This window comes from Nocardiopsis sp. NPDC007018, assembly GCF_040635075.1.
Lineage (GTDB): Bacteria > Actinomycetota > Actinomycetes > Streptosporangiales > Streptosporangiaceae > Nocardiopsis.
In genome coordinates this window covers 57672-115342 of the sequence record NZ_JBEYHA010000006.1, presented here as the reverse complement: position 1 = coordinate 115342, position 57671 = coordinate 57672, and the positions used below count along the sequence as shown (strand labels likewise).

Sequence of the window (57671 nt, the reverse complement as noted above, 5' to 3'; positions counted from 1 at the left end):
GTACCCACCCCGTACGCCCCGCCGCGGCCCGGTCCCCACCTCTCCTCAAGGGACCGGGCCGCGGATGTTCCACCGGATACGACACCGGGGACGACATCACACATGTCCCCGAAAGCCGGTAGGAGAAGTACCCTTGGCCTGTAGCATCCCGGCCGCGGACGACACTCGTCGGCGCCCGGTGCCCCATTCGCCCTTCTAACCACGGCATAATCACAGCATGCGCCTTTCAGCCCGGGTCGACTACGCGCTTCGCGCGGCCGCAGAGCTCGCTGTCGCCAGCGACGGTCCGGTGACGGCCGAGCAGCTCGCACGCGCGCAGGCCATCCCCGGAAAATTCCTAGAGAACATCCTCACCCAGCTACGCCGCGCCGGACTGGTTCGCAGCCAACGGGGCCCCGTCGGCGGCTACTGGCTGGCCCGACCAGCGGCGGAGATCTCCCTCGCCGACATCATCCGTGCGGTCGACGGGCCGCTCGCCAACGTGCGCGGGGAACGCCCCGAACACGTCGACTACGACGGAGCCGCCCGCAGCCTGCAACAGGTGTGGATCGCCCTGCGCGCCAGCGAGCGCTCCATCCTGGAGGGGGTCAACCTCCAGCACCTGGTCACCAACGAACTCCCCGAACAGGTGCGCGTGCTGGCCGAGGACCCCGAGTCCTGGGTCAACCACACCCACCGCTGACGGACGCCCCCAGGGGGCACCGCCCAGAACACCGCGAGCCGGTCACCCCTGGAGGGGTGACCGGCTCGCGCGGTGAGGACTCGCAACAGTCCGCGTGGGCTGGCGGCCGGGTGTCACACACCCGCCATGTCGGCGACCTGGGGCACACGGTCCGGGACGGGAGCGATGCCGAGGTCCTGCGCCGGGACGGGGTCGGCCGTGACCGCGTCGCCCAGCAGCGCGGCCTCCTGGAGCTCGGCCAGGGCCAGCTGGTCGGAGACCTCCCGGAGCACCTGCGAGAGCGGTACCCCGAGGGCACCGCAGATCGAGGAGAGCAATTCGGAAGAGGCTTCCTTCTGTCCCCGTTCGACCTCGGACAGGTAGCCGAGGGAGACCCGTGCATCGGCCGACACCTCTCGGAGGGTGCGACCCTGGCGCTGGCGCAGCCGCCTGAGCACGTCACCAAGTAGGTGACGAAGCAGGACCATCATTCGCGCTCCCTCCCACCGGTAACGACCTTCATATACAACACCGTACCTGCCCCACGCCCGATTCGGGCACCTCTTGCCGTCCTGTTCGCTGGAGGGGGAACCTCGTCCGGGGGTGGTTTTGTTCCCCGGCCCCGGGGGAGGTGGACCAGCCGGAGGGATCAGGCCCGGGTGTCTGGCGTCGCGTCCCCGCGAACGGCGGTCCTCAGGAGCGCCAGCGCACCCGCGACCGTGTCAAGGCGGATACCCGCACGATCCCCGGTGAAACAGAACCGGCGGACCCACGTGTGTGAGTCCGGTCCCGCCACCGCCACGTAGACGGTGCCCACGGGCTGGCCGTCCTGGGGCTCGGGCCCCGCCACTCCGGTGACCGCGACCCCGTAGTCGGCACCGACGAGCCGCCTGACGCCGCGCGCCATGTGGGCGGCGACCTCCGGGTGCACGGCCCCGTGCTCGGCCAGCAGGCCCTCGGGGACCCCCAGTACGGAGGCCTTGGTGTCGGTGGCGTAGGTGACGGCCCCGCCCCGGTAGGTGGTGGAGGAGCCGGGCACGGAGGTCAGGTGGGCGCCGATCATCCCCCCGGTGAGGGACTCCGCGCTGGCGGCGGTGGACCCGGCGTCGAGCAGCGCCCGGTGCGCGGCCCGCGCGGCGTCCAGCGCCGCGCGCACCGGCTCGGCTTCGGTCCCCGCTCCGCCCACGGCGCTACGCCTGCGCGCCGTCCGCGCCCTTGGCGCGCACGAGCCGGACGGCGTCGGCCACGTAGGTCAGCCCGGTCCAGAGCGTGACGGCCAGGGCCGCCGCCATGACGCCGTGCGCGATCCACGTGAACACGTCGGTGAACGGGAGCAGCTGCAACGGGAACAGGTAGATGCTGATCGCCACGATCTGGAGGACCGTCTTGAGCTTGCCCCCGCTGCTGGCGGGCATGACGCCGTAGCGCAGTACCGCGAAGCGCAGCGCGGTCACGCCCCACTCGCGCAGCAGGATGGCGGCGGTGACCCACCACCACAGGTCGCCCTGGATCGACAGCACGATCAGTGCCGCGCCGGTCAACGCCTTGTCGGCGATGGGGTCGGCGATCTTGCCGAAGTCGGTGACCAGGTTGTGGCGGCGGGCCAGCTCGCCGTCGACGCGGTCGGTGATGGCGGCGAGCACGAAGACGGAGAACGCGGCGATCTGCCACCCGAGACCGGGCAGGAACATGAACCAGACGAAGACCGGCACCATGACCAGGCGGGTCATCGTGAGGATGTTCGCGATGTTCCACAGCGGGGCCTGGGAGGCGGGCGGGTCCGCGGGGTCGTGGGTGCTCATCTGTCGGCGCTGTCCCCGTCCTGCTCCGCGACGAGGTCGGCCCCCATCGACTGGATGACGGTGGCGCGCACCAGGTCGCCGACGGCCAGGCCCTCGCCGTACAGGATGGTGCTGCCGTCGACCTCGGGCGCCTGGTGCTCGGCGCGGCCCTCGTAGGCGCCGTCCTCAAGGACGGTCTCCACCAGGACGGTCACCTCGGTGCCGATCCGCTCCTCGGCCCGCTGGACCATGAGTTCCTCGGCCAGGCGGTTGAGCGTGTCGACGCGCTCCTGGACGACCTCCTCGGGCACCTTGCCCTCGTGCTTGAGGGCCTCGGTTCCGTCCTCGTCGGAGTAGCCGAACACGCCGATGGCGTCCAGGCGGGCCTCGCTGAGGAAGGCCACCAGCTCCTGGAACTCCTCCTCCGTCTCCCCGGGGAAACCGACGATGAAGTTGGAGCGCGCACCGGCCTCCGGCGCGCCCTTGCGGGCGGTCTCCAGCAGCTCCAGGAAGCGTTCGCGATCGCCGAACCTGCGCATGCGGCGCAGCAGCGGACCGCTGGCGTGCTGGAAGGACAGGTCGAAGTAGGGCACCACGCCGGGGGTGGTGGTGAGCACGTCCACCAGCCCGGGGCGGACCTCGGCGGGCTGGAGGTAGCTGACCCTGACCCGCTCCAGGCCCTCGACGGCGGCCAGGCGCGGCAACAGCTTCTCCAGCGCGCGCACGTCGCCCAGGTCCTTGCCGTAGGACGTGGAGTTCTCGCTGACCAGGAAGACCTCGCGCACGCCCTCGCTGGCCAGCCACTCGGCCTCGCGGACGATCTCGTCCGGCTGGCGGGAGATGTAGGCGCCCCGGAAGGCGGGGATGGCGCAGAAGGTGCACCGTCTGTCGCAGCCGGAGGCGATCTTGAGGTTGGCGACGGGGCCGCCGCTCAGACGGCGGCGCGGGGTGGCCGCGCGGTAGGGCAGCTCGGTGCCCTCGGCACCCGCCGCGTCGGCGAACGCTGCGTGCCCGGGCACGTGGACCTGGGAGGCGTCGCGGTCGGCGGGGCTGATCGGCAGCAGGGTGCGGCGGTCGCGGGGGTCGTGCGGAACCAGCGTGCGTCCGGCGACGACGTCGTCGAGCCGGTCGGTGATGGCGGCGTAGTCGTCGAACCCGATCACGTTGGCCTCGGGCAGCGCGTCGGCCAGCTCGGAGCCGTAGCGTTCGGCCATGCAGCCCGCGGCGACGACCTTCCCGCCGCCCTCCGCGGCCTCCAGCAGGGTCTCGATGGAGTCCTGTTTGGCGGCGTCGATGAACCCGCAGGTGTTGACGACGGTCACGTCGGCCTTGGTGTCGTCGTCGACGAGGTCCCAGCCGCCAGCGGCAAGGCGTCCGGCGAGCTCTTCGGAGTCGACCTCGTTACGCGCACACCCCAGGGTGACGAGTGAGACAGTACGGCGCGATGACATGGCTTCCAAGCGTGTGGGTGAGCTACGGGTGCTGCGGGGCGAGGCGCGGCCGGAGGCCGGGGTGACCGGTCGGGTCGTGCTCGCACGAGGGCGTCGCATGTCGCCGCCCGCAGCCCCCCACACTACCGTGGTTGACCTACCCGCCCGTACCCCGGCCTCGTCCGGTCCGGAGCCGGACCGCGCCGTGGAGACACCCGTCAGTCGCCCAGGCCCCGCGCTCCGATGGTGAACTCGCGGACCTCGCCGATCTGGCCGCTGGGCCCGTGGTCCTCGCCGTCCACGGCCACGTCGACCGCGCCCGCGTTGCCGACCCACAGGTTCAGCGGCTGCTCGGCCGCGTACTCCTGGGACTCGCCCTCCAGGAGGAACCCGGTGAAGAGGCCCTCCCCCTCCGCGTCCTTGACCTCGATCCAGCTGCGGCCGGTGCCGGACAGGGTGACGGTGAACTCCGCCGGAACGACCTCGACGGGCGGCTCCGCCCGCTCGAGGGGCACGGCGGCGTCCTCCGGACGCAGCGCGGAGTCGACCGCCTCGTCGCCGCTGGCGCGGGCCGACTCGAAGGCGGTCCGTACGGGGTTGCCCTCGTCCCAGCCCTGCCAGGTGCGTACGCCCACGAACACGGCGGCGATCAGGATCAGTCCGACCACGGCCCACGGCCAGTGGCGCCGGAACGCCTCGGCCCTCCGGCTGGTCGTGCCGCTGACCCCGCTGCGGGGGGCCGCCGCGCGGGCCGCCCCCGGGCCCGGTCCGGGAGGCGGGCTCTGCGGCCTGCTGTGCCGACCGGGCCGCCGCGGCCCGGGGACCCCGTTGCCCGCCCCCGCGGGAACGCCCCTGGGGCGGTTGCGCCGGGGCGGTCGGGCCAGCTTCTGGTTGCGCTCGAAGTGCCCCCAGCTCTCCGCCCGCTGCTCGGGGTCGGCCTCCGCGTCACCGATGCTGCGGGGGACGTCCTGGGGCGCCTCGCGTTCGTCGGCCCCGGTGTGGGCGCGTCCCCCCTGCGCGGCGGCCACACGCGCCGCCTTCGGCTGGGCGGACGGGTGCCGGGGCAGGGGGACGAAGGTGGCCTTCTCGGGTGAGGCGTGTTCCCGTTCGAACTCCTCCAGCAGCGGTGCGGGGTCGATTCCGAAGAGCTTGCAGATCCTCCGGATGTGCCCGCGGGCGTAGAAGTCCCCTCCGCAGGGGACGAAGTCCTCGTTCTCGATCCCCCTCAGGACCTGCATGCGGATGCGTGTACGTGTGCTCAGGTTCTCCAAGGAGCAACCCGCCGCGATCCGTGCGGCGGACAGGGTCTGGCCGATCGTCGCCATGCGCACTCCCCCCGCGACTGTCTGTGCCTACGTCTACCCACTCTGCTACTCGGACACGGACAACGCAGGTCACCACGCCCCATGAAGGACTCAAGATCGCGCCAAATCGGACGTCACGGACGTGGTGTCCGTCTCATCCGCCCCGGATGTCGGTGAGCACCGCCGCGAGGTCGTCCGGCTGCACGAGCACGTCGCGCGCCTTGGAACCCTCGCTGGGGCCGACCACGTCGCGGCTCTCCATGAGGTCCATCAGACGGCCCGCCTTGGCGAACCCGACCCTGAGCTTGCGCTGGAGCATCGACGTGGAACCGAACTGGGTGGTGACCACCAGCTCGACCGCCTGGACCAACAGGTCCATGTCGTCGCCGATCTCCTCGTCGATCTCCTTCTTCTTGGTGTCGACGACCGCGACGTCCTCGCGGTAGCTGGGCTCGGACTGCTTCTTGCAGTGGTCGACGATCCCCCGGATCTCCTTCTCCCCCACCCAGGCGTTCTGGAGGCGGATGGGCTTGCCCGCGCCCATCGGGAGGAAGAGCGAGTCCCCCTTGCCCACGAGCTTCTCCGCACCGGGCTGGTCGAGGATGACCCGGCTGTCGGCGAGGCTGGAGGTGGCGAAGGCCAGCCGGGAGGGGACGTTGGCCTTGATCAGCCCGGTCACCACGTCGACGCTGGGGCGCTGGGTGGCCAGCACCAGGTGGATTCCGGCGGCGCGCGCGAGCTGGGTGATGCGCACCACCGCGTCCTCGACGTCGCGCGGGGCGACCATCATGAGGTCGGCGAGCTCGTCGACGATCACCAGCAGGTAGGGGTAGGGCTCGTAGACGCGTTCGCTGCCCAGCGGCGCGGTGAGCTCGCCCGTGCGCACGGCGGCGTTGAAGTCGTCGACGTGCCTGAACCCGGAGGCCGCGAGGTCGTCGTAGCGGCGGTCCATCTCCCCCACCACCCACTGGAGGGCTTCCGCGGCCTTCTTCGGGTTGGTGATGATGGGGGTGATCAGGTGCGGGATGCCCTCGTACATGGTCAGCTCGACCCGCTTGGGGTCGACCAGGATCATGCGCACCTCGTCGGGGGTGGCGCGCATCATCAGCGAGGTGATGAGCCCGTTGATGCACGTGGACTTACCGGCGCCGGTCGCACCGGCGACCAGCACGTGCGGCATCTTGGCGAGGTTGGCGACCACGTTGGAGCCCTCGACGTCCTTGCCCAGCCCCACCAGCATCGGGTGGTCGTCCGAGGTGGCCGCCGAGGAGCGGAGCACGTCGCCCAGACTCACGATGTCCTTGTCGGTGTTGGGGATCTCCACACCGATCGCGGACTTGCCGGGGATGGGCGACTGGATGCGCACGTCGGCGCTCTTCACCGCGAGCGAGATGTTCTTGGACAGCGCCGTGACCTTTTCGACCTTCACCGCCGGGCCGAGTTCGATCTCGTACCGGGTGACGGTGGGGCCCCGGGTGAACCCCGTGACCTCGGCGTCGATCTTGAACTGCTCCATGACACCGCTCAGGGCGGCGACCACGTCGTCGTTGGCCTGGGTGCGGGGCTTGACCGGGGTGCCCGGCTTGAGCATGGTCGGTGCGGGCAGCTCGTAGTCGCCCTCGACCACGCGGGAGGGGATGGAGAGCTGTTCGGTGGTGGCCGGAGCCGGGGTGGGGTCGGGGACCGGGGCCTTGGGCTTCTTGCGGGCGGGCTTCTTCGCCGCTGCGGCCGCCGCGGCCCCGGCCTCCTCCTCGTCGGTGAGGGCGGGGGCGATCTCCCCCTTCTCGGGGTCGCTGGGCAGGACCGGGCTGTCGTAGGGGCGCTCGTGGTCGCCCGCCACGCTCTCCGAGGCCTGGGCCCTGGGTTTGCGCCTGCGCTGCTTGGCGGGCTTCTCCGGGTCCGCGCCGAGCAGTCCGATGCCCGAGTCCGGGCCGCTGTCGCGCTCCATGAGGGCGCCGAACAGGGTCTGGAGGCGGTCCGGGATGCGTCGGATCGGGGTGGCGGTCACCACGAGGACGCCGAAGACCAGGACGAGGGCGAGCAGGAGCCCGGTGATCCAGGGGGTGACCACCGCGCTGAGCGGCCCGGAGGCGACGAACCCGATGACGCCGCCCGCCTCTTGGAGGCCCTCGACGCCGTCGGCGGGCTGCGGGATGCCGTGGGCGATGTGGATGAGCCCGAGCAGACCGAGCATGATCGCGGTGACCCCGATGAACAGGCGCCCCGCGTCGCCCTCCCTGCTCGTGCTGGGCGTGCGCATGAGCTTGACCGCGATGGGCAGGAAGAGCAGCGGGAGGATCGGTGAGAAGGTGCCGAATCCGCCCACGACCACGAACCGCGTGGCCTCCAGCAAGAGGCCGTCGCTCTGCCACCACACGGCGGCGGCGACCAGGATGCCCAGGGCCAGCAGGATCAGCCCGGCGCCGTCGCGGCGCAGATCCGGGTCGAGGCCGCGCGCGCTGCGCCCCACCGCCCGAGCCGCGCCGCCCACGGTGTGCGCGACGACCTTCCACACCACCAGCAGGAACTGCCCGAACAGGGTGACCACGTAGGCGATGGGCCCGTCGGGCATACGCTTCTTCGCCGCGGGTCTGCGCGCCGCGGGCTTCTTGCGCCCAGCACCGCCTGAGGAGGCACGCGTGGCCATCGGGGGGTCACCTCCACCGGAGACGGGATCGATTCCGAGGTCCGGGCACAGCGGCCCGGCACGGCGGGAAGCCTACTAAGCCGGCCAAGCCGGGGCACGGAAGGACGCGCGGCGTGTCGCGCTCGAACGGGAACGGCCCGGCCCGGGAGCGGGTTCGCTCCCGGGCCGGGCCGTGGTGTCATGTCTCCCCTGCGGTCAGACCTCGACCAGGACGGGGATGATCATGGGCCGTCGGCGGTAGGTCTCGTTGACCCACCGGCCCGTGCTGCGGCGGATGAGCTGGCGCAGCTGGTGCGGGTCGTTCACCCCGTCCGCGGCGGCCTTGTCCAGGGCGTCCTGGATCTTGTCGATGACGTCGTCGTAGGCCTCGGCGCCCATGCCCGCGCCCCGGGTGTGGATCTCGGGGTCGCCGAGGATCTTCCCCGAGCCCGAGTCCACCGCCACGACGACGGAGATGAAGCCCTCCTCGCCGAGGATGCGGCGGTCCTTGAGCGCGGCGTCGGTGACGTCGCCGACCGAGGAACCGTCCACGTACACGTAGCCGGCCTGCACCGCGCCGACGATCTTCGCGCGGTTCTTGTACACGTCCACCACCACGCCGTCCTCGGCGATGACGATGCGGTCGTTCGGCACGCCCGTGAGCTTGGCCAGGTCCGCGTGGGCGCGCATGTGGCGCCACTCGCCGTGCACCGGCATGAAGTTGCGCGGGCGCACCATGTTGAGCACGTACAGCAGCTCACCGGCGGAGGCGTGCCCGGACACGTGCACGAGCGCGTTGCCCTTGTGCACGACCTTGGCGCCCCAGCGGGTCAGGCCGTTGATGACCCGGTTGACCGAGTTCTCGTTGCCCGGGATGAGCGACGAGGCCAGCAGGACGGTGTCGCCCTCCTCGATGCGGATCTGGTGGTCCCGGTTGGCCATGCGGCTCAGCGCCGCCATGGGCTCGCCCTGGGAGCCGGTGCAGACCAGCACGACCTCGTCGGCGGGCATCTTGTCGAGCTGCTTGACGTCGACGATGGTGTCGCCGGGGATGCTCAGGTAGCCCAGGTCGCGCGCGATGTTCATGTTGCGGACCATGGACCGGCCCACGAACGCGATCTTGCGGCCGTGCGCGGTCGCCGAGTCGATGATCTGCTGGACCCGGTGCACGTGGGAGGCGAAGCACGCCACCACGATGCGCTTCTCGGCCTGGCGGAACACCTTGTCGATGGCCTCGGTCAGGTTCCGCTCGTTGACGATGAAGCCGGGCTGCTCGGCGTTGGTGGAGTCCGACAGCAGGATGTCGACGCCCTCGTCGCCGAACCGGGAGAACCCGGCCAGGTCGGTGAGGCGGCCGTCCAGCGGGAGCTGGTCCATCTTGAAGTCGCCCGTGTGGAGTACCGTGCCGCCGGGCGTGCGGATGCCCACGGCGAGCGCGTCCGGGATGGAGTGGTTGACCGCGAAGAACTCCAGGTCGAAGGGGCCGAAGTCGTGGCGCTCCCCCTCCTCCACCAGGACGGTCTCGGGCTTGATCCGGTGCTCGCCGAGCTTGGCGCTGATCAGCGCCAGGGTGAGCTTGGAGCCCACGATCGGGATGTCGGCCCGCTCGCGGAGCAGGAACGGCACACCGCCGATGTGGTCCTCGTGCCCGTGGGTGAGCACGATCGCCTCGATGTCGTCGAGGCGGTCCCGGACGTAGTCGAAGTCCGGCAGGATCAGGTCGACGCCCGGCTGCTCCTCCTCGGGGAAGAGCACGCCGCAGTCGACGATGAGCAGACGGCCGTCGTACTCGAAGACCGTCATGTTGCGGCCGATCTCGCCGAGTCCGCCGAGCGGAACGATGCGCAGCACGCCCTTGCCCTGGGGCGGGGGCGGGCCGAGTTCGGGGTGGGGGTGACTCATACGGAACCCTCCGTCAGTCGTTCGACGCGCACGGCGCTGGCGGGCACGGCCTGGTGCGGGGCGAGGCCGATCGGGCCCTTGACCCCGGCGGCCGCCAGGTCCTCGCGCAGGAGGGCCTGGAGCTCGGACGAGGCGTCGGCGAGCGGTGTGCGGACCGGGCCGGACGGCAGGCCGAAGAGGTTCAGGATCGCCTTGGTGGTGATGACGCCCTGGGTGCGGAACATGCCGGTGTAGACCGGGGTGAGGCGGCGGTGGATGGCCAGCGCCTGGCCGACCTCGCCCGCGTCGAAGGCGTCGATCATGTCCTTGAGGTCGCTGCCGACGATGTGGCCGACCACGCTCACGAATCCGGCCGCGCCGACCGACAGCAGCGGCAGGTTGAGGATGTCGGTGCCGCAGTAGTACGCCAGGTCGGTGCGCTCCATGACCCAGGAGCTCGCGCCGACGTTGTCCTTGGCGTCCTTGTTGGCGACGATGCGCGGGTGCTCGGCCAGCCGGACCAGGGTCTCGGAGGCGATCGGCGTCCCGGTGCGGTGCGGGATGTCGTAGAGCATGACCGGCAGGTCGGTGGTGTCGGCGATCTCGGAGAAGTGCCGGATCAGCCCCTCCTGCGGGGGCTTGTTGTAGTAGGGCGTGACCGCGAGCAGGCCGTGCGCGCCCGCCTTCTCGGCGGCCCGCGCCAGCTTGACGCTGTGGCGGGTGTCGTTGGTGCCGACTCCCGCGACGATCTGGGCGCGGTCGCCGACGGCCTCGACCACCGTGCGCAGCAGGCGGTCCTTCTCGTCGTCGCTGGTCGTGGGCGACTCGCCGGTCGTGCCGCTGATGACGAGACCGTCGTTGTGCTGCTCGTCCACCAGGTAGGTGGCGAGGCGGGCGGCGCCGTCGTAGTCGAGTTCCCCGTCTTCGAGCATCGGGGTGACCATGGCGGTCAGCATCTTGCCGAACGGGCGGTTCTTGGTTTCCACCATCGTGTTGAAAGGCTCTCGGGCCCCCGCCCGGAAGGCGTCGGGGCCCTGGGTTGCCCTTCCTCCTCTCCATGTGCGTGAAACAGGTGTGTGTGCGTCCCGAGCCGGGTGCTTTCCTCCGTGCACGGGTGAAGACGGCGCTGTGTGTCCGTCGCCGCGACCGGTGAACGCTCTGACCGGAAGCGGGAAAGTCTGTGTGTCCCGCACACGTGGGAGTGCGCGGGAGCGGGCCCGGTTCGGCCCCCGTCCTCGCGGGTTGAGGTGAGGGGCCGTGTCCGGTGGTGCGGCGGACCGGGTCACCTGGAGCCTACGCGCTCGACCGGTGCCCGGCTGTGTGAACCTACCCGCACCGGGCCCGCGTCACTCGGACGGGGCCCGGTGCCACCGTGGTCGGCGCACGGTGTGCGGGTGTCGTTTCGGGCGTGTCTCAGTCGTCCTTGTTGTCGGGCAGGAACATGCTAACGACCCAGCTCACGATGGTGACGACGATGGCGCCCCAGAACGCGGGCCAGAACCCGTCGACGTAGAAGGGGACGTCGAACAGTCCGGCGATCCACGCGGTGAGCATGAACAGCAGCGCGTTCACCACCAGCCCGATCAGCCCGAGCGTGAGGGCGTAGAACAGGCAGCCGACCGTCTTCACGATCGGTTTGATGACCGCGTTGACCACACCGAAGATCGCGCCGACCACGAGGTAGACGACGATCTGACCGGCGGTGTCCTGCGCCGTGACGTCGATCCCGTCGATGAGGAGGACAGCGGCCCAAAGGGCCAGCGCGTTCGCGATAACTCTGATAATGAGGCTCACAACGTAGATGTTCCCATGCCGGTGCAAGGTCCGGAAACTCCGGCGTGGGTGATCTTCTCGACCGGCGTGTCGCCCACCGGCGCGCGCCGCCCCGGAACCAACCGAGAGGCCCCTCGTGTCCAGTGCTCAGTTCGTCCGTCCCGCCCGTGCCGCCGACGTGGAGCGGGTGGTGGACCTCCAGGTCGCGTCATGGCGCTCGGTGTACGGGGAGCTGTTGCCCGCCGAGGTCGCGGAGGGGCTCTCCGGCACGGAGGCCCGTGAGCAGTTCCGTGAGCAGTGGACGGCGGCGCTGGAGTCGCCGCCCACCTCCAAGCACCGGCTCGTGGTGGCCACCGACGAGGACGGCGGCGTGCGAACGGTGGTGGGGTTCGCCGCGTTCGGCCCCGCGGGCGACCCGGACGTGTGGCCCGCCAGGGACGCCGAGGTGTTCGCCCTGCACGTGGACCCGGAGCGGGTGCGGCAGGGCCACGGCAGCCGCCTGGTGAACGCGTGTGTGGACCACCTCGTGGAAGGCGGGTTCGACACCGTGCACGTGTGGGTTCCGGAGGAGGAGAACGCGCTGCGGACGTTCTTCGAGGCCTCGGGGTGGCGTACGGACGGCGCGCGGCGGGAGATCGACATGGGTCGTCTGCTCCCGATGGTACGGCTGCACGCGGCCGTCTCGGGCTAGGGCGGTGGAACCGGGGCCCCGGCGCGGCGACGGAGCGGCACCGGGGCCTTGGACCCACCGGTCGGGGGGCGGTCCGGCCAGGCACTACCGTTGGGTAGTTGTCCGGCGCGCCGCTCGGCGCGCCACCGTCTCGAAACTGGAGGACCGGCGCGTGGCCACGGTCAGTGAATGGGTCTCGGGGCTGCGCCCCCGCACGCTTCCGAACTCGATCGTCCCGGTGGCGGTCGGTACCGCGCTGGCCCTCTCCCTGGACGGGTTCGTCTGGTGGAAGGCGCTGCTCGCCCTTGTGGTGTCGATGGCGCTCCAGGTGGGGGTGAACTTCGCCAACGACTACAGCGACGGGGTCAAGGGCACCGACACCGAGGAGCGGACCGGCCCCACACGGCTCACCGCGAGCGGTCTGGCGGCCCCCCGGCAGGTGCTGGCCGCCGCGCTCGGGAGCTTCGCGTTCGCCGGTGCGGTGGGCCTCGTACTCGTGGCGACCAGCTCGTGGTGGCTGCTGCTGATCGGCGCCGCGGCGATCGCGGCGGCCTGGTACTACACGGGCGGCCGTACCCCGTACGGGTACCGGGGGCTGGGCGAGGTCTCCGTCTTCGTGTTCTTCGGCGTGGTGGCCGTGGTGGGCACGGTGTTCGTGCAGATGGGGTCACTGCCCTGGCAGGCGTGGGTGGCGTCGGTGCCGGTGGGCCTGCTCTCGTGCTCCGTCCTCGTGATCAACAACCTGCGCGACATCCCCACGGACCGGGAGACCGGCAAGATCACCCTGGCCGTCCGCCTGGGCGAGACCGGGACCCGCCGCCTCTACGCGGGCATGGTCGTGGCGTCCTTCCTGGTCGCGCTGGTCCTGACCTCGGTGTCCTGGTGGGTGCCGATCGTCCTGGTGTCGGCACCGCTCGCGGTGCCCCCGCTGCGCCGGGTGCTCGGCGGGCAGGTCGGCCGCGACCTGGTGCTCGGCCTCGGGGAGACCGGGCGGCTCCAGATGGCCTTCGGTGTGCTGTTCTCGGTGGCGCTCGCCCTGGGCTAGAAGGGTTAGGGTCGGTCGGGTGGACCAGAGCGACGAGGGCTTCTTCGCGAGCCTGCCCGCGACCCGGGGTGCGGCGGGCGGACTCATCCGATCGGTGTCGGGAGACGTGCTGTTGGTACGGCGCGTGTACGACCCGGACCACCCCTGGGGCGTGCCCGGCGGGATCATGGAGGCCGAGGAGTCCCCCCTGGCCGCCTGCCGCCGGGAGATCGTCGAGGAGCTGGGCGTGACCCCGCGCGTGCGCGCCGCGCTCGTCGTGGACTGGGTGCCGCCCAGCCCGCCCCGCACGGCCGCCTACCAGTGGGTGTTCCGGGCCGACGTGCCGCACACCGACTTCCGGTTGCAGCCCGAGGAGCTGTCGGGCTGGGAGTGGGTGGGGCCGGAGCGGCTCTTCGACCACCTCCCGGAGGGAACGGCCCGACGCATGCTCGCCGCCGTCGAGGCGGACGACCGGGGCGGGGGCCCGGTCTACCTGGAGAACGGACACGCCGTCCTGCCTGGTCCGTCCTGAGTGATCCCACCTTGGGACCCCGAACCGGTTACGATGCCCGCCCCGCCTACGTACCCCCTTGGAGAACCGTGCCGAGCGACCACCCCACCGATCCCCGCGAGCTGGCCCCCGACCCGGTGGCCTGGGCCGAACGCAACGCCGACCAGGCCGACGCGTTCGACACGATCGGAGAACGCTACGACGAGGCCTTCCCGAACAAGGAGGGTCAGGAGGACTGCGTCCGCAGGCTGTTGACCCTGCTGCCACCGAACGCGCAGGTCCTCGACCTGGGTTCGGGGACCGGTCTGCCCACCGCGCGGCAGCTGGTCAGCTCGGGTGCCCGGGTGACCGGGTTCGAGATCTCCGAGGGGATGATCGAGCTGGCCCGCCGCAACGTCCCGGAGGCGCGGTTCCGCCGGGCCGACATCGTCGACCTCGATCCGGTGGAGCGGTCCTACGACGCCATCGTGGCGTTCTTCTCGCTGCTGTGCCTGCCCAAGGAGCGCATCCCCCAGGCCCTGGGCCGTGTGCGCGCCTCGCTGGTTCCCGGCGGGCTGGTGTGCCTGTCGATGGTGGAGGCGGACGTCGACGACCAGGCCATCCCCTTCCTGGGCACCGAGATCCGTGTGTCGGGGTACCCCCGGGCCGAGCTGCGCGAGGTGGTGGAGCGCGCCGGGCTGGTCATCGAGGACGAACGGGTGCTCACCTACGAGCCGGAGGGCGCGCACCCCGAGACGCAGATCTTCCTGACCTGCCGCCGGGGCGCCTGAGCCGGACCCCGGGCCGACGGGGAAGCGACGGAGGGGGACCGCCGTGGCGGCGGTCCCCCTCGTGCGGTGTGCGGTGGCTACTCCAGGCCGAGGAGCGGCTCCAGGCCCAGCGTGAGGGGCTCGGCCAGCTCGGCGGTCCGGCGCACGCCCAGGAGGACGCCGGGCATGAACGAGGCGCGGTTCATGGAGTCGTGGCGGATCTTCAGGGTCTCGCCGTCGGTGCCGAACACCACTTCCTGGTGGGCGATGAGCCCCTGGACGCGCAGCGCGTGCACGCGGACGCCCTCGACGTCGGCGCCGCGGGCGCCGGGGATCTCCGAGGTGGTGGCGTCGGGCATCGGCCCGGCCCCGGCCTCGCGGCGGGCCTCGGCGACCAGCTCGGCGGTGCGGTAGGCGGTGCCGCTGGGGGCGTCGGCCTTGTTCGGGTGGTGCAGCTCGATGATCTCCGTGGTGTCGAAGTAGGGCGCGGCCTTCTTCGCGAAGTGCATCATGAGCACGGCGGCGATGCCGAAGTTGGGTGCGATGAGCACCTTCGCCCCGGGCGTGGCCGCCTGGAGGGCGCGCACCTCGGCGAGACGGGCCTCGTCGAAGCCGCTCGTGCCGACGACGGCGTGGATGCCGTGGCCGATCAGCCAGGCGAGGTTGTCCATCACCACGTCGGGATGCGTGAAGTCGACGACGTAGTCGGCCCCCAGCACGGCTTCACGGTCGTCGGCGCTGTCCACGCCCGCGACGAGTTCCATGTCGTCGGCGGCCCGAACCGCCTTGACGACCTCTGACCCCATGCGCCCATCGGCGCCGAAAACTCCTACCTTGAACACGGCACGAGCGTAGCGGAGTCCGGCGTGGTGAGACGGGTCGGGGCGCGTCGCACGTGTCACTCTGACCCCATGGAACGCGACACGGAGCACTCACAGAAGCGGCTGGGGTCGCTGTTGAACGGGCTCCGTGCGGCTGTTCTGGGCGCCAACGACGGGATCGTCTCCACGGCGGGTCTGGTGGTGGGCGTGGCGGGGGCCACCCCGCACCGCGAGGCGCTGCTGGTCGCTGGGGTGGCCGGGACGCTCGCGGGCGCGCTGTCGATGGCTGCGGGCGAGTACGTCTCGGTGAGCACGCAGCGCGACACCGAGCGCGCCGCGATCGCCAGGGAGCGGCGCGAGCTGGCCGACGACCCCGACGGCGAGCTGGAGGAGCTGGCCGGGATGTACCGGGACCGCGGGCTCAGTGAGGACCTCTCCCGCAGGGTGGCCCGCGAACTCACCGACCACGACGCGCTGAGCGCGCACGTCGAGGTGGAGCTGGGTCTGAACCGGTACCGGGTCAACCCCTGGCAGGCCGCGTTCGCGAGCATGTTCTCCTTCCTGCTGGGGGCGATGGTGCCGCTGTTCGCCATGCTGCTCAGCCCCGACGCGTGGCGGCTCGCGGTGACGGTGGTCGCGGTGCTCGCGGCCACGGGTCTTCTGGGCGCGGTCAGCGCGAGGATGGGCGGCGCCCTGCCGGTGCGGGCCGCGCTGCGGTGCGTGCTCGGCGGCGCGTTCGCCATGCTGGTGACGTACACGGTCGGCACGCTGATCGGAAGCGCGGCCGGGGCCTGAGGTTCAGCGCACGGTGGCCAGGGTGAGAGCGAAGTCCCCCGCGTCGTCGGTCCACCAGCGGGTGAGGTCGAATCCGGCGGCGTCGAGTTCGGCGGTCAGGCCCTCGCGTCGGAACTTGGCGGAGATCTCCGTGCGCATCTGCTCGCCCTCGGCGAAGTCCACCTCCAGGTCCAGGTCGGCGACGCGTACGTGCTGGGCGGAGCGGGCGCGCAGGCGCATCTCGATCCACTCGCACTCGGCGTTCCACACCGCGAGGTGGTCGTAGGCGGCGGGGTCGAAGTCGCCGCCCAGCCGCTGGTTGATCACCGAGAGCACGTTGCGGTCGAACGCGGCGGTCACCCCGCCCGGGTCGTCGTAGGCGGCCACGAGCCGGGCCGGGTCCTTGACCAGGTCGGCCCCGAGCAACAGGCAGTCGCCCGGGTGCAGGACGTCGTGGATATCGCGCAGGAAGGAGGCGCGGGGCCCGGGTTCCTGGTTGCCGATGGTGGAGCCGAGCACCGCGAGCGTCTGGCGGCCGTCCTCGCTGACCGGGAGCAGGCCGAGGTGGCGTTCGAAGTCGCCGACCACGGCGTGCACGTCCAGCCCGGGGTAGTCGTCGGCCACCGGGCGGGCAGACGCGGCGAGGAACTCCCCGCTCACGTCGACCGGCACGAAGCGGGCCAGGTCCCCCTGCCGGCGCATGGCGTCCAGGAGCAGGCGGGTCTTGACCCCGGCCCCGGAGCCGAGTTCGATGAGCGCGACGGACCCGGCGGCCTCGGCGATCTCGTCGGCTCGCGCCTCCAGGATGGAGCGTTCGGCCCGGGTCGGGTAGTACTCCGGGAGCCGCGTGATGTCCTCGAAGAGCTCGCTGCCGCGTTCGTCGTAGAACCACTTGGGCGGCAGTTGTTTGGGGCGGGCGGTGAGGCCCTCCGCGACGTCGGCGCGCAGGGCCTTGTCGAGCTCGTCGGCGGTCAGGTTGCGGTCGATCCTGAACATGGTGCCTCCTGTGTCCCTTACGGATGTACCCGGGGCGGGCGGAGCCTGTGGGCCGCGCACCGGGGCTCAGCCGAGCGGCCGGACGTCGGTGTGCTCGCGGGTGGCCACGATCACCGAGTTCTCGGGGACCTGACGCCAGCCGCGCCCGTCGTCGAAGGGTTCGGAGGCCAGCCACACCCCCTCGCCGCGCAGCGTGTAGAGGGTGTCCCCCGCCGTCGTCCCGACGATCACGTCACCGTCGCTGGCCAGCAGGTTGTACCGGCCCGCCGAGAGCTCCCTGGCGCGGCGGACCGCCGACACCAGCGCCCCGGCGAGGTCGCCCGTACCGCGCCAGGTCCGTACGGTCTGCGCGAACAGGGGCGCGGAGTCCACGGGCGCCCGGGCGTCCAGGGCGTCGGGCGGGAAGGGCGCCGCCATCCCGGCCAGGAGCGCCTGGTCGTCCCGGGCCGCCCCGTTGTGGCTGAACAGCAGGCGGTCGGCACGGAAGGGCTGGGCCCCGGACTCCTCCGAGCCGAACCCGACCGTGGCGTCGCGGACGGCGGCCACCACGCACCCCGAGCGGATGGCCCGGGCGGCGTCGGCGAAGGAGGCGTCCCCCCAGATGGGCATGGCCCTGCGGTAGCGCAGCGGTTCGGGGTCCGCGGCGCCCTCCGGGTACCAGCCGACCCCGAACCCGTCGGCGTTGACGGTGCCGTACCGCTGGTGGCGCGGGGCCCAGGACTGGACGTGCAGTGAGTGGGGCGCCGCGTACAGCAGGTCGTGCACGGTGCGCGGCGGCCCCAGGTAGGCGAGGTGGCGGCACATCAGTCGCGGTCCGCGTCGCGCGCGCAGCGGAACCCGCTGAAGATCTGCCGCCGGACCGGGTGGTCCCAGTTGCGGAAGGTGGAGCGGACCGCCGTGGGGTGGGTGGCCCAGGAGCCGCCGCGCAGCACCTTGTAGTCGCGGTCGAAGAAGACCTCGGAGTACTCGCGGTACGGGAACGAGGCGAACCCGGGGTAGCCGTGGAAGGTGGTGGAGGTCCACTCCCACACGTCGCCGATGAGCTGACGCACCCCCAGGGGGGACACGCCGTCCGGGTGCCCGCCGACCGGGTGCGGGCCCAGGGCGCGCTGGCCGAGGTTGGCGCGGCTGTGGTCGGGGTCCCCGTCGCCCCAGGGGAAGCGGAGCGAGCGCCCGGTGGCGGGGTCGAAGCGGGCCGCCTTCTCCCACTCGGCCTCGGTGGGCAGCCGCCGTCCCGCCCAACGCGCGTAGGCGTCGGCCTCGTGGAACGACACGTGCTGGACCGGCTGGTCCGGCGGCACCTCCTCCACACGGCCGAACCGGCGCCGGGTCCAGGTCGTGCCGTCACGGTCCCAGAAGGCGGGTGCCTCGGCCTCGCGGCGCCGACACCACTCCCAGCCCCGCGCGCTCCACCAGCGCCGGTCCCGGTAGCCGCCGTCGTCCACGAACCGCTGGTAGGCGGCGTTGGTCACCGGATCGGTGTCGATCCAGTAGGCGTCCAGATCGACGGTGTGCGCGCCGCGCTCGTTGTCGTAGGACCAGGGGTCGTCGTCGGTGCCCATGGTGAAGGGCCCCGCGGGGACCAGGACCTCCTCGGACGGGGGCGGCACCGCCCGGGGAGGGGCCGCCTCCTCCTCCAGCAGGACCGGCGCTCCCCGGCGCAGCTGGTGGGTGGCGAGCATGGTCTCGTCGTGCTGGTGCTCGTGCTGGATGACCACGTGGTAGACGAATCCCGCCTCCAGCAGGGTCCTCTCCCCCGGAGCCCGGGGAGCGGGCACCGCGTCCAGGTCCGCCGCGTCGAGGGCGTCCAGGACCTCCCTGCGCACCCGGTCGTTGTAGGCGCGCGCCTCCTCCGGGCGCAGCAGGGGCAGCGCGACCCGGTCGGCCCGGGGGTTCTCGAAGGCGTCGTAGAGGCCGTCGATGTCCGGGCGCAGCGCCGCGCGCCCCCCTGCGGCCCGCAGCAGCCACTGCTCCTCGTAGTTGCCGATGTGCGCCAGGTCCCAGACCAGCGGGGACATCAGCGGGGAGTGCTGGGCGAGCAGGTCCTCCTCGTCCAGGGCGTCCAGTGTCAGGCCGTTGCTGCGCCTCCTGCCGCGGTCGAGTTCGGCGGCGATGCGCTCCTTGAGGCGTTCCTGTTCGCGGCTCATGCGGGACCTCCCCCGTGGGCGGCTCCGGCGCCGCCGTACTCCTCCTGCTCCCGGTGCGCGTCCTCACGCTCCCGGGGCCCGTCTCCGTCGCGCGGGACGGGGACGAGTGCGCCGAGCGCCCCGTCCGCCGGGCACAGCCCGCGCCGGACGTACAGGTCGGCGTAGGAGTCCACCAGATGGGCGAGCCCTGCGGCGCCCATCCCCGGCAGCGCCTCGACGGCGGCGTCGAAGCACACCCGCGCGCAGGCGGCGACGCCGGGGTCGGCCGGGCCCAGGCTGGCCGCGCGACGCCACAGGTCGGGAGCGGGCAGGCGGCCCCGGCACAGCCGTTCGGTGGCCTCCTCAGCAACGGCGCGGGCGCGGGGGTCGTCGACCAGGGCGGCGGCCAGGGCCACCGGCACCGGCCACCAGCGCAGCGGGAGGGCGTCGATCATCCGCAGCTCCCACCAACCGCGCGGGCGCACGGGCGGGAACAGCGTGGACAGGTGGAACTCCAGGTCGGCCTCGGTGGCGGGGCGGGCCCCGCGTCCGGCGATCCACTCGGCGAGGGTGATGCCGGGGTCGGCGGTCCACCCGCCTCCTCCGCCGGGGATCTCGGACACGGCGAGCACGTTCGCGTTCAGGGCGTACTCGGCCCAGGCGGTGGCCGGGTCCGCGTGGCTGTGCGACTCCAGGGCCGGGCGGGTGCGGGTGCCGTCGGTGGCGGCCCAGATCGCCCAGCGGGTGGACTTCCATCCGGTGGGGCGGCCGCGCCACACGGCGGAGTTGGCGAAGGCGGCCACCAGGACGGGACCGAGCCGGTGCACGAGCTCCCACCGGGAGACGGCGTCGGCGGCGTCGGCGCCGGTGTCCAGGCACACCTGTAGGGAGGCGGTGCTGCACATCATGGTGCGGCCGCTGGGCTCGCGGCGGTTGGTGAAGAACCGCTCCATGGCCGTGTAGCGGGGCAGGCGGAGCTGCCGGACGGGGGGCCGAACGGGGTCGAGCGCCGTCTCGGCCAGGTGCAGTCCGGCGTCGGCGAGGGTCTTGCGAATGTGGTCGAGGTCCCGGGCGAGCGCCTCGTGGGCGCGCGCCGGTCCGGGGAGGGCGGCGGAGCTGAGCTCGATCTGTCCGCCCGGCTCGAAGGTGATCCGGCTTCCCGCGGGCGGGGGGCCACAGGCCTCCAGCAGGTCCGCGAGGTGGTCGATGGTGACGGGTGCGGTGGGGCGCAGGGGGTCGGTGACGAGCCATTCGGTCTCCGCCCCGACCTTTCCTGGCGGGCCGGTCTTGAAGCAGACGCCGTTGACGTAGTCGTGGACGTCGTCGGTGGTCATGTACGTCATGGACAGCTCCCTCGGGTCGCGCCCCACAGGTCCTGCCCAGACACGCACGGTCACGAACGTGTGCGATCACCCTAAATCGGAAAGGCCGAGAGGGGCCGCCGGAGTGGGCGTGCCCTCTCACCGAGGACACGCCCGCTGGCGTCGGAGTTCACGGGAGGGGTTCCCGCGAACGCCCGCGAAACGTGACCACGATCACACGTTGTGGGTCTCGCTCCGGGCTTCCACGAAGCCCCTGACCCGGTCCTCGATGATCCGGCGTTCTTCCTGGTCAAGGTCGATGTCGAACACCTCACGCAACACGGTTCCCACCTCTCCCAGAGCCACCTCGCGGGTCTCCCCGGTGCCGTCGACCCGCTCCACCGACAACGTGGTGTCGTTCAGCTCGTGCCGGGTCCCGCCGACCGTGCGCGCCACCATCAGTCGGCCGCGGAACGGCGAACGCGGGTGGGAGGTGAGGAAATGGCTGAACACCGCGTAGTCCTGCGGCAGCGCCCCGGCGGTGGCGAAGGACCGGAAGAGGCGCCGTTCGCCCCGGCCGCACCTGGCCGGGGCGAACGGGTGTGGATCGCGGGAAGGAGGAGACGTCCGCGGTCAGCGGGGCGCGGGAGCGTCCGTCCGGGACCGGTCGGCCGACGGACCGTGTCTCCCACCGCCCGGCCGGTCCCGGGCCCCTACACGGGCAGAGGACCGGCGGGCCCGTCCGCCCGCAGGCGCCCCTCCTCGTCGGCGGCCGCCCAGTGGCACGCCACCCTGCGCTCCGCGCCGCCGCCCAGCACCACCGGGTCGACCGTCGTGCACAGGTGGGCCACCCCGGCCCGATCGGCCTCGCCCGAGGCCAGCACCGGGCAGCGCGGATGGAACCGGCACCCCGCGGGCACCCGCTTGGGGTCCGGCGGCTCGCCGGAGAGCACCACGGGCCCCTCCGACGACCCGGCGTCGGGCAGCACCGACAACAGGGCCCGCGTGTACGGGTGGGCGGGCGCGGACAGGACCTCCTCCACCGTGCCCAGTTCCACCACGCGCCCCAGGTACATCACGGCGACCCGGTCGGCGATGTTCCACGCCAGCCCGAGATCGTGCGTGGCCACCAGGGCGGACAGGCCCAGTTCGTCGCGCAGTTCCAGCAGCAGCCGCAGGATCTCGCCGCGCACCGACGCGTCCAGGGACGCCACCGGTTCGTCGGCCACCAGCACCTCCGGGTCCAGGACCAGGGCTCCGGCGATCACCACGCGCTGGCGCTGTCCTCCGGAGAGCTCGTGCGGGTACCGGGAGAAGAACCGCTCGGGCGGGCGCAGACCGGCCCGGGACAGCGCCCGGGACACCCGTTCGGTCTCGTCCGCGGTGGTGCCCTCGTGGATACGCAGCCCCTCCACGACCGACTCGTACACCGTCCGGCGCGGGTTGAGCGATCCCATCGGGTCCTGCTGCACGAGCTGCACCCGGCGCCGGTAGGTGCGCAGGTCGCGCGAGCGGTAGCCCAGCGGCCGCCCCTCGAACAGGACCCGGCCGCCGGTGGGGCGCTCCAGGCCGAGCAGGGCGCGGGCCAGGGTGGTCTTCCCGCAGCCGGACTCGCCGACCAGGGCGACGATCTCCCCCGCCGCCACGTCCAGATTGACCCCGTCCACGGCGCGTGCCGTCCCCCGGCCGCCTCCCGGGGCGGCCCCGGCCGCGAAGGCCACCCGCACGTCGTCGGCGCGCAGGATGGGCCCGGTGTCCTCGTGCGGGACCCCGGGGAGCGAGGGCCCTCGTGCGTCGGTGTCGGTGCTCAACGGCTCGTCTCCTCGGTGTCGCTGGTGCCCGTGTCGCTGGTGCCCGTGAGGCCCGTGGTGGCGGGTCCGCTCGGGCCGTCGGGACCGCTGCCCACGTGCACGCACGCGGCGTGCCGGTCCGAGCGGCCGTCGCGGTCCGGGCGCACCGGCCACAGCGGCGGGTCGACCGTGGCGCACACGGTCTCCGCCACGGCGCAGCGCGGCCGGAACACGCAGCCGGAGGGAGGGTCGGCCGGGTCGGGCGGGTCGCCGGGCAGGCCCCGGGGCGCCAGCCGCGAGGCCGGGTCCCCGATCTTCGGGAAGGCCGCGCTGAGCGCGCTCGCGTAGGGGTGGGCGGGGGCGTGCACGACCTCCCGCGCGGGCCCCTGTTCGACGACGCGCCCCGCGTACATCACCGCGACCCGGTCACAGGTGGCCGCCAGGACCGACAGGTCGTGGCTGATCATCAGCATCCCGATCCCGGTCTCGGCCACCAGCCGTTCCAGCAGGGCCAGGATCTGTGCCTGGATCATCACGTCCAGCGCGGTGGTGGCCTCGTCGGCGATGATCAGGCGCGGTTCGCAGGCCAGCGCCATCGCGATCATCACCCGCTGACGCTGTCCTCCGGACAGCTGGTGGGGGTAGTCGCGTCGGCGGGAGGCGGGCAACCCGACCTGTTCGAGGAGCTCGGCCACACGGGCGCCCACCCGGGCGGGCGCGACCAGTTCGTGGATGAGCAGCGGCTCGGCGATCTGGTCGCCGATCCGCCGCACCGGGTTGAGCGAGTGCATGGCGCCCTGGAAGACCACCGAGGCCCCCACCCAGCGCACGGCGCGCAGCCGCCCCCACTTCATCTGGAGGACGTCCTCGCCCTCCAGCAGGACGCTTCCGGTGACCTTCGCGCTGGCGGGCAGCAGGCGCAGCAGCGCCAGGGCCACCGTGGACTTGCCGCTGCCAGACTCCCCCGCCACCCCGAGGGTGTCGCCGGGGTCCAGGGACAGGTTCACGCCGCGCACGGCGGGGACGTCGCCGCCGCTCCCGGAGTAGGTGACGCGCAGGTCGCTGACGTCGAGAAGGGTGCTCAACTCTGCCCCCTGAGCCGTGGGTTGATGACGGACTCGACCGCGCGCCCGCACAGGGTGAAGGAGAGCGCGACCACGGCGATGGCCAGACCGGGCGGGACGATGTACCACCAGATCCCGGCGCTGATCGCCCCGGCGGTGCGGGCCGCCTCCAGGATGCCGCCCCAGGAGATGGTGGTGGGGTCGCCCATGCCGAGGAACGCGAGGGTGGACTCGGCGATGATGGAGGTGGCCACCAGCAGCGTGGTCTGGGCGAGCACCACCGGCATCACGTTGGGCAGCACGTGCCATCCCATGACGTGCGCGTGGCCGCCGCCCAGGGCGCGGGCGCGTTCCACGTAGGGGCGGGCCTCCACGGCGAGGGTCTGGGCGCGCACCAGCCGCGCGGTGGGCGGCCAGACGGTGAGGCCGATCGCGACGATGATGGTGCCGGTGCCCCGGGGCAGCACGGCGGCCAGGGCGACCGCGAGCACCAGGGTGGGCAGGACCAGGAACCAGTCGGTGACCCGCATGAGCACGGTGGACGCGATCCGGCCGCCGAGTCCGCCGGAGGAACCGAAGTGTCCCGCGGTGACGCCGACCAGGGTGCCGAGGGTGACCGAGACGAACGTGGCCAACAGGCCGACCGTGAGCGAGACGCGCGCGCCCCAGATGACGAGGTCCAGGATCGAGCGGCCGAAGTTGTCGGTGCCCAGGGGGAAGCGCCAGCTCGGCGGTTCGTGGGACTCGCCGGGTGCGCCGGTGATGGTCAGGTGGGTCTGGTCGATGAACAGCGGCGCGGTGACGGCGAGCAGGCCGATGGCGAGCAGCAGGCCCAGGCCGAGGAGCCCGGCCCGGTTGCGCGCGTACTCGCGCGCGAAACGGACGAGGGCCTCGCGGCGACGTCTGCGGGCCAGGGTGCTGGCGGAGACGGCCGGGGCGGGCGGGCCCCCGCCGGTCGCGGGTCCGGCCGAGGGGGGTCCGGTGGGAGTCGTCATGGGCGCACCCTCGGGTCGAGCAGCGGGTACACGAGGTCGGCCAGGAGGTTCATGAGGATCACCGAGGCCGCGAAAACCACGAACAGGCCCTGGACGAGGCCGAGGTCGGGTACGCGCAGGCCGGAGTAGAAGAGCTGTCCGAGTCCGGGCCAGGAGAAGACCGTCTCCACGAGGATGACCCCCGAGACGACCTGCCCGAGGTTGAGGAAGATCAGCGTCACGGTCGGCAGCAGGGCGTTGGGGACGGCGTGGCGGCGGCGCACCAGCGCGTCGCGCAGCCCCTTGGCGCGCGCGGTGGTCAGGTAGTCCGCGCCCTTCTCGTCCATGAGCGAGGAGCGCATGATCATGAGGTACTGCGCGTAGATCACCGCGACCATGGTCAGGACCGGCAGCACCATGTGCCGTGCGGTGCTGAGCGCGGTCTCCACCGGCCCGCTGGCGCCGGGCGAGACCATACCGCCGGTCGGGAACAGGCCGGGCATGAACCCGCGTCCGGAGGCCAGCAGCACGATCAGCAGCAGGCCGAGCCAGAACGTGGGCACCGACCAGAAGAACAGCGCCACCGCCGTGTTGATCCGGTCGCCGCGTCCGCCCGGCTTCCACCCGGCACGGGTGCCGAGGAACAGGCCGAGGAGCGCCGCGATGACCGTTCCGGTCCCGGCGAGCAGGATCGTCGGGCCGAGCCGTTCCAGGATGAGGTCGACCACCGGCTCCCGGTACTGGAAGGAGACGCCGAGGTCGAGTCTGAGCAGCCCGGCGGCGTAGTCGAGGAACTGCTGCCACAGGGGCTGGTCGAGGCCGAACTGGCGGCGCAGCTCCTCGCGCTGTTCGGCGGAGACCTCGCGCCCCTCGGTCATGGCGCGGACGGGGTCGCCGGGCAGGATGCGGAAGAGGAAGAACCCGGCGACGATCACGGCGAACAGGGAGACCGCGGCGGTGGTCAGGCGACCGAGCACGTAGACGGCCACCGGGGCCGCCCGCCCGATCCCCCTGGGGCCCGCCGGGGCGGGGACGTCGCTGGTCCCCGCCCCGGTCGGTTCGTCCGCCTCGGTGGGCGTTGTCGTCACTCGCGGTCCTCCACGGTGGAACGTCGGCGGATGATGACGAAGGCACCGGCGACGATCAGCAGCAGCACACCGGCCCCGATGCCCAGGAGCACGCCGGTGGACAGGCCCGATCCGCCCGAGGAGGCGCCCTCGGCGGGCTCGGCGGACCACCAGGCCCAGTAACCGTCCTGGCCCCAGATGTTGCCGCCCTCGGCGGGCTCCAACTGGAGGCTGGCGATGTGGTCGGTGCGGTAGGCCTCCATGATGTTCGGGTAGGTCAGGACGTTGACCACGGCCTCCCGGTAGAGCACCTCCTGGAGCTGGTGGATGATCTCGGCACGGGCCTCGCGGTCGTACTCGGCCAGCTGGGCGGCGTACAGCTCGTCGTACTCCTCGTCGCAGAAGTACGCGTCGCCCTGCATGGTGCCCGGCTCGGTGGGCAGCGCGTCACAGGTGTGGATGCTGAACACGTAGTCGGGGTCGGGGTTGACCGTCCACCCGGTGAAGATGAGGTCGTACTCGGCGTCGTAGAGGGCGTCGCTCAGGATGCCGGGGTCGACGGTCTGGTTGTCGATCTCGATACCGATGTCGGCGAGGCGCTCGGCGATGACCTGGCCCGCCTGGACGTTGTCGGGGCGGTCGGCGTGGACGTGCATGCGCAGTCTCAGGCGGTCGCCGTCGGGCGAGACGCGTACGCCGTCGTCGCCCGGCTCGTACCCGGCCTCGTCGAGCATGGCGTTGGCGGCGTCGGGATCGAAGTCGAGGATGGCCTCCTCGCCCTCGGGCCGCCAGTGGAAGTCGGTGTAGCGGGGCGGGATGTAGCCGCCCGCCGCGACGGCCTGGCCGTTGGCGCCCTGCTGGACGATCTCCTCGTTGTCGATGCCCATCACGATGGCCTGGCGCAGGGTGCGGTCCTGGAGCGCCGGGTGGCCGTCGCCGAACTCCTCGCCGTCCTGGGTGACGGCGCCGGGGTTGATGGTGAAGGCCTGGAACCGCTTGCCGTCGGCGATGTTGACGGCGACGTCGTCGAGGGTCTCCAACGAGGTGATCTGGGCGTCGGTGAGCTCGTAGACGAACGAGACCTCGCCGCTGCGCAGCGCCTCGACGGCGGCGTCCTTCTCCGAGTAGTAGCGGAAGTACAGCTCGTCGAAGCCGGGGGCGCCGCGCCAGTGGTCGGGGTTGGCCTCCAGCCGGATGTGCTCTCCACGCGAGTGGTCGGTGAGGACGAAGGGGCCGCTGCCGACCGTGGGGAACTCGTCGGCGGTGTAGTCGGAGAAGGCGTCGCCCTCCTCCTCGATGATCGGCTCCCAGACGTGTCGGGGGACGATGGGCACGCGCAGGGACTCCATGGTGGCCTGCGGTTCGTCCAGCTCGATGACGACGGTGGTCTCGTCCTCGGCGGTGACGCTCTCGAACCCGGAGACGTAGTTGCCGTTGGCGACGGCGGCGGCGTCGTTCTCCATGATCGTGGTGAACGTCCACGCGACGTCGTCGGAGGTGAGCGGTTCTCCGTCACTGAAGCGGGCGTCGTCCCGGAGGTTGAAGGTCCAGGTCAGTCCGTCGTCGGAGGTCTCCCAGCTCTCGGCGAGCGAGGGCTCGGGCTCGCCGGTCTCGGGGTTCACCGTGGTGAGGTTGTCGTAGACGTGCCGGAGGATGTTCGTGGTGACCGCGAGCTGCGCGGTGAAGGGGTTGAACGAGTCGACCTGTTGGGCGATGGCGACGGTGAGCGTGGTGCCGCCCGCCTCGTTCGCGGCGGCGGGGGCCGCCGCGAGGCCTCCGATGAGGAGGAGCGCGCTGCCGGACGCCGCGGTCCGCCGAAGAAGGGTGCCGGTGGGAGGATGTTGGGTTTTCATGACGGCCCCTGTCAGGTTTCGTGGGGTTGGTGGCATGGCCACCTGGGGGTTGTTGGTTGTCTACCAACTCGCCGCGAGGAGCGTCAACGATCTTCGAGGTGAGGCGGAATATCGCAACACATTCGACTCCTCTGTCGGAGGCATTCGTGTTTCCTGAGGGTGTGGGGGCTTTTGTTCCCTGACCGAAACCGGTCCTGATTCGCGGCGAATGGCAGACTCCGCTACGGTTCCCGCCATGATGGGGCACTCGCACGCACTCAGTGGCGTGGTCGGCTGGATGGCGGTCGTACCGCTCGTCCAGGGCACGGAATTCCTTGGACTCAGCTTCGACCTGGGCCCCGGTGAGATCATCGCGGGTTCGCTGGTGTGCGCGGGCGCCGCCCTGTTGCCGGACGTGGACCACAAGAGCGCGACGGTCACCAAGACCTACGGCAAGGCCACCGAGATCCTCAGCGACATCCTCAGCTGGGCGTTCGGCGGGCACCGGATGGGCACCCACTCGTTCTTCTTCGCGATCCTCATGGGCGTCCTGGTCCAGGCACTGGCGCTGTGGTCGGAACTGGCCGTGCAGATCTTCGTGTTCCTGCTGGTCGGAATCGCGCTCCAGGGGCTCGGGTTCGGCATGGACAAGAACCGCACGGCCTCGGGGATCATCAACGCGCTGGGCACGGCGGCGATCACCCTCACCCTGTTCTCGGTCGGCGTGAACTACACGTGGCTGGGTCTGGCCGTCGCCTTCGGAATCGTGTTGCACTTCTTCGGCGACATGATCACGAAGATGGGTGTGCCGATCTTCTGGCCGTTCTGGAAGAAGCGCATCGGCCAGGGCCAGGGCTTCGTCACCAACGGCCCGGTGGAGCAGAAGGTGGTCACCCCCCTGCTGACCATCGGCGTCATCATCGGGTCCGTGTACCTCTTCGACTGGCCCACCCTGCTGCCCTCGCACTAGGTGCACTGACCTCTCAGGTCAGTACACCCAGGCCGCCTCACCCGGGCTTCGCACCGGCCGGTCCGGGAGTGGTGCTGGCCCGGCCGGGCCGCGCCTCCTAGTGTGGCGTGCGTGACTCGAACCACTGAGGGCATCAGCCCCGAACTGCACGCCTACGTCGTCGCCCACAGCCAGCCGGTGGACCCGGTCCTGTCCGACCTCGCGGAGGAGACCGCCGCACTGTTCCCCGACTACCGGGGGATGCAGATCGGCCCGGAGCAGGGCGCCTTCAGCACCCTGCTCACCCAGCTGTCCGGCGCCCGCGACGCCGTGGAGATCGGCACCTTCACCGGCTACTCCTCGATCTGCTTCGCCCGGGGCCTGCCCGAGGACGGCACCCTGCTCGCGCTCGACATCAGCGAGGAGTGGACCTCGGTGGCCCGCCGGTACTGGGAGCGCGCCGGGGTCGACCACAAGATCACGCTGCGAATCGGCCCGGCCCTGGAATCGCTGCGCGCCCTGCCCGAGGAGCCCCGGTTCGACCTGGCGTTCCTGGACGCCGACAAGACCGGCTACGTCGACTACTGGGAGGAGCTGGTGCCCCGGGTGCGCCCCGGAGGTCTGCTGCTGGCCGACAACACCCTGTCCCACGGTCGGGTGGTGGACCCCGAGCAGACCGCGCCGCACGTCCAGGGCATCCGCGACTTCAACGCGCGGCTCGTCGCCGACGACAGGGTCGAACAGGTCCTGCTGCCCATCGGCGACGGCCTGACCCTGGCCCGCAGGCTCTGACGCCCCGCGTACGGGGAACCTCCGCCGGGAGTTGTCCCCAGGGCGGACGGTTCCCCGGGCGGGACCGGGCCGATCTTGGGTAATGTCCAGTTCCATGCGCCTGCTGCACACCTCGGACTGGCACCTGGGTCGCTCCTTCCACCGGGAGAACCTCGTCGACGCCCAGGCCGCCTTCCTCGACCACCTCGTCGACACCATCCACGCGGAACGGATCGACGTGGTGGTGGTCGCCGGCGACCTCTACGACCGCGCCCTGCCTCCGGTGGACGCCGTGCGGCTGTTCGACCGCGCCCTGGGCCGTGTCCGCGAGACCGGGGCCCGGGCGGTGCTCATCAGCGGCAACCACGACTCCATGGCCCGGATGTCCTTCGCCACCGACCTCATCGCCGCCTCCGGAGTGCACCTGCGCAGCTCGCTGGAGGGCGTGGGCACCCCCGTGGTGATCGACGACGAGCACGGACCGGTGGCCTTCTACGGCATCCCCTACCTGGAGCCGGAGATCGCCCGCCACCACTGGGACCTGCCCGAACGCGGCCACCCGGCGGCGATCGGACACGCGATGGACCTGGTCCGGGCCGACCTCTCCCAACGCCCCGGAACCCGCTCGGTGGTGCTCTCCCACGCCTTCGTCACCGGGGGCGAGCCCTCCGACAGCGAGCGCGACATCTCCGTGGGCGGCGCCTCGCACGTGCCCGTCTCGGTCTACGACGGCGTCGACTACGTGGCCCTGGGCCACCTGCACGGACGCCAGACCATCACGCCGTCCGTGCGCTACCCGGGCAGCCCGCTGGCCTACTCCTTCTCCGAGCAGCACCACCGCAAGGGCTGCTGGGTGGTGGACCTGGACGCCGACGGCTTCGCCGGCGCGGAGTTCGTCGACGCCCCCGTCCCCCGGCCGCTCTCCCGGATCAGGGGCAGGCTGGACGACCTGCTCACCGACGACCGTTGGGAGCCGCACACCGGTCACTGGCTGCACGTGACCCTCACCGACCCCCGCCGCCCGGCCCAGCCCATGGACCGGTTGCGCGAGCGCTTCCCGCACACCCTCATGCTGGAGTTCGACCCCGACGAGGCCGACGCCGAGCGCAGGCCCGTCACCGCCTCCGTCGCCGAACGCCCCGAACGCGAGGTGGTCGCCGACTTCGTCGAGTGGGCCCGGGGCAGCGCCGCCACACCCGAGGAACGCGCGCTGGTGGACCGCGCGGTCGAAGAGGTCCGCGTCCAGGAAGGGACACACTAGATGCGGCTGCACACCCTCACCATGACCGCCTTCGGGCCCTTCGCCGGGACCGAGACCGTCGACTTCGACCGGCTCGGCGGGGGCGGGCTGTTCCTGATCCACGGTCCGACCGGCGCGGGCAAGACCTCCGTGCTCGACGCCGTCTGCTTCGCGCTCTACGGCGACGTGCCCGGCGCGCGCGGCAAGGACCGCTCCCCCAGGAGCGACCACGCCGCTCCCGGTGTGCGGCCCGAGGTCACCCTGGAGTTCACCGTCCAGGGCCGCCGGGTGCGGATCGAGCGCAACCCGCGCTGGGAACGGCCCAAGAAGCGCGGTACCGGGACCGTCACCGAGAACCAGAAGGTGCGGGTGCTCGACTGGCGCGGCGACCGGTGGGAGGGGGTGACCACCCGCCCGGACGAGGCCGGGCAGTTCGTCGGCGACCTCGTGGGGCTCACCCTCACCCAGTTCTGCCAGATCGTCATGCTGCCCCAGGGCGACTTCGCCCGGTTCCTGCGGGCCAAGTCGGACGACCGGCGCAAGTCGCTGGAGCGCATCTTCAACACCCGGGTGTTCCGCGACGTGGAGGAGTGGTTCGGCGGCCACGCCCGGAAACTGGAGCGCGAGGTGCGCGCGGCCGACGAAAGGGTGCGCGCCGTCTCCGGCCGGATCGCCGAGGTCGGCCGGTCCACCGCCCCCGACGCCCCCGGGGAGCTCACCGCCTGGGCCGCCGAGCTGGTCTCGGTGCAGGCCGCGACCGCCCGCGACGCCCGGGAGGTCACCGCCGGGTTCACCGGGGCCCGCGACCTCGCCCGCGAGGCCCTGACGGTCGCGCGCGAGCTGCTGGACCGCGGACGGCGGCTGGCCGAGGCCCGGGAGCAGCGCGACCGGCTGACCGAGCGGCGCACCTGGCGGGAGGGACTGGACGCCCGTCTGGCCGCCGCCGAACGGGCCGAGGCGGTGCTGCCGTCGCTGCGCGCCCGCGACCACCGCCGCACCGAACTCGACAAGGCCGAGCTCGCGGTGACCGACCGGCTGGCCCTGGTGAGCGGCCTCGCCGACCTCTCCCCCGCGGACCTATCGGACCCCGCCGCCCCCACCGGGCTTCCGGCGGCGCTGCGCGGGGCCGAACGCTCCAGGCACGACGAACTCGCCCGGCTGGACCAGCTGAGCGCGGACGCCGAGCGCCGCCGCGCCCTGCACCGCGACCTCGCCGGACTGGACCGGCGGATCGCGGCCGTGCGCACCGAGGCCGTCCGGGCCGGTGAGCACGTGGCGGCCCTGCCGGGACGGGTGGCGACGGTCACCGAGGAGCTGCGCCGGGCCCGGGAGCGGTCCGGTCTGACCGACCCGGCGCGCGCCGCCCTCGACCTCGCGGAGCGGCGCCGGGCCGCCGCCGAGGACGAGCGCCGTCTGGGCGCCGAGGCCGAACGGGCCGAGGAGGAGCGGCGGCTCGCGGTCGACGCCGCCCAGACCGCCCGCGACCGGGCCCAGGAGCTGCGGGAGCGGCGCGTCTCGCACATGGCCGCCGAACTCGCCACCGGTCTGGCCGACGGTGAGGCCTGCGCGGTGTGCGGGTCCGTCGAGCACCCCGCCCCCGCCCGGCCGAGTGCGAGCGGGCTGGTGTCGGCCGACGAGGAGCGCGCGGCGCACAGGGCCGCGGACACCGCGGCCGCCCGGCGCACCGAGGCGGAGAACGCCGTGGTGGCGCTGCGGGAGCGGCGCGCGGCCGCCGCCGAGCGCGCCGAGGGCCGCACCGTCGAGGCCGCCGCCGAGGAGGTGACCGTCCGGGGTCGGGAGCTGGCCGACGCCCGCGCCGCCGCCCGCGAGGCGCACCGCCTGGAGGAGGAGCTGGCCCAGGTCACGGCCGACCTGGATGGGGCCCGTCGGCGGGAGGGCGAGCTGGCCCGGGAGGAGGGCGAACTGACCGCCCGCCGCGAGGAGGGCGGCCGGGAGCACCTGCGGCTGACCGCGCTGCTGGACCGGGCACGCGGGGAGGACGCCGGGCTGGCCGAACGGATCGCCCGGTTGCGCGGCGAGGCCGAGTCTCTGCGGGGGGCGGCCGACGCCGTCGAGGCGCGCGGCCGGGCCGCCGAGGAGCTGCGGACCGCGACCGCCGAGGCCGCGCGCTGCCTGGCCGAGGCCCGCTTCCGTGACGAGGCCGAGGCTCTGGAGGCCGCGCTGGACGAGCGGGGGCGCCGTGAGCTCAGGACCAGTGCACGCGACTTCGACGACCAGTGGGCGGCCGTCGAGGCACGGCTGGCCGATCCCGCCCTGGTCGGGGCCGAACGCGAGGCGGCGCCGGACCTCGCCCTCCTGGAGGCCGAGGCCGAACGGGCCGACCGCGCCGCCGACCGGGCGGTGGCCTGGCAGGGGATGCTCGCCGACCGCGCCCGCCGCCTGGCCGCCCTGCGCACCGAACTCGACGAGCGGCTGGCCGGTTCGGAGCCGGTACTGCGCCGCTACGCCGTGGCGCAGGGGTTGAGCACACTGGCGTCGGGGACCTCGCCGGACAACACCGACAGCGTCCGGTTGTCCGCGTACGTGCTGGCCGCCCGTCTGGAGCAGGTGGTGGAGGCGGCCAATCACCGGCTGCTGACGATGTCGGACGGCCGGTACGAGCTGCGCTACACCGTGGACAAGGCCGCCGGGGACGGCAGGTCGCGGTCGGCCGGTGGGCTGGGCATGCGGGTCGTGGACGCCTGGACGGGGGTGGAACGCGACCCGGCGACGCTGTCCGGAGGGGAGACGTTCTTCAGCTCCCTGGCGCTGGCGCTCGGGCTCGGTGACGTGGCCACCGCCGAGGCGGGCGGTACGGAGATCGACACACTGTTCGTGGACGAGGGGTTCGGGACCCTGGACGAGGACACCCTGGAGGAGGTCCTGGACGTGTTGGACCGGCTCCGCGACGGGGGTAGGGCGGTGGGGGTGGTGAGCCACGTCGCCGACCTCCGCCAACGCGTCACCACCCGCCTGCGCGTGGTCAAGGGCGCCGCCGGGTCACGCGTGGAGCACCACGGCTGAGCCCACTCAGGCGAATAGAAATCCTCACGGAAGCACCAGGTGGTTGATTTTCAACCAAGCTCACAGGTCATTCGGTATTCTATGATCATGGTGGATGTAGATGTAGGCGAATTGAGGCGAAGTCGAGAACGACTAGCAGCCCAAGGAGCAACCGCAGAAAAGAACGAAGAGCATGCAGTCGGAGGCTTACTCTACTTCTATGCAGCCGAGTGCGGAATGAAGGCTGAATACCTACGCTGGAACATTCGACGCAAAGATACCTCTGCGCTACCAACTGACCTACGCACTCACGACCTTCGGCGACTCGCCAAAGCGCTCAACTGGCAAGACCCATCACCCGGCCCAGATCCGTTGAGATGTCGAAGGCACAAGGGCGGCGACTGGATCGAGGGCCACCAATTGCACGAGGCGTGGAGGTACGGTGCAGAGCTGAACCAGTCTTCTGAAAAATCCGCACTAGAGGCCCTGAAAATACTGGTAGATAAATCGAGACAGGGATAGCCAATCCATGATGGGAAAGATTTTCACTTGGGTCGACATTGATTCGCAACTGGCAGAAGTTGCAATTGAGCACGGCTGGCCCGACTGGCTGACAGAAGTCGACGCCTGGTGGGACTCCTTGGAACTCACCGTGGCCCCTGGCACAACGCCTGAAATCGTGCGGACGTGGCTTGATCAGCAATTTGGCCTTGGTTCCATCGCCACTCCCGGCGCAGACGACATGCAACTGATCCTCGATCGGCCGTCATCCCAAAGCCCCGAATCCCTCCCGGTCCGCCTCATCGAGAACTCGAGCTCACTTTCAGTTCCGCGCTCTCCCCGTCTGCGCGAACGCAGAGTGACATCGGCTCTCAGCGAACCTCTTCCTCGCCCAAAGACGGATCGCTTTGCAGAAGATCGCCAAATCACCGCATTTCACTCGTTCAAGGGTGGGGTGGGACGCACCCTGCACGCGCTGGCCCTCGCCGATCGCCTTGCTTCCCAGGGCCAACACGTCCTTCTTATCGATGCCGACCTGGAAGCCCCAGGAATCACCTGGATGTACCAAGCGCAGGGAGGGCGCTGTGACATCGCATACGAGGATCTTCTGGCTCTTCTTCATTCAAGCAGCCAGGGAGACCCCACCAAGGCAGTAGAAATAGCCGCCTCATACCTTCCGAACCAACAGGCATCTCGGTATCCAGGCACAGGGCGAGTATCAGTTCTTCCGGCGAGCCGACGCAAACGCCTCAGCCCTCCGATCATCAGCCCAGACGACCTACTCACCGAGGATCGATCGCCATACTTCCTCAGTGATTCCTTGGCCAACCTGGCGATCGCCGCAAATGTAGACACCGTCATCATCGACCTGCGAGCGGGAGCCACGGAACTATCTGCCCCCATCCTGCTCGACCCCCGCGTCAATCGGGTATTCGTTACGACCGTGAGCGACCAGTCCCTCCAGGGAACGGAGGGGCTGATTCGACAGCTAGGCGATAAGTCACCAGCCCTCGCCGGAACTGACCCCATCCCCAGCGCGATCGTCACTCAGTTCCGCATCGATCTACACGACGCCCACGCCAGCGAGGCGCGAGAGACCCTCTCACGGGCGCTGTCCAGCATGATCGCCATCAGCGACACGGAAACAGAAGAACATCTTTCAGTAGACGAACAGGTTCTCACGGCACCCATTCTCAGCCCCTTCCGAGAAGAATTGCTCGCCCTTCCTCGAAACTGGGATTCAGTCATCGAGGTGATTCGGCGCTGCTCGCTCCCTGTCCTTCTGGACGAGCTGGGTACAAGCCTGCGGAGCACCCCCGAACCACCGCCTCAGGAACCGGCCAGTTTGGATGAGCGACGACGCTCACTGGCAGAGAGCGCAGGAGAACTCGTATACGCAGAACGCCGTGGAATGGACCACGGTCTCGGCTTTCTCACAACCGAGCCTGTGCGCAGAATCATCTCCGACCACAGCACAGACCTTCCTGTGGCGGTCATGGTCGGAGCCAAAGGCTCCGGAAAGACTTTCACGTTCGCAAGGATGTGCGCACGAGGGACTTGGAAGAATTTCGCCGAGGAGAACGAGCAGTCGGTAGAGAGAAACGCTTCGTTCGTGCCAGTTCTCGATCCCGTAAACATCTCCGAGAGTCGACACACATCGACGACACCACAGCAACTTCGGGATATCGCAGCAGGCGGAGAGGGGATCACAGCTGACAGAATTCTCAGCCTGCTCAACGCCGGTCTCAACAGCGAGGAATCTGACCCGGAGAACTGGCTCGAGATCTGGCTCGAGTGCCTCGCCCGAGCAGCCGGAAAGAATGCCGAAGGCTCCCCCCAGGACTACCTCATGGGGCTGAGCCAAGACCCATCGAGAGCATTCGTCTTCGTCATCGATGGACTCGAAGACTGGCTTGAGACTCTGAACACAGAGGCCAAGCGAATCGCACTGAGAACACTACTTCTCGGGGTTCCCGCATGGATGCGACGACTACGCCAACGAGAAATCGGATTGATCGTCTTTATTCGACGTGATCTCGTTGTTTCCGCGATCCGACAGAATCTTGGCCAGTTCCTTGATCGCTACTCGCCCTACGAACTCAGGTGGGACACCGAAGATGCCCTACGCCTAGCACTGTGGGTATCGACTCAGGCTAACTCCATCCCAACCCCCAAGCAACCGATTTCCGACATGGGGGATGATGCTTTGGTCGAAGCACTTCTACCGCTCTGGGGGGCGAAACTTGGTTCCGAGAAGTCCCGAGAAGCATCAAGCGACCGGTGGGTCCCAGCTGCGCTAGCTGACTTCAATGACCAAATCCAAGCCCGGGATATCGTTCGATTCCTGCGAGAAGCGGCCAAAAGTTCTCAAGGAGACAACAGGTGGGACGATCGCGTCCTCACCCCAGCCGCCATGCGGCGTGCACTCAGTGTCTGTAGCGAGGAAAAAATCCAGGAGATCCGGCAGGAGAACCCACCACTCGGCGAACTCTTGACACAGATGTCGGAATACCCAGATGTCAAAGTTCCATTCGAAGCGGAGGATCTCAACCTCAAGACCGAACACATCGACGCGCTCAGGCAGTGGGGTGCTCTCGCCAAGGACGCAGACGGTAGATACCGAATGCCTGAGATCTACCGACACGCGCTGGGCTTCCGCACCCAGGGACGAGCACGTGTGGTGCGCACACCGTGAGCGCGAACCCCCGAGGGGGTGGCCCAACCCGGGCCGGGCCACCCCGGGTTGGGTCCGCCGCCGGGCGGTGCGACAATGACCAGCGTGAATTCGCTGGTCAACATCGCCGTGTTCGGAATCGGGGGCGCCATCATGGTGGCGGCCCTGATCGGTCTCCTCCTCGTGGTCTCCGGGAGTGCGCGCGGGTCATCGCCCCGTCTCCTCACCGTCTTCGGCGCCGCCTCGGTGCTGCTGCTGGTGATGCTGCCGTCGCTGGCCGCGTTCAACGTGATGTCCGGCGGCGGTGGGTTCTGGGCGGGCTTCGCCACGGCGAGCGCCGTGGCCGCCGTGATGTACGCGGTCAACGTGGCGCTGCTGCCGGTTGTGGCGCGCCGCCAGGCCCTGGTGAGCGGGCGCGCCGGGCTGGGCGACCTGCGGCCGTCCGCGTCGGTCCTGCTCGGCGGGCTGGTGATCTGCCTCGCCGTGGGCCTGCTCGTCACCGGTGTGACCGCCTTCGTCGTCTGATGCCGTCCGGGGTCGCCGTGACCGTTTCCGGCCACGCGGCCCCCTCCCTCCGCGCCGCTCTGTACCTTCGTGCCCGGGGCCCCACCGGCCCCGGGCCTTCGAGGGACGGAGCGGCGTCGTATGTGGGCAAGGGTCGCGGTCGCCGGGGTCACGGGTGTGCTGCTGGTCGGCGGCTGCGCCGCCGACCGGGAGTTGGCGGACCGGGACTCCATCCGCCAGTTCGAGGTGTCGGCGTGGGACCCGAGCGACGCTCACCCCTGTGACCTGGTGTCCGATCCCACCGCCCGTGAGCTGCGCATCCTGGACCAGGAGGGCTCCGGTAGCGCGCAGTCGGACGCGAACTGCTTCTACACCAACCGGGTCGACGCCAGCGTCGACGTGCGTGTGGAGACGCACGAGGAGAGGGACGCCGTCGCCGGAGTCATCGAAGCGGCGTTCTCCGGCCGGGAGGGCCAGACGTACGTCCACGTGGAGGGGTACCCGGGCGTGACCACGCAGTTCCCCGACTCGTGCAACCTCAGCGTGGCCGTCTCCGACGATCACTCGGTGTACGTGCAGGTCAGCGCGGACGAGGCGTGTGAGAGGGCGGTCGAGGTCGCCCGGGTCGTGGTCGCCCACGCGTCCGCGGGCTGACGATCCTCCGACGACCGGAGACCGCGGATCGCGTTTCGGCGGGGTGCCGTCGGACGAACCCGTGCCGGTGCGCCGGATCGACGCCCTGCCTCCGCTTCCCGACGTGGGCGGGCCCGCGTCGCGCAACGCGGGCCCGCGCCGATCACCGGCTGACGGTCGGTCACGGGTAGGACCCCGTCACTCGCCAGTAGCGGGCCTGTCCGCCCGCACCGTTGCCGATGCTGTTCTCGAACGCCTCGATCACGCGCGCCTCGACCTCCCTCTGGGCGGCCTGGTTGCCCACGTACTCCTCCAGGCTCCGGTCGACCAGCACCGCGGCCAGGCTGGAGCCCTGGCGCTGGACGTGCAGGCGAACTCCTGGCGGGTTGGTGTTGGGACCCTGTCGGTCGATGCGGAAGGTGCCGTCGGTGATGATGGTCGTGGAACCCTGGGTGCGCCAGAAGTCCGCGTAGTGGCCGCGGAGTTCGGCACAGAGTTGCCGGGCCTGGTCGGCCCTGAACCGGGGCCTCTGGAAGGGTTCCTTCTCCTCCCACAGGACAACGCGTACGGGCACGGTCCCCGTCCTTTCCGTCGTGATCGGCCGATGGCCTACTCGTTCGGGGGCACGGTCCAGGACGACTTCATGCCCAGGATGATCGGCCAGTTCGCGGTCGAGGTGAGCGTGAGGGTCGCGCCGTCCTGCTCGACCTTGGCGGAGGTGCTCTCCCCGCTCTCCTCGGTGCCGAAGACCAGCGGCCCGAAGTCGAGCCCGCCCTCGTCGTGCCAGGAGGAGTACAGGTAGCTGCTGTAGGACTCCCAGGTGGTGAGGGTGACCTTGGGCCGGTAGGCGACGACCATGCCGGTGTAGATCCGGCTCAGGGAGCCGCCAGCGCCGAAGAAGTAGTTGTCGCTGCCGCTCTTGTACTTGGAGAAGCCGGTCGCGTAGGGGCCGTCCTTGAACGCGTCCACCCCCGAGTACCAGCCGTCCGCCCTGACGGGGATGGTCCGCACGTCCTGGAAGTCGATCTTGACGGTGAACCCCTGGCTGTGGCCCCAGGCGGTCACGTCCTTGCGGTTGCCCGCCAGGCCCGCGGCGAGGAAGTCCAGCCAGGTGGCGCCGCCCCACTCGGCGTAGTGCCCGGTGTAGTCGTACTCGGCGGTGTCCTGGTTGATCTCCAGGGAGGATGCCGTGCCGTTCGTGGCGTCACCGCCGAAGTTGCTGCCGGTGATCTCCATGACGTAGTCGATGGGGTAGGGGCTGCCGGTGCCGAGGTTCCACTTGCGTTCGAGGACGTTGACGGCGGCGCTGGAGAAGGTCGCCTGGTACTGGGGGTTGTCGTAGGCGTCGAGGATGTCCTTGGTGGGCGCTTCGATCTGCTTGACGTAGTCGCGGAGCTGCTGGTCCTTGTCGAGGACGTCCTGCTTGTCGTTGTTGATCTGGTCGAGCAGGGCGAACTGGGCGGGGTCGTTGAGCCAGGTGTGGAAGTCGGGGGTGCCCGAGGGGACGGTGTTCTTCCACTGCGCCTGGGCGGCCTGGTAGTCGGTGGTGTACTTGCGCCGGGCCTCGTTCGCCGAGGCCTGGAGGCTCTTGTAGTGGGTGTCGTGTTCGAGGTTGCCGACGGCGAGCGCGTTCATCCACACCCGGTAGGAGTGGTCGAACCCGGAGCTGCCCGCGGCGGCGTTGGTGTTGGTCTGCTCCTGCGGGTTGGAGGGGACCACGTTCAGCAGCGACCAGAGGGAGTAGGGCAGGCTTCCGGGCGGGGGCGTCTGCCCTCCCCAGTCCCACGGGGTGCTGGGGGTGGTCACCTGAACCGCCTCGCCCGGCCCGGCGTTGATCATCTCTGAGAGCTTCTGGGCGTAGCGGAGCCACATGCTGACGCTTTCCTCGGTGGCCACGGCGATCTCCCCTTTCGGGTCGTGTCGGGTGTCGTGTCGAGAACACCCGTGCCCTGTTGTGGAAGGATGCTGTCGACCAGGCCACCTGGTTGGCGTATGAGCGGCGACCCGTGTCGTCCTATGACCGGACATGTCGGCCGACCCGGTGAGCCCACTCTCACCTGGCGGTAAGCGTGGAACCGGGTGCCGCTCCCACCGGAAGACGGACGGGCTCGCGCCCTCTACTCGCCCCGGTAGACGGGGAACACGTCGTGCCTGCCGTAGTCCCGCATGCGGACGGCCCTCAGAGCCTCCATGTCCTCGTCGGAGATCACGAAGTCGACCCGGGCGTTGCCGCGCATGTGCTCGGGGTTCGCGGTCTTGGGCAGCGGCACGGTGCCCAGCTGTAGCGTGTACCGGATGCACAACTGCGGGACGGTCACGCCGTACCTCTCGGCCATCGCCGCGACCTCCGGGTTCCCGAGCATCTCCCCGTGGGCGATCGGCGAGTACGCCTCCACGAGGACGTCCCTGCTCTCGCAGTAGTCGATAAGCTCGCTCGGGGTGTTGCCGACGTGGACGAGCACCTGGTTCACCTGCGGCGCGACCGAGCAGGACCCGAGGATGTTGTCCAGGTCGGACCGCAGGAAGTTGGACACCCCGATGGCGCGCAGCTTCCCTGCCTCGTGGGCGTCCTCCAGGGCGCGCCAGGCCTCGCGGTTGCCGTCGGCGTAGTCGCCGCCCCGGAAGTCGCTCCAGGGCTGAGGACTGTGGATGAGCATGAGGTCGACGTGGTCGAGCCCGAGGTCCGCGAGCGATCCGTCGATCGCGGCGGCCGCGCGGTCGTAGTCCTTGATCTCCGCGGCGAGCTTCGTCGAGACGAAGAGTTCCGACCGGTCGACGCCGCTGGTGCGCACCCCCTCCCCGACGCCGCGTTCGTTGCCGTAGGCCTGGGCGGTGTCGATGTTGCGGTACCCGATCTCGACGGCGTCGCGGACCGCCTGCGCGGCGCTCCCATCGTCGATGAACCACGTCCCCAGACCGATCTTCGGAATGGCCACGCCGTTGGCCAGGTCGTAGGTCTCGTTCAGGACCGTCACGGATTGCCCCCTCGTGTTCGCGTTCGGCGGTGGGTCCACCCCCGGTGTCTCCATGGTGCGGCGCGGGGGTCGTGACCAGCGTGCGGGCAGCATCCTGGGAGGTTTCCCCCGCACGCCGTCGGCTGACGGCGCGTCCCGGCCCGCGTCGAGGTGGAGCGAGGTGTGCGCTTCGGGCTGTGAGAGGTCCGCTGAGCGACGGAACCGGACGAGCTTGGGTTCTGGTGGTCGTCGCACCACCCCGGTTCAAGGGGTGCTCCGCATTTTCGCATCCGCAAGGATCGAACACCGCAGGGACGAACTCAGCGCTCCACTGAACGAGCGGCGTACTTGCAGCTCATGAAGCAGGGCCTCGGCAACGCCGAATCCTGACGGACCATGGGTATCGATCGCGAACGAGGCCGCGGCCATCGCGCCGACCGGCCACCCGCCCCAACGGCGACGATCACACCCACCAACGCGGGGACGCCGCCCAGATCGTCGCGCTCACCGTTTCCTCCACGCCCAGGGCGGCGGGTCGGGAGTGCTCGGGGACCGTGCTCTGTAGGAGGCTGCGCAGACCGCCGTGGGTCCCGGCGGACACGGCGCCTCCCGGTGCCACGAGGCACAACGGCCCGGGGCCCACCCGTACGCGCGCCGCGCGCGCCACTGGGCCGTCAGCGGCGGTGGGAGGTCTTCAGGTAGCTGAGGAACGAGGCCTGCACCCCGGTGACGTGGGTCTCGCGCAACAGGGCGTTGGTCACCCGCTCCGATCGTCCCCTGGCGTGCAGTCGTTCCACCACGGCGAGGACGTGGCGGGCCATGCCGCGGTAGAAGGGGATCTCGCCCAGCAGTTCGGCCTCGTTCAGCGTGATGTGCAGCCGCGGTGCGGTCGATGTCTCGCCGGGTTCGGGCAGGGCTTCGACGAGGGTGAAGACCTGGCTGTCCACACTGGCCACACCGGGGCTGCCCGCACCGACGCTCGCGAAGAGCCCCGTCTCGCGCAGCCACGCGTAGAGGGCGAAGAGCCCCCCGTAGGAGTAGCCGAAGAGGCCGTGCCCGGAGTCGCTGACGCGCAGCCTCGACCGCAGGAGGGGGTGGAGTTCGTCGGTCAGGAAGTCGAGGAAGGCGTCGGCGCGGGATGCCGTCAGCTCAGCGAGGTAGGCGTCCACCTGCTCCTGGGTCATCGCGCCCGTCTCGCGCGCCGCCCTGAGGGTGGCCAGCGTGTCGTCACCGACGGGTTCCCCCGGCGGCACGAGGTCGCGGTTGCGGATCTGCGCCCAGTCGGCGGCCTCCTCACCGGCGTAGCCGACGCTCACCTGGATGTAGGGGGCGATGGTCAGGTAGGGGTCCGCCTGGGCGACGACGAGGGGCGCGGTGAAGCCCACCGTCCAGTTGCCGTCCAGCACGTAGACGAGCGGTAGGGGGTCGGTGGAGTCCGTGTAGCCGGGGGGTGTGGTCACCCAGACGCCGAAGCGGCGCCCCGACCGTGCGGTCACCTCCAGGTACTCGGTGTCCGGCAGGCAGCCGTGCAGCATCTCGCTCATCGGGTCTCTCCCCTTCGTGGCGGCCGCCCTGACGATGTGGGCGCCCGTGTGTGGATCGGCGGTCACCCTGAGGTCGTGGAGCGGGTCGGGTCGGCGGGTGACCCCGTCGGCGCCTGCCCGAGGCCCGAGGCGGATCGTCCCGTCCGTGCCGCCCGACCGATGTCGGCGTCGGCGCTGGTGGACGGCGTCGACGCGTCGGTCACCGGGCCCCGTCACGGCCCCGCGACCTCGAACTCAACAGTGGTGAATTGGATGTGCGATAACGTACTCAACAGTGGTGAAACTGTCAACGGAGGCAACGTGCGATCGCCGGTGGGGGAAGGGAAGACGCGCCTGCTGGAGGCGCTGTTCGACGTGTTCGGCGAGAACGGCCCCAGCCCGAACCTGTCGATGCGCCAGGTGGCGGAGCGGCTCGGCGTGCACCACACGTTGCTGACGTACCACTTCGGGTCGCGGCCGGGACTGCTGCGCGCGGTGCTGCTGGAGGCGCGCCGCCGCGACAACCTCGTGATCGCCGCGACCGGCGACGAACTCGGGTTCGTGGCACTGTGCAGAGTCGTCTGGAACTTCTACTCGGACCCCGCGCACGAGGACCGCACGAACGCCTTCTTCCACCTGGTGGGGCTCGCGGTCTACGAGCGCGACGCGCTCCAGGAACTCGTCGTCGACATCGACCACCTGGAGCACCTTCTCGAAGCGGCCGCGCTGCGCGACGGCGCTTCGGCGGCCGACGCCAGGCAGCAGGGCATCATCGCGACCGCGTGCCTGCGAGGACTCCTGCTGCAAAGGCTGCTGAGCCCGACCGCCGAGGTCGACGCCGCGGCAGAGCGCCTCATCACCTCGCTGGCGGCGTTCGAGGGCCAGGGTCGCGCGCCGTCAGGCCCCGTGAGCCAGGGGTCGACGGATCAGCAGTAAACGCCCGAGTGCGACCGCCACTCGCGAGGACCCCTACACGCCCATCGATGAGGATGAGCTGGAGGAAACACCCTTCCACGCCGTCGCAGAGCGAGTCGCTCCTGGTCTGCTGGTAGTCGGTGCGCAATGCCCCCGGCCTCACGTCATCCGGTCGCTCTGAACTCGTCGTAGGTCGGTTGATCAACGAGGTCCGGCTTCTGGTCGGTCTTGGCTGGCCCCCAGTTGACGAGCAGCTCGGTCCTTGGGGTGTGGATCGATTCACCAAGCATGGCCCCCCGGTCAGGGCATGGAGGTGGGCATCGCGTCCTCAGTCGCTTGGACGCTCAACAACAGGTCCCGGTAGGGCGAGGTCACCACCGGGTAGGGACCCAACTCCAGGAGCCGTTCGGTCTCTTCGAGCTGCCGTACGGCCTCCTGGTGAGAGCCCGCCGAGACGACTTCGGTCTCGACGAACGACCCCAGGCCCGTCACCGTGTCCACCACCACCGAAAGTTCCGGTCGTCCGGAGGCGCGGTAGCACGTGCGCGACTTCTCCACCCGGGCGAGCCGGACCATGCCCAACGCCTCCAGAAGGGCGTGGGCGTGTGCGGCCTGGGCGGTGTCCGCCAGCGCCACGTTCGTCTCCTGCTTGGCGATGACACCAGTGGTGCTGTGGGTGGTGGAGTCGGAGGCGGGTTTGTAGGTGACCTCGCACCCGCCGTCACGTTCCCGAACCCGCAGGCACTCGACCGTGACCAGGAAGTCGACGTCGGGCCTGCTGTAGTAGGTGTCGGTCTCCACCTCGGCCCCGTCGCGACGAAACCGGACTGTTCGAGTCGCTGTTCCAGGAGTTCGCGACTCTCCAACGCACGCTTGCGCTCGATCTCCATCAGTGGCATCGAGGAGTCATCCCCTTCCGAAGGCCAGGGCCGTGTAGACGCGGGCGAGGTTGTGCTTGCCGAACGACTCTCGAACACCGGCCTGTGCCTCGTCGAGCATCCGGGAATCCGACACCGGGATGTTACGGAAGAGAACCGGCCCCACAAGGTTCGCAGGTGGAGCCCGTGAGCGTTGGTCTAGAGGCGGACGGCCGCCACGAACGCCTTCCACTCAGCGGCGGAAGCGTCGAGCTGGGCCAGGTGACGGTTCCGGGTGTCCCTCATCTGCGCACCCTGACCCGCCGCCCGGGCCTCCACACAGTCGCCGCCTTGGCCGTTGCCGTACGAGGACTTGTGCCACTCCGTCATCTGAATCTCCTCCGCCTTCCGTCCGGTCAGGTACTCAGCGTCGCACCCAAACAGCGATCTGGGCTGGATCTCAGCAAATCAGCCTCGATCATTTCAGTCACTATGTGTAAGATCTCGACCCTTTGGACTATCCGGAAAGCGATCGTTCGCCCGCCTGACCAGCACCAGGGGCCAGCCGTGAAAGCTGGGACAGTAGTTATGAACGGTTCTTTCAGGCCATTGGTCCTGGCGATGCGTTTCCTCTACAGGTAGCCTGAACAGGCACAACACGAACCGGACCCCGCCAACATCCCTGGCGGGGTCCGGTTCACTTCGGCCTAGAGGCGCACAGCCTCCACAAAGGCCTTCCACTCAACGGCGGACGCGTCAAGCTGGGCCAAGTGACGGTTCTGGGTATCGCGCACCGCTGCTCCCTGATCGGTAGCGCGAGCCTCCACGCAGTTTCCACCTTCACCGTTGCTGTAGGTGGACTTCTTCCAATCCTGGGTCATCATGTGATGTTGCCTCGAATCTCTTCCATCCATGATCGTGACGCGGCCACTGGCAAGGCAGATCCTTGCAGGTCAGCAAACGTTCGTTCGTAGCTTGCCACGATCTCGGGTTGCTTGAGGGACATGCCCGTCTTCTGCCCCTCGACGTAGGCGACAGGGCTGCTGTCAGGGGCAGTGCTCAGCCTAAACGACCCGCCCAGACCAGCATGATCCTCGGTATCGGTTGGGATGATCTGGATGGTGATACGCGGGCGATGGGTCAACCTGAGCAGGTGGTCGATCTGCGTTGGCATCACCGCCGGGTCAGAGAACCGGCGACGCAGGACGGATTCGTCCAACAGCACGATCATGACTGGAGGGTGATCACGGTCAAGGATCTGCTGACGGAAGAGTCGTGCCTGGACCATCTGATCGATCTCGCCTGGCGAAGCGTAGCGGGAGGCCAGTTCACTGATCGCGCGCGCATACTGTTCAACCTGCACCAAGCCGGGCACGAGCCCAAGCGCGTACTCGCGGATCTCGAAGGCCACCTGTTCATCCTCGGCGACTTCACGGAAATAACCGATCATCCCCGTCGGTGAGAACAACGCGTCCCAGGAGTTCAGAATCACTCCTCCCGCCCCAAGGGCCGCATCGATTTGTTCGATCTTGGCGCGCCTTGTCGCTTTCTTGCCCGACTCAAGATCGCTGATCGTGCTCTGAGCGATCGGCACAGCCCGCGCCAACTCATGCTGCGTCATGCCCACACCCGTGCGATGACCGTTGAGCAGCCTCCCAAAACGCTGCTGAGGCGAGTCACCTGATCCCATCCCCACCGCCAATATCGCCTGCCTATCTGTTCTGATCGCACTCTATACGAGACTTACCGTTCTTAGCGATCCACGTAGACCTCCCCTCAACTCGATGGCAGAGTCGCGTTCAGGCACCACAGAGTTCCTGAGGCCATTCAAGGGCACCTGGAGCAAGACTGCCTAGTGGCCCATTTATATAGATAAGTGGCATTCGAGATCCAAACGGACATCGAATTCCTCGATCTTGTTGGGCCGCTTCAGGACACAGAAGGACCCGGGGCCGATGTTGCGAGCGGCCGCCCTGGGTTGAGCCCCACGCCGATGTGACCGAGGTGAGACATATGCAGGCCAACCAGGAGACACCGGTGCCGCCGGTTGTTCCCGGGCGTTTCCCTCGGGTGCTCCGGTTCGAGCAGGCCGCCCGTCACGGCATCCTGCTCGGTCCCAGCCGTGAGTACCGGGGCCTCTCCTCTTGGTGTCGGAACGTGCTCCCTGTTCAGGGCACCCGGTTGGCTCGTATCGCGCGCATCCTGGTCACCAACTCCCACCAGTACTCCCGGTCGGGTCTGCCCGGCGGGACCGTACGCGTGGTCCTGGACCAGACCCACCCCAAGCTCCCGCGCTTGTACGTGACCGACCAGGGACCACGCACCACCACTGCGCCCGAACACCCCCGGTTGGACCCCGGGACGCACGTGTCCGGGCTCGCGGTCCTGGACCGCCTCGCCTTCTCCTGGTCGCCGTCCTGGACTTGGGACGGCGACCGCGTCCAACAGACCACCGTCGAAGCCGTCCTCGACCTCAACTAGCCCACACACTGCGCTTCCTCAGAACACACAGATACCGAGCCCCAAGCCCGAGCACCCGGCGCAACGCCCACCGCCCAGGGCCGACTCAGTCAGCCCACAAATACGTCAGGAGAACCGTCAGACATGCCCACTGACCACCCGCCTTCCGGACCGCAGAGGCACACCCAAGCGCCCCACAGTCCTCCCGGTCGCCTGCGAGGCCCGGTGATTCCTTCGCCTCGCAGGCCCGTCGAAACCGTCCCGGTAGAGGTCCTGCGCAACGTCCTGGCCGGACTGCGACGCCTGGAGGTCACCCCATGAGGCCCGCTCCGCCGTTCTCCCCCGAACTCGCCCACCGCGAAGTGGTAGCCCCCGTGGCGAGCTTCATCAAGCCCTTCCACTCCCACTACTTCTCCCGCACCGTCGGACCCCCCTACCGGAAGCGGCAGTACTCCTTCGCCGGACTCCCCGGACTCATGCCCCTGGTCCGCGCGTTCCTGGACACCAGCGCGGCGGAGCGGTGTGAGGAGTACCAGTTCCTGTTCACCCTCCTGGGCAGCGAGTTGGCCAACAACGCCATCGCCCACAGCAGGTCCAGTGAACGCGGCAGTACGTACACGTTGACGGTGGATCGGGGTGCGAAGGGGATGACGTTGATCTGCCGTGACCAGGGCAGCCGTCTGCCCCAGGAGAAGGGCAACTTCACCGCAGCCACGTTCGCCGACATCGAAGCCGGAACCGCGACCGGTCGGGGGTTGGCGCTGATCGACGCTTTGGCGGATCGGTGGGGCGACAACGGGGACCCGAAGTTCCGGCAGGTGTGGTTCTTCCTGGCCTACGACCTCACGGACAACCCGTGGATGCAGATCGACACCGAAGGCACCGACGACGCCGAGGTCATCGGCAAGAACGGGGTGGAGTGCTGATGTTGGACATCGACACCAGGGACCTGCTCGAAAGCGCCGAAAACGCCCTCACCGCGCCCGGGCACCTGACTCCCGCGCAGGTGGACGTGTGGCACAACCACACCCTCCGCAACCGCATCCCCCTGATCCAAGAGGCGCTGCGAATCGCCCGGGAGGAAGGCGACGCCGAACGGGCCATGGCGCTCATCGACCAGGCCGTACACGACTACCCCGCCCCCACCCGGATTCCCGGCAACAGGCCGGTCCCGGGGTCCCGGCTGCTGGCTCAGCGCCACCGCGCCGACCACGACGACCCGGAACCCCCGACCGCCGCCTGAAGCCTGGCGAAGGCGTTCATGAAAAAGGCTCTGGCGGGTGCGCAAACACCCCCAGAGCAGGCCGACAACCCAACCCACTTGAAGAGAAAGCAGATTGCCGACATGGCCATTGTGCCGCACACCCACGCCCTCAACCACACGTTCACCCCGCCCGAGCCCGCGTTGCGGTGGGAGTGCCGGGTCTACCCCGGACAGCTCTCCCACACCAGCCAGGTCCGCTCCGACCTGGACACCGACCTCAACCGCATGACTGGGATTCCGGGCGAGGTGCGGGAGGAGATGGTGCTGTGCGCCAGCGAGATGTTCGCCAACGCCTGCGAGCACTCCCGCTCCGGCCAGGACCCGGACGGCAGGGTGGTCCGCACCCTGGAAGCACCGGTCCCGGGGCTGGTCCGGATCTCGATCATCGACGACGGCACCAGGACGGACACCACCGTGGACTCTCTCCCGAGGGTTCCGCGCAGGCGCACCCGCAAGGACTGGGAGCAGGCCGAACGCGGACGGGGCCTGCTCATGGTCGGCCACCTCGCGGCCCGGTGGGGGTTCCGGCCCGTGCTGGACTTCCCCTTCTGCCAGGGGCTGGGCACCGTCATCTGGGCCGAGTTCACCCTCCCCGCCTTGGCCACTGCTGGGGGTACCCGATGACGGGCGCGCAGATCAGCGCTCAGGTGCGGTCGGTTCTGACCGCCCCGCGAGGCGAACGCTTCTCCCGGCCCAACCCGCGTTCCCTGCGAGCCGTCCCAGTTCGCTCGGAGTCGCACCAGGATCGTCAGGAGCGGCTGTTGCGTCAGATGGGAGACAATCCCCGGGTCGCGTACATGCTCCGGCACGGCCCCGTCCCGCACTGGGTCAAGGTCGCCCGCCAACACCGCGAACAAGCCGCCCGCCAAGCCCGACAGGCCGCCGCCGACGCTCGGGCTGAGCGGGTCCCTGTACGTGCTCAGGGCCGGCACCGGGCCCCGCGCCGCTGGTGGAATTGGCTGGCCACCGCCGTCGGAACCACCCTCCTCCGTGGACTGAACACCCTGAAAGCCCGGGACCACTCACGCAACTTCGGAATCCCGATCTAACCGAACAACAAGGACGGGGTCCGGCGCACACGCCGGGCCCCGTCATCGCTGAGTCCGCAGGGAGCAGTTCATACGTGATCAAGAGTCGTCATTCCGGGGGCCCATCACCGCGCCGCGCTGGGAGCCTCCGTTCCACTTCCCCGTAGCGGTGTCAGTGGTAGGGCGGACCACCGGTCTACAGCCTCGAAACCCGCTGGGGCTAAGCGCGACTGAACGTTCTACGGATGTGGTTGGTGTTTGTGGGTGTGTTCTACGGTCTGTGGTTGATGTGAGCTGTGGGTACGGGGGCTGTGGTTGCTGTAGCGCGAGGGTTCTACGGCCAATCCGTTTATCCCTTTGGGCCTGTAGGTCCTGTGCCGCTTACTGCGTACCCCTTGTGTGTTGAGCACTCCGGTCAGGGCGGGGTGTGTGGATGGTGCTCTGCCCGGACCGCACTTGGCGGTTGTGTTCTCGTGTGACACGACTGGCAGGAAAGGGCCAAGCACGGCACCGGGCCACCCCCCAGGACGACTGATGTGTTCGAGAGATGCGTGTCCCCCGGACTGGTAAAAACCCCCGCCGTCCGAGCGCCGCTTGCCGCTCTACGGCCAACCCGCTCACCACAGGAAAGCGCGTACCCGCAGGTTTGTACCCCGCCGTGTCCGGGGTGCGTTGCGCCGCACGGCTTACTACCGCACATGGCTGGGGTTCCAACCCCCTGGGGGTGAAGGGGAAACCTCGCCTTCAGCTGTACCCCGCTGTGTCCGGGGTGCGTTGCGCCGCGCGGCTTACTACCGCACGTGATGGGGGCGACCAACCCCTGGGGGTTGAGGGGTCTGCGTTGGAGTCTGCTTCACGCCTGTGACAGCGCGCCCACCAGCACCACGAGGGGTGTGAACCCCCGCCACGTGTTGTGACTCCCCCAGGGGGAGGCTTCACCTTCACCTCGTGGTGGTGACCCGAGCGCTTCGGTGCCCCCTCAACCCCCAGGGGTTTGGAACCTCAGTCATGTGCGGTAGTAAGCCGCACGGCGCAAACCCCCTGAGCCACAGCGGGGTACAAACGTGCACGTGAGTGCTGGGTTCAGTAGAGCGGGTTGGCCGTAGAGCGGCAAGCGGTGCTCGGACGGCGGGGGTTTTTACCAGTCCGGGGGACACGCATCTCTCGAACACATCGGTTGTCCTGGGGGGTGGCCCGGTGCCGTGCTTGGCCCTTTCCTGCCAGTCGTGTCACACGAGAACACAACCGCCAAGTGCGGTCCGGGCAGAGCACCATGCGCACACCCCGCCCTGAATGGAGTGCTCAACACACAAGGGGTACGCAGTAAGCGGCACAGGACCTACCGGCCCAAAGGGATAAACGGATTGGCCGTAGAACCCTCGCGCTACGGCAACCACAGGCCCTGTACCCACAGCTCACATCAACCACAACCGCCGTACCCACAGCTCACATCAACCACAGGCCGTAGAGCCCGCTACAAACAACAACCACAACCGCAGAACTCACAGACCACACCGACCCAAAGGAAAGGGGGCGCGCCCCGGACGGACGCACCCCCTCAAGCAGGCGGCTCTTCTCCCTACCGCTACCGCCGCTGAATCCTCACCACTGACTACCGTCTACTGGCGCTGCCTACTCCTTGCCGGTGCCTTCGCTGACGTCAGTCTCACCACCAGCACCGTCACCACCGGACGCAGCACCACCACCAGCACCACCACCGGCACTCCCAACACCACCACCAGCCGCCGTTACCCCTCCGGCTGCCGCCTTGGCTCGGCGGTCGAGCTCGGCGAGGTAGGCGTTGTAGTCGTCCATGTCGGCGTCGTCGGAACCACCGCGACGGCTGTGCCGCTCCCGGCGGCGCTCCTGGCGCTCGTCGTCGCGCGACCACTGCACCACCAGCGCCAGCATCACCATGACGGTGGGGATCTCCCCCAGCGCCCAGGCGATCCCGCCGCCCGCGTACTGGTCGGCGGCCTGGTCGGCCATCCAGGGGATCTCGAACTGCCCGTAGTACTGCATGGCCATCGGGGTGGCCTGTTCCATGATCGCGATGCCGAAGAACGCATGGAAGCCCATCGCCACCAGCAGCAGGAGAATCCTGAGCAGGAACGGGACCCTGCGGGGCGCCGGGTCGATGCCGACGATCACCCAGTAGAAGAGGAATCCGGAGATCAGGAAGTGCACACCCATGAACAGGTGACCGAGGTGGTCGTTCATGAGGGTGGGGAACAGCGGGGTGAAGTACAGCGCGTAGGGGCTGAACACGAAGATGGGGGCGGCCACCGCCGGGTGGGTCACGATCTTCGAGAACCGGCTGTTCAGGAAGGCGTTCAGCCATTCGCGCGGCCCCCGGTCCCCCCGGGTCTGGGCGGGCCTGAGCGCGCGCAGCGCCAGGGTCACCGGGGCGCCGAGCACCAGCAGGATCGGTGTGACCATGGCCAGCACCATGTGCTGGATCATGTGCATGGAGAACATGATCATGGCGTAGGTCGCGAACCCGCTCAGCTGTACCGCCACGATGGTGAGCAGGCCCAGCACGAACGCGACGGTGCGGCCCACGGGCCACGAGTCGCCGCGCTGGACCAGACGCCACACCCCGCCGAGGTAGAGGACCGCCGCGACCACGACGAACAGGATGAAGAACAGGTCGGGCCGCCACAGGGTGAGCACCGTCTCCAGGCTCATCGCGGGCGGGATGGCGAAGCCGAGGATGGCGGCGGCCGGGTCCTGGACGGTCTCGGCCGGCGCCGACGGCGGCGGGGTGCGCCCGAGGCCGACGGACACGCCGATGACGGCGGCCATGATCATGACCTCCGCCCCGGCCAGGCGCAGGAAGCTCCGGCGGCGGAAGGAGTAGCCCGCCTTCCCGCCGGGCGCGGCGTCGATCCGGGTCAGCACCCGGGTCCGGTGCGCGTTGCCGAGGAAACCCAGGACAACGAACAGGACGACCTTCACCAGGATGATGCGGCCGTACTCGGTGCCGAGCAGGTCGTTGACGGAGTACAGGCGCGCCAGCGCGCTGGCGGCGCCGCTGACGGCCACGCCGACGTAGGCCCACAGGGCCATGCGGCTGAACCGGTGCGCGGCCACGGCCGGTTCCTGGCCGTCCTTGCGCATGGCGTGATAGGTGACCACGGTCAGCCCGCCCACCCACGCGCAGATGGAGACCAGGTGCAGGGCGAGTCCGGTGACAGCGAGCTCGTGCGCGCCGGAGGAGGCGGCGTGGCCGGTGAGGGCGGGCGGGGTGACGGCCACCAGGGACGCGACGAGCAGCCACAGTCCGCCTGTGGCGGTGATGATGGTGCGCCCGAACAGGGCGATGCCGGTGGCGATGAGGATGACGAACATCAGCGCCACGCCGGAGCCGACCGACCCGGCGAAGGCGGTGACCTCGTCGACGGTCACCTGGCCCGCGCGCCTGCCGAGGAACTCGGCGGTCTGGAAGTACAGGGTGCCGACGGCGCCGACGACCCACCCGAGGGCGGTCCAGGTTCCGGCGCGGACGTAGCCGATGGCCTGCGGGGTCAGCTGTCCCTTGTCCGAGCCGAGCAGGACGACCGCCATGAGCATGAGGCCGATGGTCAGGACGGCGGCGGTGTCCATGACCGTCTTGGCGATGGGCATGCCCCAGCGGACGAACTCGCCGGAGTCGAACCGTTCCATGCCGGGGATGATCTGCGCGAAGACCGCGCCGCCCAGGATGAGGGTGGCGCCCAGGGCGACCGTGCACACGAGTACGGCGGCCAGGGCGTAGACGGGAGCGTTCGCGGTTCCGGGGGCCTGGTCCTGGTTGTCCTTGGGGGATGTGTCGTTCTGGGCGGGAGGAGCCACGCGCCACTCCGTCGTCGAGTCGGTCGGTTTGCAGGTCAGGGCCCCGGCCGCACCGGTCTTGCGCACCTTGCCGTCCTTCGGGCTCCGGCGGGGACCTGGCGCGGAGGGACACCTCGACCAAGGTTAGTCCGTTTACTACACAGTGTCGGACTTGGGTCCGTCCGCCCACCCCCTAGTGCCGGAAATCCCCGCCGGGTTCGGCACGGGGCCCGCAAGAAGTGACGTTTCCCCCTTCGTCGGAGGGCCTTCGCGATACGCTCGACATCCCTACAGGAGGTCACGGACCACCCCCTCGCGCCCGTCACCTTGCACCGCCGCGCCCCCTCCGCGGCTCCCAGATCGACGACGACAGAGAAGCGCACGAAGGGGGAGGGCGATGCCCGAGTTCGACAGTGTCATCCGTTCCACGCGAACGGTGGTCCCCGGGGGGATCAGGCCGGTCAGCGTGGGAGTTCGCGACGGCCGTATCGAGGCGGTCCGCCCCTACTCGGCGGCGATGTCGGCCGGTGAAGTGGTCGACCTCGGCGACACGGCCCTGTTGCCCGGCGCGGTCGACCTCGGTACCGGCGTGCACGCCCCCGGGGAGGAGCTGACGGAGTCCTACCGGCTGATGGGCGAGGCGGCGCTGCGCGGCGGCGTCACCTGCGCGGTGGTCGCGCCCGCCCCCGGCCGTCCGGCGATCACCTGCGCCGACTCCCTCCAGGTGCACCAGCGAGCGGCGGCGGGGGCCGGGGTCTCGGTGTTCTTCCTGGGCGGGGTCACGCACGGCACGAGTCCGCTGGACCTGACAGACCTGCACGCGGGCGGGGTGGTGGCCTTCCAGGGGTCGTTGTCGGACGGCGGCGCCCCGGACATGGCCGCGCTGGGCGACGCGCGCCTACGCAAGACCATGGCGGAGATCGCCACCCTGAACGGCCTGCTGCTGGTGCACGCCGAGGACGCGCGCGAGCTGGGCTCGCCGCCGGTGTCGGCGGACCAGCGGCCGCCCCGGGCCGAGCGGCGGGGGCTCGAACGGGTGATCGCGGCGGCGCGGGTGGCGGGGGCGCGTACGCACGTGGCGCCGTTCACCGCCGCCGAGTGCGCCGCCCTGCTGGCCGCGGCCGGGTCGGTGGGGGTGGGGCTGACCGCGCACACCTGCCCGCACTACCTGTGTCTGCCCTCGGAGTTCCCGGGGCCGGGGTCCGCGGTGCACGGGTGCCGTCCGCCGTTGCGGTCGGACGCCAACCGCAAGGCGTTGTGGAGTTCGCTGCTGGAGCCCGACTCCCCGATCCGGACGGTGGGTTCGGGGCACCTGCCCGCGATCGGGCTGTACACCCTGGAGTGGAGCCTGTCGGCGCTGTGGACGGCGGCGCGCAGGCGCGGCCGGTCGTTGGCCGACCTGGCGCGGTGGACCGCCCAGGAGCCGGCGGACCTCGTGGGGCTGAGCGGCCGGGGGCGTGTGGAGGAGGGGTACGACGCCGATCTGGTGGCCTTCGAGGACCAGGTGACCGTCGCGGTGCCGCACCAGGACCCGAGCCCCTACGCGGGGATGCGTCTGACCGGTCGGGTGCGGCGGACCTGGGTGGCGGGGCGCGCGTCCCGCTCCGGGCCGCATCAGCGCTAGACCCGTGTCACACCACACACATCGGGCTTACAGCCTGTCAACATGGCAGTGCAGGGCCATGCACGTTGGCGATGGTGTGAGCACGCCCTCGCAGGTCACAGTGGAAGGTGTCAATGGCGATACCAGTTGGAGGAACCGTGCGCATCGGTGTGCCCCGTGAGATCAAGAACCACGAGTACCGGGTGGCGATCACCCCGGCGGGAGTCCACGAACTGACCCGCCGTGGTCACGAGGTCTACGTCGAACACGACGCCGGTGCGGGGTCCTCGATCACCAACGAGGAGTACGCCGCGGCCGGGGCCACCGTCCTGGGCACCGCCGACGAGGTGTGGGCCACCGGCGACCTGATCCTCAAGGTCAAGGAGCCCGTCCCCACCGAGTACCACCGGATGCGCGAGGGCCAGACCCTCTTCACGTACCTGCACCTGGCCGCCTCCCGCGAGTGCACGGACGCGCTCCTGGAGCGCGGGGTCACCGGTATCGCCTACGAGACCGTGCAGCTGCCCGACGGTTCGCTCCCGCTGCTCGCCCCCATGTCCGAGGTGGCCGGGCGGTTGGCCCCGCAGGTGGGCTCGGTGACCCTCCAGCGCCCCAACGGCGGGCGGGGCGTGCTGATGGGCGGGGTCCCGGGGGTACGCCCGGCCAACGTCACCGTGATCGGCGCCGGGGTGTCCGGGCTCAACGCGACCCAGATCGCCGTGGGCATGGGCGCGAACGTGACCGTGCTCGACCTCAACGTCAACAAGTTGCGCCACGTGGACGCGCTGTACCGGGGCCAGGTCAAGACGGTGGTCTCCAACGCCTTCGAGCTCGAGCTGTCGGTGCTGGAGTCCGACATGGTGATCGGCGCGGTCCTGGTGCCCGGTGCGAAGGCGCCCAAGCTCGTCACGAACGAGCTGGTCTCGCGGATGCGCCCGGGCGCGGTGCTGGTCGACATCGCGATCGACCAGGGCGGGTGCTTCGAGGACTCGCGGCCCACCACGCACGACGACCCGACCTTCGCCGTGCACGACACCGTGTTCTACTGCGTGGCCAACATGCCGGGCGCGGTGCCCAACACCTCCACGCACGCCCTGACCAAGGACACCCTGGCGTACACGGTGGCCCTGGCGGACAAGGGGTGGAAGCAGGCCCTGCGGGACGACGCCGCCCTGGCGGAGGGTCTCAACACCTTCGGCGGGGAGCTGGTGTACGCCCCGGTCGCCGAGGCGCACGGGCTCAAGTACCGCTCGCTCTCGGAGGTCCTGGCCTCCTAGGGGCGCCACGGGAGCGCGGGAACACGGGGGTCGTCCGTTCGGGCGGCCCCTCCTCGGTGTGACCGGCCCGACGCGCCGCCGACCGTCCCGCCCCGAACCCGTCCCACCTGGGGTCACCGGTCGCATTCGTGCCTCGTCACGGGGTGGTCGGGCCGCGACGGCGGGGGTACCGTCGAGGGGTGGCCCCTCCGGTGGCGGGGCCCGTGACCGGGGCCCGAGCACATGAGGTGGGGACTGTAGTGACACACACCGGAGCGGTAACGGTGACCCGGATCGTCGAGCTCGAACTCGTGCGGTTGCGGCCTTCGCTGGCCGGGCGCGGTTCCGACGGTTCCGTTCCGGTGCTGGTCCGGGTGTCCGACGGCCGGGTGAGCGGCTGGGGCGAGGTGGCCCGGGCCACCGCCGAGCAGTGGGAGGGGCTCGCCCGCGACTACGCTCCGGCGCTGCTGGAGCACGCCTGGCGCCGCCCGACCGAGGTGGCCGACGCCTTCGCCGACCTGCCCTGGGACCCGGCCCTGACCGGGGCCCTGGACACCGCGTGCTGGGACCTGTGGAGCCGTCAGCGCTCCACGCCGCTGGCCCACGCGCTGGGTGGTGAGCGCACCGCCCTCACGGCGGGGGCGACCCTGCCCCGGCAGTCGACCCTGGAGTCGGTGGTCACCGAGGTGAACCGCCGGGTGGGTGCGGGCTTCCGGCGGATCAGGCTGGAGGTCGAGCCGGGGTGGGACACCGACGTGGTGCGTGCGGTGCAGTCCAGCTTCCCGTTCCTGGTGCTCCAGGTGGACGCGGGCGGACGGTACACGGAGTCGCCCTCGGACCTGGACGCCCTGCGGTCGTTGGACGCGTTGGGGCTGCTCACCATCGAGGACCCCTTCGCCGCCGGTGACCTGGGCGCGCACGCGCGCCTGTCGGCCGAACTGCGCACGCCGGTGGCCCTGTACCGGTCGTTGTCGTCGGTGGAGGACCTGCGCGAGGCGATCCTGGCGGAGGCGGGCCGCGCGGTGAGCGTGGACCCGGCCCGGTTGGGCGGGCTGACGGCCGCTCGACGCGCGGTCGACCGGGCCGTCGACGCCGGTTGGCAGGTGTGGTGCGGGTCCTCGGCCGTGACGGGGGTGGGGCGCGCGGCGACGGTCGCGCTGGCCTCGCTGGCGGGGGCGACCCTGCCGGTGGAGGTGCGGGGATCGGGCGGGCGCGGCCGTGACCTGGTGGTTCCGCCGGTGCGTGCGCACGACGGGGTGGTGCCGGTGCCGTTGGCCGAGAGCGGTCTGGGGCACGACGTGGACCGGGCGGCGCTGTCGGGGTACACGTCCCGGACGGTGGTCGTGGGCCACGGGACGCATTCGGCGCCGGAGACCTCCCCATAACCGAACGCCGTTAGGTACCCTTGCGGCACCGAGTCCGGACCCGGTGTCGGACCCCGACGCACGTGGAGGCGCGGTGCGCGTGTTCGCCGACGTCCAGGAGGTCGTCGCCGCCCAGGGTGAACCCCTGGGCCGGACCGACTGGCTGACCATCACCCAGGACCGCGTCGACCTGTTCGCCGACGCGACCGACGACCACCAGTGGATTCACCAGGACGCGGAGCGTGCCGCCCGGGGCCCCTTCGGCGCCACCATCGCGCACGGTTACCTGTCGCTGTCGCTGCTGGCCCACTTCTCCCAGAGCCTGATCTCCCTCACCCGCAAGCCGAGCATGTCCATCAACTACGGGCTCGACCGGGTGCGCTTCCTCCAACCGGTCACCGTGGGGTCGCGGGTGCGCGACGCCGTCGTGCTGGGCGAGGTCCGCGAGACGCCCAAGGGGTACCTGGTCGCCACCGAGCACACCGTGGAGATCGAGAACCGCGACCGCCCCGCCCTCGTCGCCACCGCCCTCGGCCTGTGGGTTCCCTAGCCCGGGCGGAACGGCCTACCATCTTGGCGTGTCCGTACCTCCACCGCGCCTGACCGTGGTCACCCTCGGCGCGCGGGACCTACCGTCGCTGCGCCGGTTCTACCAGGCCCTCGGCTGGGAGGAACTGTCCTCCGGCTCCGACGACTGGACGGGGTTCCTCCTGGGCGGGGTCCTGCTCTCCCTGTTCCCCGTGGGGGAACTGGCCGCCGAGGCCGCCGAGGGCGAGGTCCCCGCCTCGGCGGGCTGGTCCGGATTCACCCTCGCGTGCAACGTCGACACCCCCGGGCAGGTCGACGAGGCGTTCGCCGCCGCCGTGCGGGCGGGCGCCCGGGCGGTGGCCGAACCCGCGCCCCGGCCCTGGGGCGGGAGGTCGGCCTACGTCGCCGACCCCGAGGGCAACCGCTGGGAGATCGCCTGGGCCCCGGGCGCGCGGTTCGACGCCCGGGGCTCGCTCACGTCCTTCGGCGACTGACCGACCGGTTCCGGGCCCTACCGGGCCACACGGCGCAGCGCCCGGCGGACCAGCCCCGGGGTGAACCAGCGCAGTTTGCGCTCGGCCCGCTCGGCCCGGCGGCGCATGCGATCGCTCCGGGCCCGGGCCTGCTCCAGGTCGGCGCGGAGCCGCGCCACGTCCGGAGCGTCGGCCTCCTCCGG

The 57671-nt window shown here is 70.4% G+C and carries 54 protein-coding genes (1 of these 54 only partly in view); 23 read left to right on the top strand and 31 right to left on the bottom strand.

Features of this window, described 5'->3' with window-relative positions; translation table 11 throughout:
* Positions 1-217: 217 nt before the first annotated feature.
* The gene (locus ABZ635_RS04905; RefSeq protein WP_026129576.1) at positions 218-682 is read left to right on the top strand and encodes an Rrf2 family transcriptional regulator; all 465 of its coding nucleotides are present in this window, start codon (positions 218-220) and stop codon (positions 680-682) included.
* A gap of 113 nt (positions 683-795) precedes the next feature.
* Here the strand turns inward: ABZ635_RS04905 and ABZ635_RS04900 are convergent, their stop codons facing one another.
* The 9 genes from ABZ635_RS04900 to ABZ635_RS04860 form a co-directional block, all read right to left on the bottom strand.
* Positions 796-1152, bottom strand: a complete 357-nt coding sequence (locus tag ABZ635_RS04900; protein WP_357759020.1) for a helix-turn-helix transcriptional regulator — start codon at positions 1150-1152, stop codon at positions 796-798.
* A gap of 158 nt (positions 1153-1310) precedes the next feature.
* Positions 1311-1847 (bottom strand): CinA family protein, encoded by a 537-nt coding sequence (locus tag ABZ635_RS04895; protein WP_357759017.1) that lies wholly within the window; start codon positions 1845-1847, stop codon positions 1311-1313.
* Positions 1848-1851: 4 nt separating this feature from the next.
* On the bottom strand, positions 1852-2463 hold the full coding sequence (pgsA, locus tag ABZ635_RS04890) for a CDP-diacylglycerol--glycerol-3-phosphate 3-phosphatidyltransferase (RefSeq protein WP_357759015.1): 612 nt from the start codon (positions 2461-2463) through the stop codon (positions 1852-1854).
* Positions 2460-3893 (bottom strand): 30S ribosomal protein S12 methylthiotransferase RimO, encoded by a 1434-nt coding sequence (rimO, locus tag ABZ635_RS04885; RefSeq protein ID WP_357759013.1) that lies wholly within the window; start codon positions 3891-3893, stop codon positions 2460-2462. Before rimO ends, pgsA begins: the two co-directional genes overlap by 4 nt.
* A gap of 197 nt (positions 3894-4090) precedes the next feature.
* Positions 4091-5197 (bottom strand): RodZ domain-containing protein, encoded by a 1107-nt coding sequence (locus ABZ635_RS04880; protein WP_357759010.1) that lies wholly within the window; start codon positions 5195-5197, stop codon positions 4091-4093.
* A gap of 133 nt (positions 5198-5330) precedes the next feature.
* The gene (locus ABZ635_RS04875; protein WP_357759007.1) at positions 5331-7823 is read right to left on the bottom strand and encodes a DNA translocase FtsK; all 2493 of its coding nucleotides are present in this window, start codon (positions 7821-7823) and stop codon (positions 5331-5333) included.
* Positions 7824-8018: 195 nt separating this feature from the next.
* Positions 8019-9704 carry a ribonuclease J gene (locus ABZ635_RS04870; RefSeq protein WP_357759004.1) on the bottom strand — a complete coding sequence of 562 codons (1686 nt, stop codon included), beginning with the start codon at positions 9702-9704 and terminating at the stop codon, positions 8019-8021.
* Positions 9701-10672: a 4-hydroxy-tetrahydrodipicolinate synthase gene (dapA, locus tag ABZ635_RS04865; RefSeq protein ID WP_357759001.1), complete on the bottom strand. Its 972-nt coding sequence runs from the start codon at positions 10670-10672 to the stop codon at positions 9701-9703. The genes ABZ635_RS04870 and dapA overlap by 4 nt, the downstream gene beginning before the upstream one ends.
* 424 nt (positions 10673-11096) lie before the next feature.
* Positions 11097-11477 carry a phage holin family protein gene (locus ABZ635_RS04860; RefSeq protein ID WP_357758999.1) on the bottom strand — a complete coding sequence of 127 codons (381 nt, stop codon included), beginning with the start codon at positions 11475-11477 and terminating at the stop codon, positions 11097-11099.
* 115 nt (positions 11478-11592) lie between these two features.
* Between ABZ635_RS04860 and ABZ635_RS04855 the strand changes: the two genes are divergently transcribed.
* From ABZ635_RS04855 to ABZ635_RS04840, 4 genes are all read left to right on the top strand, one after another.
* Positions 11593-12147 (top strand): GNAT family N-acetyltransferase, encoded by a 555-nt coding sequence (locus ABZ635_RS04855; RefSeq protein WP_357758996.1) that lies wholly within the window; start codon positions 11593-11595, stop codon positions 12145-12147.
* Between the two features lie 151 nt (positions 12148-12298).
* Positions 12299-13171 (top strand): 1,4-dihydroxy-2-naphthoate polyprenyltransferase, encoded by an 873-nt coding sequence (locus ABZ635_RS04850; protein WP_357758993.1) that lies wholly within the window; start codon positions 12299-12301, stop codon positions 13169-13171.
* Between the two features lie 19 nt (positions 13172-13190).
* On the top strand, positions 13191-13682 hold the full coding sequence (locus ABZ635_RS04845; protein ID WP_357758990.1) for an NUDIX hydrolase: 492 nt from the start codon (positions 13191-13193) through the stop codon (positions 13680-13682).
* A gap of 68 nt (positions 13683-13750) precedes the next feature.
* Positions 13751-14431, top strand: coding sequence for a methyltransferase domain-containing protein (locus ABZ635_RS04840; protein WP_357758987.1), 681 nt, complete (start codon positions 13751-13753; stop codon positions 14429-14431).
* Positions 14432-14508: 77 nt separating this feature from the next.
* Here the strand turns inward: ABZ635_RS04840 and dapB are convergent, their stop codons facing one another.
* Positions 14509-15252, bottom strand: coding sequence for a 4-hydroxy-tetrahydrodipicolinate reductase (gene dapB, locus ABZ635_RS04835; protein WP_357758984.1), 744 nt, complete (start codon positions 15250-15252; stop codon positions 14509-14511).
* Positions 15253-15321: 69 nt separating this feature from the next.
* Between dapB and ABZ635_RS04830 the strand changes: the two genes are divergently transcribed.
* Positions 15322-16026, top strand: coding sequence for a VIT family protein (locus tag ABZ635_RS04830; RefSeq protein WP_357758981.1), 705 nt, complete (start codon positions 15322-15324; stop codon positions 16024-16026).
* 3 nt (positions 16027-16029) lie between these two features.
* Here the strand turns inward: ABZ635_RS04830 and egtD are convergent, their stop codons facing one another.
* From egtD to ABZ635_RS04780, 10 genes are all read right to left on the bottom strand, one after another.
* Positions 16030-17001, bottom strand: coding sequence for an L-histidine N(alpha)-methyltransferase (gene egtD, locus ABZ635_RS04825; RefSeq protein WP_357758978.1), 972 nt, complete (start codon positions 16999-17001; stop codon positions 16030-16032).
* A 66-nt stretch (positions 17002-17067) separates the two neighbouring features.
* Positions 17068-17805: an ergothioneine biosynthesis protein EgtC gene (gene egtC / locus ABZ635_RS04820; RefSeq protein WP_357758975.1), complete on the bottom strand. Its 738-nt coding sequence runs from the start codon at positions 17803-17805 to the stop codon at positions 17068-17070.
* Complete coding sequence (gene egtB, locus ABZ635_RS04815) at positions 17805-19148, bottom strand: ergothioneine biosynthesis protein EgtB (RefSeq protein ID WP_357758972.1); 1344 nt, start codon at positions 19146-19148, stop codon at positions 17805-17807. Before egtB ends, egtC begins: the two co-directional genes overlap by 1 nt.
* On the bottom strand, positions 19145-20470 hold the full coding sequence (egtA, locus tag ABZ635_RS04810; protein WP_357758969.1) for an ergothioneine biosynthesis glutamate--cysteine ligase EgtA: 1326 nt from the start codon (positions 20468-20470) through the stop codon (positions 19145-19147). Before egtA ends, egtB begins: the two co-directional genes overlap by 4 nt.
* Positions 20471-20662: 192 nt before the next feature.
* Positions 20663-20959: an arylamine N-acetyltransferase gene (locus tag ABZ635_RS04805; RefSeq protein WP_357759140.1), complete on the bottom strand. Its 297-nt coding sequence runs from the start codon at positions 20957-20959 to the stop codon at positions 20663-20665.
* Positions 20960-21141: 182 nt separating this feature from the next.
* Positions 21142-22173, bottom strand: coding sequence for an ABC transporter ATP-binding protein (locus ABZ635_RS04800; protein WP_357759137.1), 1032 nt, complete (start codon positions 22171-22173; stop codon positions 21142-21144).
* A 62-nt stretch (positions 22174-22235) separates the two neighbouring features.
* Entirely contained in the window at positions 22236-23303 is a 1068-nt protein-coding gene (locus tag ABZ635_RS04795; protein WP_357758965.1) for an ABC transporter ATP-binding protein, read from the bottom strand.
* A complete protein-coding gene (locus ABZ635_RS04790) occupies positions 23300-24277 on the bottom strand; it encodes an ABC transporter permease (RefSeq protein ID WP_357758962.1) in 978 nt (325 codons plus the stop codon). Before ABZ635_RS04790 ends, ABZ635_RS04795 begins: the two co-directional genes overlap by 4 nt.
* Positions 24274-25344 carry an ABC transporter permease gene (locus ABZ635_RS04785; RefSeq protein WP_357758960.1) on the bottom strand — a complete coding sequence of 357 codons (1071 nt, stop codon included), beginning with the start codon at positions 25342-25344 and terminating at the stop codon, positions 24274-24276. Before ABZ635_RS04785 ends, ABZ635_RS04790 begins: the two co-directional genes overlap by 4 nt.
* Positions 25341-27176 (bottom strand): ABC transporter substrate-binding protein, encoded by a 1836-nt coding sequence (locus tag ABZ635_RS04780; protein WP_357758957.1) that lies wholly within the window; start codon positions 27174-27176, stop codon positions 25341-25343. The genes ABZ635_RS04785 and ABZ635_RS04780 overlap by 4 nt, the downstream gene beginning before the upstream one ends.
* A gap of 235 nt (positions 27177-27411) precedes the next feature.
* On the opposite strand from ABZ635_RS04780, the gene ABZ635_RS04775 reads away from it, so the two are divergent.
* From ABZ635_RS04775 to ABZ635_RS04745, 7 genes are all read left to right on the top strand, one after another.
* The gene (locus tag ABZ635_RS04775) at positions 27412-28125 is read left to right on the top strand and encodes a metal-dependent hydrolase (RefSeq protein WP_357759134.1); all 714 of its coding nucleotides are present in this window, start codon (positions 27412-27414) and stop codon (positions 28123-28125) included.
* 111 nt (positions 28126-28236) lie between these two features.
* The gene (locus ABZ635_RS04770) at positions 28237-28896 is read left to right on the top strand and encodes a class I SAM-dependent methyltransferase (RefSeq protein WP_357758954.1); all 660 of its coding nucleotides are present in this window, start codon (positions 28237-28239) and stop codon (positions 28894-28896) included.
* An 82-nt stretch (positions 28897-28978) separates the two neighbouring features.
* The gene (locus ABZ635_RS04765) at positions 28979-30136 is read left to right on the top strand and encodes an exonuclease SbcCD subunit D (protein WP_357758950.1); all 1158 of its coding nucleotides are present in this window, start codon (positions 28979-28981) and stop codon (positions 30134-30136) included.
* Positions 30137-33139: an SMC family ATPase gene (locus ABZ635_RS04760; protein WP_357758948.1), complete on the top strand. Its 3003-nt coding sequence runs from the start codon at positions 30137-30139 to the stop codon at positions 33137-33139.
* A 511-nt stretch (positions 33140-33650) separates the two neighbouring features.
* Positions 33651-36314, top strand: coding sequence for an AAA family ATPase (locus ABZ635_RS04755; RefSeq protein ID WP_357758945.1), 2664 nt, complete (start codon positions 33651-33653; stop codon positions 36312-36314).
* Between the two features lie 75 nt (positions 36315-36389).
* Entirely contained in the window at positions 36390-36818 is a 429-nt protein-coding gene (locus ABZ635_RS04750; RefSeq protein WP_357758942.1) for a hypothetical protein, read from the top strand.
* 120 nt (positions 36819-36938) lie between these two features.
* Positions 36939-37451, top strand: a complete 513-nt coding sequence (locus ABZ635_RS04745) for a DUF3558 family protein (protein WP_357758940.1) — start codon at positions 36939-36941, stop codon at positions 37449-37451.
* A gap of 160 nt (positions 37452-37611) precedes the next feature.
* Here ABZ635_RS04745 and ABZ635_RS04740 read toward each other — a convergent pair whose 3' ends face one another.
* The 5 genes from ABZ635_RS04740 to ABZ635_RS04720 form a co-directional block, all read right to left on the bottom strand.
* On the bottom strand, positions 37612-38004 hold the full coding sequence (locus ABZ635_RS04740; RefSeq protein WP_357758937.1) for a hypothetical protein: 393 nt from the start codon (positions 38002-38004) through the stop codon (positions 37612-37614).
* A gap of 35 nt (positions 38005-38039) precedes the next feature.
* Positions 38040-39326, bottom strand: coding sequence for a hypothetical protein (locus ABZ635_RS04735; protein ID WP_357758934.1), 1287 nt, complete (start codon positions 39324-39326; stop codon positions 38040-38042).
* Between the two features lie 221 nt (positions 39327-39547).
* On the bottom strand, positions 39548-40405 hold the full coding sequence (locus tag ABZ635_RS04730) for an aldo/keto reductase (RefSeq protein ID WP_357758931.1): 858 nt from the start codon (positions 40403-40405) through the stop codon (positions 39548-39550).
* 442 nt (positions 40406-40847) lie between these two features.
* Positions 40848-40985: a hypothetical protein gene (locus ABZ635_RS04725; protein ID WP_357758929.1), complete on the bottom strand. Its 138-nt coding sequence runs from the start codon at positions 40983-40985 to the stop codon at positions 40848-40850.
* Positions 40986-41058: 73 nt separating this feature from the next.
* Complete coding sequence (locus ABZ635_RS04720) at positions 41059-41928, bottom strand: alpha/beta hydrolase-fold protein (protein ID WP_357758926.1); 870 nt, start codon at positions 41926-41928, stop codon at positions 41059-41061.
* A 300-nt stretch (positions 41929-42228) separates the two neighbouring features.
* Between ABZ635_RS04720 and ABZ635_RS04715 the strand changes: the two genes are divergently transcribed.
* Positions 42229-42843, top strand: a complete 615-nt coding sequence (locus tag ABZ635_RS04715) for a TetR/AcrR family transcriptional regulator (protein WP_357758924.1) — start codon at positions 42229-42231, stop codon at positions 42841-42843.
* A gap of 279 nt (positions 42844-43122) precedes the next feature.
* On the opposite strand, the gene cyaB is transcribed toward ABZ635_RS04715, so the two are convergent.
* The 4 genes from cyaB to ABZ635_RS04695 form a co-directional block, all read right to left on the bottom strand.
* Positions 43123-43623: a class IV adenylate cyclase gene (gene cyaB, locus ABZ635_RS04710; protein WP_357758922.1), complete on the bottom strand. Its 501-nt coding sequence runs from the start codon at positions 43621-43623 to the stop codon at positions 43123-43125.
* 275 nt (positions 43624-43898) lie between these two features.
* Positions 43899-44069 (bottom strand): DUF397 domain-containing protein, encoded by a 171-nt coding sequence (locus ABZ635_RS04705; RefSeq protein WP_357758919.1) that lies wholly within the window; start codon positions 44067-44069, stop codon positions 43899-43901.
* Positions 44070-44386: 317 nt separating this feature from the next.
* Positions 44387-44563 (bottom strand): DUF397 domain-containing protein, encoded by a 177-nt coding sequence (locus ABZ635_RS04700; protein WP_357758916.1) that lies wholly within the window; start codon positions 44561-44563, stop codon positions 44387-44389.
* The gene (locus ABZ635_RS04695) at positions 44560-45369 is read right to left on the bottom strand and encodes a helix-turn-helix transcriptional regulator (protein ID WP_357758914.1); all 810 of its coding nucleotides are present in this window, start codon (positions 45367-45369) and stop codon (positions 44560-44562) included. Before ABZ635_RS04695 ends, ABZ635_RS04700 begins: the two co-directional genes overlap by 4 nt.
* A 323-nt stretch (positions 45370-45692) precedes the next feature.
* On the opposite strand from ABZ635_RS04695, the gene ABZ635_RS04690 reads away from it, so the two are divergent.
* The 4 genes from ABZ635_RS04690 (at position 45693) to ABZ635_RS04675 (ending at position 48027) form a co-directional block, all read left to right on the top strand.
* The gene (locus ABZ635_RS04690; protein ID WP_357758911.1) at positions 45693-46160 is read left to right on the top strand and encodes a hypothetical protein; all 468 of its coding nucleotides are present in this window, start codon (positions 45693-45695) and stop codon (positions 46158-46160) included.
* A gap of 296 nt (positions 46161-46456) precedes the next feature.
* Positions 46457-47065, top strand: coding sequence for an ATP-binding protein (locus tag ABZ635_RS04685; protein ID WP_357758908.1), 609 nt, complete (start codon positions 46457-46459; stop codon positions 47063-47065).
* On the top strand, positions 47065-47382 hold the full coding sequence (locus ABZ635_RS04680) for a hypothetical protein (RefSeq protein ID WP_357758905.1): 318 nt from the start codon (positions 47065-47067) through the stop codon (positions 47380-47382). The genes ABZ635_RS04685 and ABZ635_RS04680 overlap by 1 nt, the downstream gene beginning before the upstream one ends.
* Before the next feature lie 102 nt (positions 47383-47484).
* On the top strand, positions 47485-48027 hold the full coding sequence (locus ABZ635_RS04675; RefSeq protein WP_357758902.1) for an ATP-binding protein: 543 nt from the start codon (positions 47485-47487) through the stop codon (positions 48025-48027).
* Between the two features lie 2036 nt (positions 48028-50063).
* Here ABZ635_RS04675 and ABZ635_RS04670 read toward each other — a convergent pair.
* On the bottom strand, positions 50064-52265 hold the full coding sequence (locus tag ABZ635_RS04670) for a cytochrome c oxidase assembly protein (RefSeq protein WP_357759131.1): 2202 nt from the start codon (positions 52263-52265) through the stop codon (positions 50064-50066).
* 376 nt (positions 52266-52641) lie between these two features.
* On the opposite strand from ABZ635_RS04670, the gene ABZ635_RS04665 reads away from it, so the two are divergent.
* From ABZ635_RS04665 to ABZ635_RS04645, 5 genes are all read left to right on the top strand, one after another.
* Positions 52642-53868: an amidohydrolase family protein gene (locus tag ABZ635_RS04665; protein WP_357758899.1), complete on the top strand. Its 1227-nt coding sequence runs from the start codon at positions 52642-52644 to the stop codon at positions 53866-53868.
* A 137-nt stretch (positions 53869-54005) separates the two neighbouring features.
* Entirely contained in the window at positions 54006-55124 is a 1119-nt protein-coding gene (ald, locus tag ABZ635_RS04660) for an alanine dehydrogenase (RefSeq protein ID WP_357758897.1), read from the top strand.
* A gap of 239 nt (positions 55125-55363) precedes the next feature.
* Complete coding sequence (locus tag ABZ635_RS04655) at positions 55364-56488, top strand: enolase C-terminal domain-like protein (protein ID WP_357758894.1); 1125 nt, start codon at positions 55364-55366, stop codon at positions 56486-56488.
* A gap of 73 nt (positions 56489-56561) precedes the next feature.
* Positions 56562-57017 (top strand): MaoC family dehydratase, encoded by a 456-nt coding sequence (locus ABZ635_RS04650; protein ID WP_357758892.1) that lies wholly within the window; start codon positions 56562-56564, stop codon positions 57015-57017.
* Positions 57018-57045: 28 nt separating this feature from the next.
* The gene (locus tag ABZ635_RS04645) at positions 57046-57489 is read left to right on the top strand and encodes a VOC family protein (RefSeq protein ID WP_357758889.1); all 444 of its coding nucleotides are present in this window, start codon (positions 57046-57048) and stop codon (positions 57487-57489) included.
* 17 nt (positions 57490-57506) lie between these two features.
* Here the strand turns inward: ABZ635_RS04645 and ABZ635_RS04640 are convergent, their stop codons facing one another.
* Positions 57507-57671, bottom strand: partial view of a glycosyltransferase gene (locus tag ABZ635_RS04640; protein WP_357758886.1) — the end only. It continues 1578 nt past the right edge of the window; 165 of the gene's 1743 nt are visible here — the last part of the coding sequence; its start codon lies beyond the right edge, outside the window; its stop codon occupies positions 57507-57509.

Excerpts from the sequence above, each read along its gene's own strand:
- ABZ635_RS04665 (WP_357758899.1), top strand. The coding sequence starts at position 52,642 with ATGCCCGAGTTCGACAGTGTCATCCGTTCCACGCGAACGGTGGTCCCC.
- ABZ635_RS04870 (WP_357759004.1), bottom strand. The coding sequence starts at position 9,704 with ATGAGTCACCCCCACCCCGAACTCGGCCCGCCCCCGCCCCAGGGCAAG.
- ABZ635_RS04880 (WP_357759010.1), bottom strand. The coding sequence starts at position 5,197 with ATGGCGACGATCGGCCAGACCCTGTCCGCCGCACGGATCGCGGCGGGT.
- ABZ635_RS04780 (WP_357758957.1), bottom strand. The coding sequence starts at position 27,176 with ATGAAAACCCAACATCCTCCCACCGGCACCCTTCTTCGGCGGACCGCG.
- ABZ635_RS04765 (WP_357758950.1), top strand. The coding sequence starts at position 28,979 with ATGTCCAGTTCCATGCGCCTGCTGCACACCTCGGACTGGCACCTGGGT.
- pgsA (WP_357759015.1), bottom strand. The coding sequence starts at position 2,463 with ATGAGCACCCACGACCCCGCGGACCCGCCCGCCTCCCAGGCCCCGCTG.
- ABZ635_RS04755 (WP_357758945.1), top strand. The coding sequence starts at position 33,651 with ATGGGAAAGATTTTCACTTGGGTCGACATTGATTCGCAACTGGCAGAA.
- ABZ635_RS04750 (WP_357758942.1), top strand. The coding sequence starts at position 36,390 with ATGACCAGCGTGAATTCGCTGGTCAACATCGCCGTGTTCGGAATCGGG.
- ABZ635_RS04720 (WP_357758926.1), bottom strand. The coding sequence starts at position 41,928 with ATGAGCGAGATGCTGCACGGCTGCCTGCCGGACACCGAGTACCTGGAG.
- egtB (WP_357758972.1), bottom strand. The coding sequence starts at position 19,148 with ATGAGCCGCGAACAGGAACGCCTCAAGGAGCGCATCGCCGCCGAACTC.
- ABZ635_RS04685 (WP_357758908.1), top strand. The coding sequence starts at position 46,457 with ATGAGGCCCGCTCCGCCGTTCTCCCCCGAACTCGCCCACCGCGAAGTG.
- rimO (WP_357759013.1), bottom strand. The coding sequence starts at position 3,893 with ATGTCATCGCGCCGTACTGTCTCACTCGTCACCCTGGGGTGTGCGCGT.
- ABZ635_RS04690 (WP_357758911.1), top strand. The coding sequence starts at position 45,693 with ATGCAGGCCAACCAGGAGACACCGGTGCCGCCGGTTGTTCCCGGGCGT.
- ABZ635_RS04680 (WP_357758905.1), top strand. The coding sequence starts at position 47,065 with ATGTTGGACATCGACACCAGGGACCTGCTCGAAAGCGCCGAAAACGCC.
- ABZ635_RS04745 (WP_357758940.1), top strand. The coding sequence starts at position 36,939 with ATGTGGGCAAGGGTCGCGGTCGCCGGGGTCACGGGTGTGCTGCTGGTC.
- ABZ635_RS04700 (WP_357758916.1), bottom strand. The coding sequence starts at position 44,563 with ATGATGACCCAGGATTGGAAGAAGTCCACCTACAGCAACGGTGAAGGT.
- ABZ635_RS04695 (WP_357758914.1), bottom strand. The coding sequence starts at position 45,369 with ATGGGATCAGGTGACTCGCCTCAGCAGCGTTTTGGGAGGCTGCTCAAC.
- ABZ635_RS04900 (WP_357759020.1), bottom strand. The coding sequence starts at position 1,152 with ATGATGGTCCTGCTTCGTCACCTACTTGGTGACGTGCTCAGGCGGCTG.
- ABZ635_RS04875 (WP_357759007.1), bottom strand. The coding sequence starts at position 7,823 with ATGGCCACGCGTGCCTCCTCAGGCGGTGCTGGGCGCAAGAAGCCCGCG.
- ABZ635_RS04675 (WP_357758902.1), top strand. The coding sequence starts at position 47,485 with ATGGCCATTGTGCCGCACACCCACGCCCTCAACCACACGTTCACCCCG.
- dapA (WP_357759001.1), bottom strand. The coding sequence starts at position 10,672 with ATGGTGGAAACCAAGAACCGCCCGTTCGGCAAGATGCTGACCGCCATG.
- egtD (WP_357758978.1), bottom strand. The coding sequence starts at position 17,001 with ATGTTCAGGATCGACCGCAACCTGACCGCCGACGAGCTCGACAAGGCC.
- ABZ635_RS04830 (WP_357758981.1), top strand. The coding sequence starts at position 15,322 with ATGGAACGCGACACGGAGCACTCACAGAAGCGGCTGGGGTCGCTGTTG.
- egtC (WP_357758975.1), bottom strand. The coding sequence starts at position 17,805 with ATGTGCCGCCACCTCGCCTACCTGGGGCCGCCGCGCACCGTGCACGAC.
- ABZ635_RS04760 (WP_357758948.1), top strand. The coding sequence starts at position 30,137 with ATGCGGCTGCACACCCTCACCATGACCGCCTTCGGGCCCTTCGCCGGG.
- ABZ635_RS04790 (WP_357758962.1), bottom strand. The coding sequence starts at position 24,277 with ATGACGACTCCCACCGGACCCCCCTCGGCCGGACCCGCGACCGGCGGG.
- egtA (WP_357758969.1), bottom strand. The coding sequence starts at position 20,470 with ATGACGTACATGACCACCGACGACGTCCACGACTACGTCAACGGCGTC.
- ABZ635_RS04775 (WP_357759134.1), top strand. The coding sequence starts at position 27,412 with ATGATGGGGCACTCGCACGCACTCAGTGGCGTGGTCGGCTGGATGGCG.
- ABZ635_RS04905 (WP_026129576.1), top strand. The coding sequence starts at position 218 with ATGCGCCTTTCAGCCCGGGTCGACTACGCGCTTCGCGCGGCCGCAGAG.
- ABZ635_RS04705 (WP_357758919.1), bottom strand. The coding sequence starts at position 44,069 with ATGACGGAGTGGCACAAGTCCTCGTACGGCAACGGCCAAGGCGGCGAC.